Here is a 56,147-nt window from a genome sequence, read left to right on the forward strand (position 1 = left end):
GATGGCCAAGAAAGCTCTGATCGCCAAGGCCGCCCGCAAGCCCAAGTTCGGCGTGCGTGCCTACACCCGCTGCCAGCGTTGCGGACGTCCTCGCTCGGTGTACCGCAAGTTCGGCCTGTGCCGGATCTGCCTGCGGGAGATGGCGCACGCGGGTCAGTTGCCTGGCGTGAACAAGTCGAGCTGGTAGAGGCTCTTTGACGTCCCCTGCTCCGCGCAGGGACCCATCCACTTCGCCACAGGCCCCGGACAGGGGAACCAGGGCGAGAAAGGTTGACAGGTCACCATGACGATGACCGACCCGATCGCAGACTTCCTGACACGTCTGCGTAACGCGAACTCGGCGTACCACGACGCGGTCGTGCTGCCGCACTCGAAGATCAAGGCGAACATCGCCGAGATCCTCAAGCGCGAGGGCTACATCGCGGACTACCGCACCGAGCCGGGTGAGAAGCACAAGAACCTGGTTGTGGAGCTGAAGTACGGCCCGAACCGCGAGCGCAGCATCGCCGGTCTCCGGCGCGTGTCCAAGCCCGGTCTGCGGGTGTACGCGAAATCGACCAACCTGCCCAGCGTTCTGGGTGGCCTCGGCGTGGCGATCATCTCGACGTCGTCCGGGCTGCAGACCGACAGGCAGTGCAAGCGCAACGGCGTGGGCGGCGAAGTCCTCGCCTACGTCTGGTGAGGAAGGGGGACTGGCATGTCACGCATCGGTAAGCTGCCGATCACCGTCCCCTCCGGGGTCGATGTGACCATCGACGGGCAGCACATCACGGTCAAGGGCCCGAAGGGCACGCTCGACCACCGGGTCGCCGAGCCGATCACCGTGGAACGCGGTGAGGACGGCTCGCTGCTGGTGAAGCGTCCCGACGACGAGCGGGAGAGCCGCGCGCTGCACGGTCTCACCAGGACCTTGGTGAACAACCTGGTCATCGGTGTGACGCAGGGCTACGAGAAGCGGATGGAGATCCACGGAGTCGGTTACCGCGTGCAGGCCAAGGGGTCGGACCTCGAGTTCGCCCTCGGCTACAGCCACCCGGTGCTGATCAAGGCTCCGGAGGGCATCACCTTCAAGGTCGAGAGCCCGACCAAGTTCTCCGTGTCCGGCATCGACAAGCAGAAGGTCGGCCAGATCGCGGCGGTCATCCGGCGTCTGCGTCGCCCGGACCCGTACAAGGGCAAGGGCTTGCGCTACGAGGGTGAGCGCATTCGCCGCAAGGTCGGGAAGACGGGTAAGTGATCATGAGCGAAACGGTTACGAAGCGCAAGCCGATCGGCAAGGACGTCTCCACCCGTCGTCGTGCTGGCAAGATCCGTCGACACAACCGGCTGCGCAAGAAGATCCACGGCACTGCGGCGCGTCCGCGGATGTCGGTGAAGCGCTCCTCGCGGCACATCGTCGTTCAGCTGATCGACGACCTGGCGGGGCACACCCTGGCCTCCGCGTCCAGCCTCGAGGCGGACGTCCAGGCCGTCGAGGGCGACAAGAAGGCCAAGGCCGCCAAGGTCGGCGAGTTGGTCGCGGCCCGCGCCAAGGCGGCGGGCGTCTCCAAGGTGGTGTTCGACCGCGGTGGCAACGCCTACCACGGTCGGATCGCCGCTCTGGCGGATGCCGCCCGAGAGGGCGGGTTGGAGTTCTGACATGAGCAAGATTCTCGAGAACGGAAGGAACGCCTGATGCCGGGACGTACGCGGCAATCCGGCGGCCAGGGCGGATCGGGCGACCGCGAGCGCGGTGGCCGGGACCGCAGGGACCGTCGTGACGGTGGCCGTGGCGGGGCGGCCCAGGACAAGACCCCGCACCTCGAGCGCGTCGTAGCGATCAACCGCGTGGCCAAGGTCGTCAAGGGTGGTCGTCGCTTCAGCTTCACCGCGCTGGTGGTTGTCGGTGACGGCGACGGCCAGGTCGGTGTCGGCTACGGCAAGGCCAAGGAAGTTCCCGCGGCCATCGCCAAGGGTGTCGAGGAGGCGAAGAAGAACTTCTTCCGCGTTCCTCGGATCGGCGGCACCATCCCGCACCCCGTCCAGGGTGAGGAGGCCGCCGGTGTCGTGCTGCTCCGTCCGGCCAGCGCCGGTACCGGTGTGATCGCCGGTGGCGCCGTCCGTGCCGTGCTGGAGTGCGCTGGCATCCAGGACGTGTTGTCGAAGTCGCTCGGCAGCGACAACGCGATCAACATCGTGCACGCGACCGTGCGGGCCCTGAAGGACCTGCAGCGTCCCGAAGAGGTCGCCGCTCGTCGTGGTCTGCCGCTCGAGGACGTCGCTCCGGCCCGGATGCTGCGTCAGCGTGCGGGGCAGGGGGTCTGACATGGCTCAGCTGAAGATCACCCAGACGAAGAGCACGATCGGGACCAAGCAGAACCACCGGGCGTCGCTCCGTACCCTCGGTCTGCGCAAGATCCGGCAGTCCGTGGTGCGTGAGGACACGCCGCAGGTGCGTGGCCTCATCCACACGGTCCGGCACCTGGTGACCGTGGAGGAGGTCAAGTAATGGCCATCAAGATCCACCACCTGAAGCCTGCCCCCGGCGCCAAGCGCGACAAGATCCGCGTCGGCCGCGGTGAGGGTTCGAAGGGCAAGACGGCGGGTCGCGGTACGAAGGGCACCAAGGCCCGGAAGAACGTGCCCGCGGGCTTCGAAGGTGGGCAGATGCCCATCCACATGCGGCTGCCCAAGCTGCGTGGATTCAAGAACCGGTTCCGCACCGAGTACCAGGGAATCAACGTGGGCGACCTCGTCCGCGTGTTCCCCGAGGGCGGGAAGATCGGCAAGGACGAGCTCGTCGCTTCTGGACTGGTCCACAAGAGTGAACTTGTGAAGGTCCTGGGCGACGGCGACGTGGACGGCGTGAAGTTCGACGTCACGGCCGACGCGTTCTCGAAGTCCGCGAAGGAGAAGATCGAGGCAGCGGGCGGCTCCGTCACCACGCTCTGAGATCGATCCCGAGCAACGCTCTGACAAGGCCCGCCGGACCAGCACAATGGACCGGCGGGCCTTGTCGTGTGTCCTGACCGCGTTCTGCCCGCGAAACGCGGTTCGTGGGCGTCGTCCACAGAGCGGGGCGTCCCGTCGGGACCGATTTCCCGGAGGAGTCCGGTACTCCTTTCGTAGCCGTGACTGTCGACTTTCGTCGTAGCGCGGCCGTGTGTGGGGTGTGGAAACACTGCACTAGATGCGGCACCCCGCGGTGATGCTGTTAAAGTCGGACCCACGCTTGGGCCGTTGTGTCTCGAGCGTGTCTGGCTTGCCGCCAGTGACGAAGTGTCCAGCCGGTCCCATGCCGGCCAAAGCCGTTCGTCGGTTCGCCGACGACGCCGAGGAGGTCCCCCGCGTGCTCAGCGCCTTCCGCTCGGCTCTCGCGACGCCGGACCTGCGCAAGAAGATCCTGTTCACGCTGATGATCGTGGCCGTGTACCGGATCGGTGCGGTCACGCCGGCGCCCGGGGTCTCCTACCCGAACGTGCAGGCGTGCCAGGCGCAGGTCGAGGATCAGAACGTGTTCTCCCTGCTGAATCTGTTCAGCGGTGGCGCGCTCCTACAGCTCTCGATCTTCGCCACGGGCATCATGCCTTACATCACGGCGAGCATCATCGTGCAGCTTCTGACCGTGGTGATTCCTCGGTTCGAGGAGCTCAAGCGTGAGGGGCAGGCCGGTCAGGGCAAGCTCACGCAGTACACGCGATACCTCACGATCGCTCTGGCGATCCTCCAGGCCACGGGTGTCGTCGCGCTCGCCGACCGCGGTCAGCTGTTCGGCAACTGCGACCAGCCGGTGCTGCCGGACAACAGCGTCTACAGCCTCGCGCTCACCGTCCTCACGATGACGGCGGGCACCGCGGTGATGATGTGGCTCGGCGAGCTCATCACCGAGCGCGGTGTCGGCAACGGCATGTCGCTGCTGATCTTCCTGAACATCGCCGCGCAGATCCCGGCCGAGGGCGGCAACATCCTGAGCAACCAGGGTGGCCTGACCTTCTTCTTCATCTGCCTGCTCGCGCTGGCGATCATCGCGAGCGTCATCTTCGTCGAGCAGGGTCAGCGCCGGATCCCGGTGCAGTACGCGAAGCGCATGATCGGTCGCCGGATGTACGGCGGCACGTCGACCTACCTGCCGATCAAGGTGAACCAGGCGGGTGTCATCCCGGTCATCTTCGCGTCGTCGCTGCTGTACCTGCCCGACCTGCTCGGGCAGCTCATCGGCGACCCGAACCAGGCGTCCGGCTGGCAGCGGTTCCTGCAGAACTACGTCACGAACCAGTCGCACTGGGTCCACATCGCGTTGTACTTCGCGATGATCATTTTCTTCACGTACTTCTACATCACGATCACGTTCAACGTGGACGATCGTGCAGAGGAGATGAAGAAGTTCGGCGGCTTCATCCCCGGCATCCGTCCGGGCCGACCCACTGCCGAGTACCTCGGGTTCGTGCTGAGCCGCATCACGCTCCCCGGGTCGATCTACCTCGGTATCGTCGCGATCCTGCCGAACTTCTTCTTGTCAGTCACCGGCGAAGGGAACAACCAGAACTTCCCGTTCGGCGGAACAGCTGTGCTGATCATGGTCGGTGTCGGTCTCGACACCGTGAAGCAGATCGAAAGCCAGCTCATGCAGCGTAACTACGAAGGGTTCCTCCGATGACGCGTGTAGTTCTCGTCGGCCCGCCTGGGGCAGGTAAAGGCACACAGGCGGCGGCGCTGTCGAAGCGGCTGGGGATCCCACACATCTCGACGGGCGACCTCTTCCGCAAGCACGTCGGTGACGAGACGCCGCTCGGCAGGGAAGCGAAGCGCTACCTCGACTCGGGCGAGCTCGTGCCGGACACCGTGACCAACGAGATGGTGCGCGAGCGGCTGGCGGAGCCGGACGCCAAGGCCGGGTTCCTGCTCGACGGGTTCCCTCGAACGACCAGGCAGGCCGACGTGCTGGCGGAGATGCTCAAGGAAGCGGAGCAGACCCTCGACGCCGTCATCGAGCTGAAGGTGCCCGAGGACGTGCTCGTCGAGCGGCTGCTCGGTCGTGGCCGCAGCGACGACACCGAGGACGTCATCCGACGTCGGCAGCAGGTGTACCGGTCGGAGACCGCGCCGCTGCTGGAGTACTACGGCGACATCCTCGTCACCGTGGACGGTGTCGGTGACGTCGACGAGGTGTCGAGCAGGGTGCTCGACGCCCTGGGCAAGCGGTCCTGAGTCGGCGACTTCGTGTTCGGAATGTTTCGACGGCGGCGGATGATCGAGATCAAGACCTCCGGTGAGTTGGAGGCGATGCGTGCTGCCGGCCTCGTGGTCGCGCGCACTCTGAAGGCCGTGACGGAGGCGGCGAGGCCCGGTGTGAGCACGGGGGAGCTCGACGAGCTCGCCGAACAGGTCATCCGGGACGCGGGTGCCATCCCGTCCTTCAAGGGCTACCACGGCTTCCCGGCGTCGATCTGCGCGTCGGTGAACGAGCAGATCGTTCACGGCATTCCGTCGCGGGACACGGTGCTTGGCGACGGCGACCTGCTCTCCGTCGACTGCGGTGCCATCCTCGACGGGTGGCACGGCGACTCGGCGGTCACGATCGAGATCGGCGAGGTGTCCGAGAGCGACAGGCTGCTGTCCGAGGCGACGCGCCTGGCGATGTTGGCCGGTATCGATGCGGTGTCGCCCCGCGGCCGGCTGACCGACATCTCCCATGCCATCGAGTCCGCAGCGCGTGAGGTGGGCGCGAAGCACGGCGTCGACTACGGGATGATCGTCGAGTACGGCGGCCACGGCATCGGACGTGAGATGCACATGGAGCCGTTCCTGCCGAACGTGGGCAAGCCCGGCAAGGGTCCGAAGCTCGCCGTCGGCATGGCACTGGCGATCGAACCGATGCTGACGGGCGGGTCGGCCGATACCGTGGAGCTGGAGGACGGCTGGACGGTCGTCACCGCCGACGGTTCCAGGGCCGCTCACTGGGAGCACACGGTCGCCATCACCGAGGACGGCCCGTGGGTGCTCACCGAGCCTGAGCCCGACAGCGTTTAGCGGGCGAAACGCGGTTCACCACCCCCACGGCCCGCCGTCCCCGCGCGTTTCGCGGGCTAACTGCGGTGTGTGGCCCTCCACACTCAGCGTGACCGGCCTCCCGATCGGGCGGCCCCGTGTTCGGGCTTGACAATCGTTGCGTACACTGTCTAGTCGGCGTGCTCATCACGTCGGCTCCAACGTGCTTGCCGGCTGCTTGGGGTCGGGGTGACGTGTGTGCCACCCAGGCAAGCACTCGAACGCTCAACCGATCACGAAACGCGGAGTACATGGCGAAGAAGGATGGGGCCATCGAGGTCGAGGGCCGTGTAATCGAGCCGCTCCCCAACGCGATGTTTCGCGTCGAGCTGGAGAACGGCCACAAGGTCCTGGCGCACATCAGCGGCAAGATGCGGCAGCACTACATCCGCATCCTGCCGGAGGACAGGGTTGTCGTGGAGCTCTCGCCCTACGACTTGTCCCGTGGGCGCATCGTCTATCGCTACAAGTGATCAGGGCGAGCGTGGTGGGAGGTGACTCCCGCCAGGGGGCGCGCAGCAACTCAGCACGAGCAGGAGAGCAGGAGACGTGAAGGTCAAGCCGAGCGTCAAGAAGATCTGCGACAAGTGCCAGATCGTCCGTCGTCACGGACGCGTCATGGTCATCTGCGACAACCTGCGCCACAAGCAGCGCCAGGGCTGATCGCGGTCGTCGTCAGAGCTCTGACAGCACAATCGCACACCCTCCCCGCGCCTGCCGGGTCGTGACGACCCGGTTCACCCTCGGAACTTCGGGCCGAGGCCGGGACACCGTCCGCGAGAGCGGTCGGACGACGGCGAGTCGTCCCGGGATGGGCAGGGAGCAGACCCGAAGAACGATGCAACGAAGGAGCACAACCGCCAATGGCACGACTCGCTGGCGTTGATCTCCCCCGCGAGAAGCGGATGGAGATCGCGCTGACTTACATCTACGGCATCGGCCGTACTCGCTCGAAGGAAATCCTCGCGGCGACGCAGGTGAGCGCCGACACCCGGGTGAAGGACCTGAGTGACGACGAGCTCGCGAAGCTGAGGGAGTACATCGAGGAGAACTTCAAGGTCGAGGGTGACCTCCGGCGTGAGGTGAACGCCGACATCCGTCGGAAGATCGAGATCGGCTGCTACGAAGGCCTTCGTTGGCGCCGTGGACTGCCGGTGCGCGGCCAGCGCACCAAGACCAACGCCCGTACCCGCAAGGGCCCGAAGAAGACGGTCGCCGGCAAGAAGAAGGCAGGCAAGAAGTGAGTGCCCGCGGCAGTCGAGTTCGTTCCGGCGCGGTTCTGCGCCGCGGTACGGGCCCGATGTCGCCGAAGGCTCTCTACGCCCGTCCGATGGCGCTGCGTCAGCTGTACACCGACGCCGGCACGTTGATGCGTCGTGGGCAGCGTGAAGCCGCGGCAGCTCACCAGCAGAACTCGCGCTAAGAGGAGAACCACCCGACCATGCCACCGAAGTCTCGTACGTCGGGGACCAAGAAGGTCCGGCGTAAGGAAAAGAAGAACGTCGTTCACGGGCACGCCCACATCAAGAGCACGTTCAACAACACGATCATCTCGATCACCGACCCCAACGGCGCGGTGATCTCGTGGGCGTCCTCGGGCCACGTCGGCTTCAAGGGCTCCCGTAAGTCGACGCCGTTCGCCGCCCAGATGGCTGCCGAGAACGCGGCCCGCAAGGCCGCCGAGCACGGCATGAAGAAGGTCGACGTGTTCGTCAAGGGCCCGGGCTCCGGCCGGGAGACGGCGATCCGTTCGCTGCAGGCCGCTGGCCTCGAGGTCGGCACCATCCAGGACGTGACCCCGCAGCCGCACAACGGCTGCCGCCCCCCGAAGCGGCGCCGGGTCTGAGGAACGGGGAGGAGTAAGAACTAATGGCTCGATACACCGGCCCCGCGACTCGTATCTCGCGTCGGCTCAAGGTTGACCTCGTCGGCAACGACAAGGCTTTCGAACGTCGCCCCTACCCGCCCGGCCAGCACGGCCGTGGCCGGATCAAGGAGAGCGAGTACCTGCTCCAGCTGCAGGAGAAGCAGAAGGCTCGCCACACCTACGGCATCCTCGAGCGCCAGTTCCGGCGCTACTACGAGGAAGCTGCGCGGCGCACCGGCAAGACCGGTGAGAACCTGCTGCAGCTGCTCGAGTCGCGGCTCGACAACGTGGTGTACCGCGCCGGGCTCGCCCGGACGCGTCGCCAGGCCCGTCAGCTGGTCAGCCACGGTCACTTCCTCGTCAACGGCGAGAAGGTGAACATCCCGAGCTACCGCGTGTCGAAGTTCGACATCATCGACGTGCGTCCGAAGTCGCTGAAGACGCTGCCGTTTGTCGCTGCCAAGGAGGCGCTGGGCGAGCGGCCCGTGCCGGCCTGGCTGCAGGTCGTGCCCTCGAACCTCCGGGTTCTCGTGCACCAGCTCCCGGAGCGGGCCCAGATCGAGGTCCCGATCCAGGAACAGCTGATCGTCGAGTACTACTCGAAGAAGTGAGCCCGTGCCCGGCTGCGGCCGGGCACGGACCGGCGGCGGCGCCCCGAGTGCGCCGCCGCTACGCCACACCTCTCGGCGTCATATGGCGGGCGCCGGCAGGAAAGGAAGAGAAACAGTGCTGATTTCCCAGCGGCCGACCCTCAGCGAGGAGACGGTCAACGAGACGCGCTCTCGGTTCACCATCGAGCCGCTCGAGCCCGGCTTCGGCTACACCTTGGGCAACTCGCTTCGGCGGACCCTGCTGTCGTCGATCCCGGGTGCTGCGGTCACGAGCATCCGCATCGACGGTGTGCTGCACGAGTTCACCACCGTTCCCGGGGTGAAGGAAGACGTCACCGAGATCATCCTGAACCTCAAGGAGCTCGTGGTGTCCTCCGAGGAGGACGAGCCCGTCACGATGTACCTGCGTAAGCAGGGGCCGGGTGAGGTCACCGCGGCCGACATCGTTCCGCCGTCCGGTGTGACCGTGCACAACCCGGATCTGCACATCGCGTCCCTGAACGCGAAGGGCAAGCTCGAGATCGAGCTGGTCGTCGAGCGCGGCCGTGGGTACGTCCCCGCGCTGCAGAACAAGCAGGCCGGTGCGGAGATCGGTCGTATCCCGATCGACTCGATCTACTCGCCGGTGCTCAAGGTGACTTACAAGGTCGAGGCCACGCGTGTCGAGCAGCGCACCGACTTCGATAAGCTCGTGCTCGACGTCGAGACCAAGCCCTCGATCACCCCGAGGGACGCCGTCGCGTCGGCGGGCAAGACGCTGGTCGAGCTGTTCGGCCTCGCTCGCGAGCTGAACGTCGACGCCGAGGGCATCGAGATCGGTCCGTCGCCGCAGGAGGCGGACACCATCGCGGCCTACGCGATGCCGATCGAGGACCTCGACCTGACGGTGCGGTCGTACAACTGCCTGAAGCGCGAGGGGATTCACACCGTTGGCGAGCTGGTTTCGCGCAGCGAGGCGGACCTGCTCGACATCCGGAACTTCGGTGCCAAGTCGATCGACGAGGTCAAGATGAAGCTCGTCGGCCTCGGCCTCACGCTGAAGGACAGCCCGCCCGGATTCGACCCCACGGCTGCCGCGTCGACCTACGAGGGCGGCACTGCCGAGACCTGGGGCGCGGAGCCGGCGTCGCCGGGCCTTCCGGACACTGGCCACGACGACGGCCAGGACTACGCAGAGACGGAGCAGCTGTAAGTAACCTTGCGGCTGCGCAGCTGAACGAGGAGAACCGATGCCCACCCCGACCAAGGGACCCCGTCTCGGCGGATCGCCCGCGCACGAGCGGTTGATGTTGGCAAACCTGGCGACGTCGTTGTTCGAGCACGGCAAGATCACGACGACCGAGGCCAAGGCCAAGCGCGTGCGTCCGCTCGCCGAAAAGCTGATCACCAAGGCCAAGAAGGGTGATCTGCACAACCGGCGTCAGCTCATGCGGGTGATCCGCAACAAGGACGTCGTGCACAAGCTGATCGCTGAGATCGGCCCCTTCTTCGTCGACCGCAACGGCGGTTACGTCCGCATCACCAAGACGCTGCCGCGGAAGGGCGACAACGCCCAGATGGCGGTCATCGAACTGGTGTCGGAGAAGACCGTGACGGCGGAGGCCGAGGCGGCCAAGAAGACGAAGTTCGCCAAGGACGCCGAGGCCGAGGCGCCGAAGGCGGACGCGAGCAAGGCGGCCGCCGCCGACGACCAGGACGCCGAGGCGCCCGAGTCGGCGACCAAGGACGCCACGGACGAGCCCGCCGAGGGCGCGGACAAGAAGGACGAGTCCTGACAGAGACGAGTTCTCACAGCGAGCCCGCCGTTCCCACCGGGGAGGGCGGGCTCGCTCGTCTGCGCATTGACCTGAGCTACGACGGCACGGACTTCTCCGGCTGGGCGAAACAACCAGGCCGCCGCACAGTCCAAGGCGTCCTGGAGGACGCGCTGCGAAAGCAGCCCCCGGGGGCGTCTTTTGCGGGCTCAGTGGTGGTCGCAGGCCGTACGGACGCGGGAGTCCACGCGGCCGGTCAGGTCGTCCATGCGGACGTGACGCGTTTCGCGGGCGAAACGCGCGGACGCGGGTTGCCCGTGGCACCTGACGGTCTCCCGGATTTGGATCGTGTCCGTCACCGGCTCAACCGCATTCTGCCCGCTGATGTTCGTGTGCTGCGTGTGTCGCGCGCGCCCGAGGGTTTCGACGCCCGCTTTTCGGCCGCGAAACGTCACTACCGGTACCAGGTGTCCGATGCGCCTTGGGGCGTCAGTCCGCTTCGACGCCGGGACACGGTGGGGTGGCCTCGTGCGCTCGACGTCGACGCGATGAACGAGGCAGCAGTTCAACTACTCGGGTTGCACGATTTCGCCGCCTTCTGCAAGAAGCGCGAGGGTGCTACGACCATCCGGGAGCTCCTCGAGTTGTCCTGGGAGCGCGTCGGTGACTACGAGCTTCATCTCTCGGTGTCCGCCGACGCCTTCTGCCACTCCATGGTCCGAAGCCTGGTCGGTGCGCTCCTCTGGGTCGGGGACGGACGGCGTCCTGTCGCGTGGCCGGCCGAACTCTTGAAGGGCAAGGAACGCAGTAGCGTGGTCGCGCCTGCGCACGGTCTGACTTTGGTCAAGGTCGATTATCCGCCGGACGACCAGCTCGCGGAGCGGGCCGAGAAGACGAGAGATCTGCGGGACTGGGCGGACGTCGACCGAGCCGCCCGAGACTGAGCCTGTCGAACCTCGTCCAGGATCTTGCGGTAGTCGCCCTGGAGCTTTTCTGCGGTGATGACTACGAAGGTCCAGCCTTCCGCCATCAGGCGTTTCCTGCGTGCTTTGTCGCGCCGAACATGCCGACGTTTGCGGTGCCAGCGTCCGTCGTATTCGATGGCAGTCTTCGTGTTCTTGAGTGCGAGGTCGAGACGTGCCACTTCCCGGCCGTTTTTGACGACCGAGTGTTGAGGAACGACGCGGAAACCTCCCGTCTGCAGCACCACGCGGAGTTCCGACTCTGGGAGTGATTCCGCTCGCGGATCGACCATCGACAGTGCTGCTCGCGCGAGCCTGATGCCGCGGTTTCGGAGGCCTCGCCATGAACGTCGCAGCTGCCGCACCGTGACCAGGCCGGAACGGATGAAGGCGTCCAAGTCAGGCACTGCGATACGCAGTCGGCGAACCCAACTGTAGTTGCGCGGGGACAACCGTAGCGCCAGGTCGAGCGCGGTCCTTCCGGGTTTGGCAATGCGTATGCCGTTCCATGGACGCGATTCCTTGAAGCTCACTGCGGTGCGGCGAACTCTGATACCCGCCACCGGGCCGAAGCGGTGCTGCTCAGGAACGACGATCTCGACGGGATCGTACGGTTTGGCCAACGTGACGCCGAGGATGGTGGCCGCCGACCGGCCGGTCACCACCGCTTCAGCCGGAACGATCAGCGCTGCGCCGCGACACCGGAGTTCGTGCGTGACAGGGAGATGCGCCGGGGCGTAGACGTCCTGGAAGAGGCGCCGGAACCGCGGTCCGCGGAGCTGGGCTGCCGTGACATAGCCATGCTTGCGAGCGGCAGAGCCCCGGAAGACGTCGTGGATGTTGACGGAGGAGGGCATGACAGCAGAGTTGCGTGCCCTGCCGACCACGCATACTGGACCAGACGAGTTGTCCACAGCAGGGGACACACGCACCCAGTTGTCCACAGGACTGCGTCCTCGGGGCCGTAGTCCAGGAAAGACCAAGGGGGCGCGTTTAGCCCGCTAAACGCGCCCCCTTGGCGAACCTCGGGGCTCTTTAGTCTCCTCGGCGGATCGGGCCAAGGATCTGTTGTTCCTTCGCCGTCGTGACGAGGCGCAGGGGACGCCACAGGTTTCGGCCGAGCGCGACCACCTGGTCGTCCTTCAACGTCGTCAACTGGCGCATCATCTGAGGCGGCAGACGCCAGATCCGAGCCGCCAGCTCCGCCTGGCCGGCCGGGAGACGCTGCATCAAGACCAGGTCGGCGGCGTTCGCCAACGCGCCCGCCTGCGGGTGCAGGTACGGCAGGACGTACACGGTCGTCTGCCAGGCCGACCTTGGCGGGAACAGATCCTGCGGCGTCGGGCCGCCGTCATGGACGACGAGCAGCGGCGCGTCCTCGGACGGACGCGGAAGCTCCACGGGCGAGAGCCGGCGAATCTGAACGAGCTGCGAAGGCTGACCGTTCGGCTGTTGCCCGGCCGCGTTCGACAGCACGTGCCAAGCCGTCGGTCGACCCGTCGCGATGACCACCCACGCACCCACCGCCATGGCCCGCATGGCGACCTGTCGCGACAGGTACAGGCCACCGACGAGCACGATCCTGGTCGGCGCCGCCCTCAGCGCGGACACCGTCAGCGGTTCGCCCTGCAGGCCCGACCCGAGGACGATCCCGCCACGATCGCCGGACGGGCTCACCGCGTCGAGCAGCGCCGGATCGACCACGAACTCCGGCGACACACCGATCGCCTTGTTGGCGTCGTGCACGCGCGCACTCATGCGGTGCCTCCCATCGGCAGGGTGGCGGCGAAACCGGCCGCCTGACGTCCACGGAGCGGAGTCAACGTCACGCCGACCCGCTCGGACAGAGCGTTCAGCCGTTGGTCACTCGCATCGAGCTCCCGCGGGTTCCGCGCGCTCACACGCACGACACCCCGCAGACCGATGCGGTTCTCCTCGTCGGACGGCGAGATCGACATCGTGACGGTGGAGGACAACGCGCGGACGCTCGTCAGCGCGTTCAGGTTCGTCGTGATCTTGCCCTTGGGCCAACCCGTGATGGCGTAGCTGGCGTGGCCGATGCCGGCAGCCGTCACACTCGTCCACCGTTCCTGCAGGCGCACCTTCGTGTTCGAGCCGGCGACACCCGTCAGTTCGGCGGCAGAAATTCCGGCGCGCAACAGCTCGTCCGGGCTCAGCGGGCGGGTCGGCACACCGTGCGACTCCAACGCGTTGCGAACGCGCGACAGCGCCCCGATCAGAGCCCTGTGCGCACCCACGACGCCGCCACCACGTTCCCGTACGGCCGTGGGGCAGCGTTTCGGGTCGAGCCGGACCGACACCCACGTGGTCCGGCGAGCGGCCGCGGGAAGCGGCCCCAGGACCTCCATATAGGACGCCAGTGCCGGCGAGTCGGCGGGCAGAGCCGCGCTCCCGGGATAGCAGTGCCACGTGATCTGAATGGAGTCGAGCACCACGCCGCGGTCTTCCAGACAGGGCGCGAGCGACGACAGGGGCAGACTCGGCGCGCCGCCCGCCTGAGTGATCAAGGCCGGAGTGGGTTCGACCAGCAGGACGGCGGTCCAGGTGCCGTCGTGGTAGGCGAATCCGACCTCCTGATGCTCGTGGTCGCGTCCCTGCGCGACGACAAGGTCGGGCACCGCGAGGCGCAGGAGATTGACCCGAGCGTCGTCAGGCCCGATGACCTTGTCCTCGTCCTCGGCGGCGAGCGCCTCGACGCTGGTCGGCTCCGGAGGCACGGCCACCCGTTCATGCGAACGGAACGTGTACTGGGCGGTCAGTCCGGCCCACTGCGTGAACCACTGGCCACCCCACCGCAGGAACGCCAGGATGAGCAGCACCCCCGCGACGCCCATCGCGACGTAGACCAGCGACTGGTTGATGGCGATGAGGATCAGCCCGATTGCGAGACCGATCTCGAGCAGCACGAGGTTCGCGACCGGGATCGGACCGAAGTTCGCGCCGAAGAGGCGGCGCCGCGCGGGAGGTGCGACCTTCGGTGCCGGCGGCTCGGGAGGCCGCGGAGCACCACCGGAGTCGCCCGGACTTCCGGATCCGCCGGGTCCACCTGGACCGCCGGGTCCGCCCGGGCCCCCAGGTCCCCCGGGGCCTCCTGGTCCTCCGGGGCCTCCTGGTCCTCCGGGCCCGCCGGGTCCACCTGGACCGCCGGGTCCGCCCGGTCCTCCAGGACCTCCGGCGGGACCGTTCGGCCCTCGCACACCGCCAGGAGCCTGTGGACCGCGAGGACGGCCGGTACCACCCGGACCACCGGGAGGTACCGGTGGCGCGCCCTGCGGTGCCCTCGGCCCCGCACCCCTACCGGGGGCTCCCGGTGCCATGGGGCGCCCCGGTCGCTGTGGTGGACCCGCTGGTCGCCCCGCGGAGGGTGGAGGCCCCTGCGGTGGGCCCGGCGGACGTGGAGGAGTGCTGACGGACATCCGCTCGATCTCTTCCCCTTGTGCCTGCAACTGAGCTGACAGCCGATCCCGGCGAGTCGCACACTAACCGGAGTTGGTAGAAACCAACACCGAACGGTCCCCGTACGGCTATCCTGCGGAACCGTACCGCGAGTGGGAGAGCTGTAGGTCAAGAATGCCGTCAACACCGACAACAAAGTCGCAAGTCCAGGCCTACCAATTCGTGCTGCGTCGCATGCAGTCCGCCTTGGTTCGCAAGGACGCCGTGATGCTGCACGACCCGATGCGCACACACTCGCGTGCCACCATCGTGGGTGTCGTGCTGAGCTGCCTCGGGATGCTCGCCTTCATCATCATCGGTTTCTTCAAGCCGGACCCGAAGGCGCCCGATTCCGGCATCGTCATCGGCGAACAGTCCGGGACCGTGTACGTGGTCGCCGGTGAACCGAAGAAGTTGATCCCGACGTTCAACCTCGCCTCGGCGCGTCTGATTCTCATGGCGCAGAACCAGGGGGACGAGCAGGGCAACGCGCAGGGCGGCGGCGCCGTTCAAGCCGTCCAGCCCGAGGTGGTGTCCGACGAACACCTCAAGGACATTCCGAAGGGTCGATTGCAGGGCATTCCGGACGGTCCGGACCTGTTGCCGTCGGAAAGTCAGTTGATCTCCACGAACTGGGGCGTCTGCGACCAGATCAAGGTGGATTCCTCGCTCAACGAGCAGGTCGCGAGAGACCAGGCCATCACGGAGACCACGGTCATCGCCGGGCGCAAGGTTTCCGAGATGGGGACCGAACTCGCTGAGAACCAGGCCCTGTTGGTGAAGGCCGACGACGAGAAGCACTACCTCGTCTACCGGCAGAAGACCGACGCCAACAAGCTGAACGCCAACACGGTCCGGGCCGAGATCGATGTGAGCAGGAGCGAGGTCACCGCAGCCCTGCGCATCGACGAGAACGACGAGCGGGCGCGGCGAATCTCGACCGGTCTGTTGAACGCCATCCCCTCGGTGGGCAGCCTGGAGGCACCCACGATCCCGTACGCGGGAGAGCAGCCCAGCTTCAACGCCAACGGGCTCACGGTGGGCTCCGTCTTCAAGACGCAGCTGACCGAGCGCACCGACTCCTATGTCGTGCTGCGGGACGGCGTCCAGCGCATCTCCCCGGCCGTGGCGGACATGATCCTGTACAGCGGTGGCAACAACGGGAGCTCGGCGGAGTCGATCTCGCCGGACATGGTCCAGGCCATGCCGCACATCAACCGCGGCGATGCTGGTTACCTCCGGGACGTCGACCACTTCCCTGACACGATGCCCACGGTGCTCGACCAGCTCCAGCACCCGGTTGCCTGCCTGGGTTGGGACATCCGCGGTGAAGGGGAGCAGCGTGACGCCTTCACCTCGGTGTACATCTCGAGCGTGCTGCCGGTTCCTGGCGGGAAGGAAGGCAACCCCCAGGTCGTGAAGATCGCGACGCCGTCGCCTGACGGTCTGAAGATCGACAACTTCTACATGCAGCCCGGGTTCGCCGCTGCGGTCCAGACCGCGACGACGAAGGACACCTTCCACCGCGGCAGCATCCAGCTCATCTCCGACCGGGGTGTGCGCTACGGAGTACCCAACAAGGAGATCGCGCAGGGCCTTGGGCTGACGAAGCTCGAACCCGCGCCTGACGCGATCATCAAGCTACTGCCGGCAGGTCCGTCGCTGAACCCGCAGGATGCTCAGCGGACGTACGACACGGTGCCTGTCGACGAGCAGTCTGTTCCCGTGATCCAGCCTGAGGGGCAGGCAGAAGCGGGCAACTGAGCGACGACTGCACTTATCATGGCCGGGTGGTGGACGAAGGTCCACCACCCGGCCTGTGTCGTTGCCGTGCTGGCAATATGCCGAACTCGGGAATGCATCACGGGCCGCTGAAACCGTAGTAGGAATGCATATCGTGTCGGCTGGTCAGGCGGGGGAACCAAGGTTGTTGACGTCTGACGAAATGCTACGTTGCTAGCGGCGTTCATCAGGTCGATCGTGTCGGTGTTCGGCGCACGAATCTGCGCCGAACACCGACACCTCAATCTCAGTGACAGGGGTCGCTGTGTCGACCTTCCTTGACGTTGCCAGTCGAACTGGTCACTTCTACGTAGTAGTTACCCGGAAGCGTGGTGCACGACGCCGAAATCGTTTCGCTGAAATTGGTTCCCGACTTCGTAATGCTCGCGAGCATGTCGTCCGGCCACCAGGGAATTTCTTCATAGAGGCTGATCTTCAGGGTTGCGGTGTTGCTGCAGCCAGATCGGCCACCTGTGCCGGTCAGGAGGTTGTTCTTGACCGAGACGCCGCTCGCGTTGAGAACACATGCCTGGGTTGTGACGTCCCCGCTTGCCCAAGCTGGTGAAGCCACAACGCCGATCCCGCCCGCTACAGCTGCGGTCAGAATCGCTGCGGGTAGAGCTTGCTTTGCTCGCACGGGTCCTCCTTCAGTAATTTGTCAGTGAGAGATCGATTGATGGAAATGCGTGCGATCAACCTCTCGGATTGTGTACCGCTTCTAGACCGTACGGTGTTCGGCGGATCTTGATCGGAGGTTTCCTCCCGGGTAGATGAAGCTCACATAGTTGAAATGACGCGATGCGTTCCGAAGGGTTGTTCTGGCATGGGTGTCGTCCGTGGGGCGAGGCGTCGGAGCATCGGTCGATCGTTGCCTGTGAATAGATGCGTCTATCCGGGCAACCGGACCTTTTCACTCCGCGCATTTAGCCCGCTAAACGCGGTCTGGTTGGCACGACGTTCAGCGGGCTAAGTGCGGGGCCTGGATCCGCTATCAGGGGCGGGCTGGTTTTTCGGCGTCCTTGCGGTTGCGGCGGATGGTGTGGACCACGAACAGGGTGATGCCCAAGGCGGCGAGCGCGCCGCCGGAGCCCGCCAGTGCGACGACCATCGGCGTCCAGTTGCGGTTGGCCGGGGGTGGCATGTCCGACGGGAGGCTGATTGCTTCCGCCGGAGGCATATTCTCCTCGGCAGGCACCGTGGCCGTCAGCGCGGCCATGGGGTCGATCACGCCGTAGCCGATGAAGTTGTCACGGCCGCCCTCCGCCGCTGGATGCTGCGCCGTGAACTTGATCCGGTGCATCACCTGGTGGGCATCGAGGTGCGGGTACTTCGCCCTGACCAGAGCTGCCAGGCCCGCGACGTACGGCGCCGCGAAACTGGTGCCCTTGATCTCCTGCGCTTCACCGCCGTCGATCATCATGTTCGCCAGGCCGTCCGAGCCGGCCGCGGGGTCCAGCGAGATGATGCCCGTGCCGGGCGCGGCGACACTGACCCACGGTCCGTGCATGCTGAAGTCCGCCACGGAACCGGTGTCGTCGATGGCAGCCACCGAGAGGACGTCGTCGGCGAACCAAGGCGGCGTCACGATCGTCGTCGGGTTCTCCGCCAACGCCTGGCTGTTCTGCTCGCAGTTCGTGTTGTCGGACGCGTTCCCCGCCGCCGACACGATCACTGCGTCCTTGGTGTTCACCGCGTAGTCGATGGCGGCCTGGAGCCTTACTTCATCCGGTGTAATTTGGCCACCGCTGGGACGGCAGTTGTTGATCGAGATGTTGATGACCTGGGCGCCTCGGTCGGCCGCGTGCACGATGGCCTTGGCGAGCGTGGAGAGTGTTCCCGCGCCTCCGCCATCCTGCGTTCGGCTGTCCTGAGAGGGCCCAGTGGTCGGCGCACCTCCGACGGCCGCGCCACCATCGTCGACCGAGTAGTTCTGGCTGGACTGCCGGATCGAAAGGATCTTGGCGTCGGGCGCGACACCGATGAACCCGATGTGGTCAGGAGTGTCCGCGGCGATGATGCCCGCGACCTCGGTACCGTGGCCGTCGCAGTCCTCGAGCCCCTTGCTGTCGCGCTTGACGTAGTCGGCGACACCCTCGACGTCGTGCTTGAAGTAGGTGTGGTTGCGCACTCCGGTGTCGATCACGGCGACCTTCACGGGCTCGCCGTTGTCGCTGCGAAGGCCGATGCCGCCCGTGGTGGAGCGCATGAGCGAGTGCACTTCGTCGATGCGCAGGTAGCGCTGACCCCACGGGGCGTTCTGGATCTCGTCCTTGTATCGCAGGTCCTGCTCGACGCATCCAGTGGTCTGCTTGTACCTCTTGTCCGGCTGACCGTCGGCCGAGGGACGCTTGCTCTTGTCCACCGGCGGCGGCGTGGCGTGGTTCCCGCTGTCGCCGGAATCGGGCGTCTCCTGTGCGAACGCCGGCACCGGTGCCAGTGCCGACCCGGCGACACCGATGGCGGCGGCGAGCGCCAACGCCCTGCTCTGTTTCATCGTCCGGGCCGAACGCACGCGAACCCCCCTGGAAGTCGTGGCGCGAGTGGAGTGGGTCACCCGATGTCGAGGTGGCGCAGCGTGGAGTAGAGCCCCATCACCGCGAGAGCCAGCGGAAGCACCGACGCGATGCACGCCGCCTCGAAGATCTCCACCGCACGCCGCATCGGCGGGGTGAAGCGCTGGTTCGGGAAAACGACACCCAGCACGAGCGCGGCGGCCGCGAGCACGATGATGGTGCCGAACACCCACAGCAGGCGGCCTTCGGCGTCCTCCGTCCACATCCAGCCGAGGACGATGCCCGCGGCGGAGATCATGCCGGTGGTGAGCAGCGCGACGGCCTGGCTGCCGTTGGCGTAGGTGCGGGCGCGCAGCAGCAGCACGAGCGTGGCGATGACCGCGGTCAGGACGCCCCAGATGTCTCCCGACGTCGCGGTGAGCATCGAGGCGATGGCGGTGACCGAACCACTGCCGATGAGCAGGCCGGTCATGTAGTTGTGCGCGGCGCTCGTCTTGCGCTCGATGGAGGAGTAGTCGGGGTAGCCCGTGTCCTCCTTGAGCTCCTCGGCGGTGTTCGGAATGTGGGGCAGCGGCAGCTTGGCGAGCCAGATGGTGGCCCTCGGCAGCATCGAGATGCCCGCGAGCGCGGCGGCGGCGGTGCCGGCCGCGATACCGGGGGTCGGGTGGGCGATCAGCGTGGCGACGAGGAAGGCGAGGACCCCGAACACGCCTGCCGTCGCCGCGGCGATGAACACGGTGAGACCGGTGCCCATCAGCACGATGCAGGCGGCGGCGACGACCACGACCAGGGCACTGGCCAACAGGAGGTTCGCTCTGACCGTCACGTCGGGGACGATGTAGAAGCCGCTGACGAACGCGAGTGGCAGTCCGCCGGCCGCGGCGATGACGACCCCTGTCGACTGCGCGTCGTACGCCTTCACGAGCGTGGCGCCCACGGCCACGCAGGCGATCGCGGCGACACCTCCGGTGATCGCGATGGCCAGTCCATTACCGCCGTAGAGCGGGCCCGCGAAGAACAACGCGAGTGCGGCACTCAGCAGAGCGATCGCGCCGGCAACGTGTCCGATCCGCTGCGCGGTTTCCTTGGTCCACGGACGGAAACTGTCGGGTTCCGCTTCGGCGATCGCGTCGACGACGTCGTCGTAGAGCGGTGGCGGTGGATTTTCGTTCCGCTTGCGAAGTTGGAGCAGTTCGCCGTCGACGATGCCGAGCGAGGCGAGCGTGCGGCTCGGGTCGAGGGGAGCGTCGCCCAATTTCGCGAGTGCCCACCCACCGTGACGGGCGCCGCCGTCGGGGCTGACCTCTTTTGCCATCTCCAGCAACATGGGCATGAGGTCGGCCACCGCCACGTCGGCAGGAAGCGCGACATCGATGCGGGTTCGCGGTGCGACCACCGTGACCCTGCTGAATACTGTCGTGCCCGTTGCCACCTTTTCGCCCCCTACCTGGAGATTTCGCCGCAGGGTGTTTATACCGCGTCGCGGAAACAACCCGCCTGCGGGCCGGTAACCTTCCCGAACCAGCCCCATGGTGTCCTGATGCCGCCCTAGTATTAACGCACCCGGGCCACGTGTGGGGGCAGTTCCGGCGAAAGTGCCGGTGCGTGCTTTCCTCACGGGCCGTCAGTCGCCGAGTCGAAGAGGGGTCCTTTCGGTGAGCACGCTGCAGTTCAAGCGGTCGCCAAGGCTGGCTGCGCCCCGTCCACCGGGTGGCGAGGTGCACCTCGAGCCGCCACCCGAGGTCCCGAGGACGATCCCCGGCAACATCATCATGAAGTTGATGCCGGTGGTCATGATCGTGGCCATGCTCGGCATGGTCGTCTTCATGTTCACCGCGAGTGAGCGGACACCGAGCCCGTTCATGCTGATGATGCCGCTGATGATGATGATGTCGATGGTCGGCATGTTCGCCGGCGGCGGCAAGGGCGGTCAGCAGAAGAAGGCCGAGATGAACGAGGACCGCAAGGACTATCTGCGGTACCTCGGGCAGATGCGGGATCGCGCCCGCGAAGCGATGATCGATCAGCGGGCGTCGCTGGAATGGGTCCATCCGGATCCGGACACGCTGTGGTCGATGGCGTCCACCCGGCGCATGTGGGAACGGCGTCAGAGCGACCAGGACTTCCTGCACCTCCGCGTGGGACGCAGCTCGCACCGGCTCGCCACCCGCCTCGTGCCTCCGCAGACCGGTCCCGTCGACGAACTCGAACCGATCGCGACGCTCGCGCTGCGGCGGTTCGTCCGTGCCCACTCGATCGTGCCGGACCTGCCGACGCAGATCACGCTGCGCGGATTCGCGGCCGTCGCGATGCAGGGCGACAAGTCGCTGACGCGGGGACTGACACGGGCCATGCTCGCCCAGCTCGTCACGTTCCACAGTCCCGACGACGTCCTCATCGCCATCGCGACCACCGGTCGGGCCAAGGAGGAGTGGGAGTGGGCCAAGTGGCTGCCCCACGTCCAGCACCCGAGCCTGTCCGACGGCATCGGTCAGCTGCGCATGATGACCGGTTCGCTCGCGCAGGTCGAGCACTGGCTCGACGAGGAGCTGCGTGATCGGCAGCGGTTCTCCCGCAACGCCACGCCCGCGCCCGACCAGCCGCACATCGTCATCGTGCTCGACGACGCGGAGGTCACCGGTGAGGAGCAGATCCTCCTGGAAGAGGGGCTCGTCGGCGTCACCCTCATCGACCTGTCCGACTCGATCGGCAACCTCGCCGCCCGTCGCGGTCTTCGCCTCGTGGTGGAGGAGGAGCGTCTCGGCGCCCGCAGCGCCGGCGGTGTCGAGTGGTTCGGTCGTCCGGACACCCTGAGCCTGGTCGAGGTCGAGGCGCTCGCGCGCAAGCTCTCGCCGTACCGCATGAGCACCGGTGCCGCGGAGGACAGCGAGGAACAGCCGCTGCTGTCCAACCCCTCGCTGCTCGAGCTGCTGGGCATCCCCGGCGACCCGATGACGTTCGACGTGCAGCAGGCGTGGCGGCCGAGGCCGATCCGCGACCGCTACCGCGTCCCCTTCGGCGTCGGCGAGTACGGCCAGCCGGTCGAGCTGGACATCAAGGAAGCGGCCATGGAGGGCATGGGCCCCCACGGTCTGTGCATCGGTGCGACGGGTTCCGGTAAGTCAGAGTTCCTCCGCACCCTCGTGCTCGGCATGTTGGCGACCCACTCCTCGACGACGTTGAACTTCGTGCTCGTCGACTTCAAGGGTGGTGCGACCTTCCTCGGTCTGGACAAGGCGCCGCACGTCTCCGCGGTCATCACGAACCTCGCGGACGAGGTCACGCTGGTCGACCGTATGAAGGATGCGCTCGCCGGCGAGATGAACCGCCGCCAGGAAGCGCTGAAGAACGGCGGCAACTTCAAGAACGTGTGGGAGTACGAGAAGGCGCGCGAGAACGGCGCCGACCTCGACCCGCTGCCCGCGTTGTTCATCGTGGTCGACGAGTTCTCCGAGCTGTTGTCCGCGAAGCCCGACTTCATCGACCTGTTCGTCGCGATCGGTCGTCTGGGCCGGTCGCTGCAGATGCACATGCTCCTCGCCTCGCAGCGTCTCGAGGAAGGAAAGCTGCGTGGTCTGGACTCGCACCTCTCGTACCGCATCGGTCTGAAGACCTTCTCGGCTGCGGAGTCGCGAGCCGCGATCGGTGTGCCGGACGCGTTCGAACTGCCGTCGGTGCCCGGTGGTGGGTACCTGAAGTACGACACCTCCACGCTCGTCCGGTTCAAGGCGTCGTACGTGTCGGGGCCCTACCGGCCCGCGGGTATCAAGACCGCCGCTCCGGGTGCGAAGGTCGTGCGCGCGGACAAGCGACCGCAGCTGTTCGTGCCCGACTTCGTCGAGCTGCCGAAGGAGCCGGAGCCCGAGCCCGAGCCCGTCGAGCAGCCGCAGCAGCAACAGTCCGAGGAAGCTGTCGAACCGAGCGAGCTCGACGTCATCGTCAGCAGGCTCGTCGGCCAGGGGCCGCCTGCCCACGAGGTGTGGTTGCCGCCGTTGAAGGAGCCGAACTCGCTGGACACGTTGTTGCCGAACCTCAATCCCACGGAGGATCGTGGGTTGTCGCCGGTGGGGTTCTTCGGCAATGGTCGGTTGCAGGTGCCGTTGGGGATCGTCGACCGGCCGTATGAGCAGCGTCGTGACCCGTTGTGGGCGGACTTCTCGGGTGGTGCCGGTCATGGTGTCGTCGTGGGTGGTCCGCAGTCGGGCAAGTCGACGATGCTGCGTACGTTGATCATGTCGATGGCGTTGACGCACACGCCGGAGGAAGCGCAGTTCTACTGCATCGACCTCGGTGGTGGGACGCTGGCCGCGTTGGACGGTCTGCCGCACGTGGGTGGTGTGGCTGTCGCGCGGCGTGAGCCGGACAAGGCGCGTCGTATCGTTGCGGAGCTGACGACGCTGGTCAACGAGCGGGAGGCGCGCTTCGGGGCGCTGGGTGTCGACTCGATGAACGATTTCCGGAACCGGAAGCGTCGTGGTGACATCACCGCCGAGCAGGATCCGTTCGGGGATGCGTTCCTCATCGTCGACGGGTGGCGTGCCCTGCGTGACGATTTCGACGAGCTGGAGCCGCAGATCACCAAGCTGGCGGTTCAGGGTCTGACCTACGGTGTGCACGTCATCATCGCGTCCAACCGGTGGGCTGACATCCGTCCCGCGATCAAGGACATGCTGGGCACGCGGTTCGAGCTGCGGCTCGGTGATCCAAGTGAGTCGGATATCGACCGCCGGGTGGCGGTCAATGTTCCTGCTGGTCGTCCGGGTCGCGGGCTCACGCGGGACAAGCTGCACTTCCTCAGTGGTTTGCCGAGGATCGATGGTTCCAGCAACGACGCCGACCTCGGTGACGGTGTGACGGACGCGGTGAAGAAGATCTCGGCGGCGTGGAAGGGTCGGCATGCGCCGCAGGTGCGGTTGCTGCCCGACGTCATGCCGTACGAGGAGCTGCTGCTCCAGGACAAGCACAAGGACAGCAAGCTCATCCCGATCGGTGTCGACGAGGACGAGCTCGCCCCGATGTATCTCGACTTCAATGCTGATCCGCACTTCCTGGCCTACGCCGACGGCGAGTCGGGGAAGACGAACCTGTTGCGGCAGATCGTGCGTGGCATCACCGACCGGTACACCAAGAAGGAAGCGCTCATCATTCTGGTGGACTACCGGCGTACGATGCTGGGCTTCGTCGACGGCGACCAGTTGCTCGGTTACGCGGTGTCGGCCAACCAGTTGGACGGCATGATGAAGGAGGTCGCGCAGTCGATGGCCAAGCGGCTGCCCGGCCCGGACGTGACTCCGCAGCAGTTGAAGGACCGGTCGTGGTGGACGGGGCCGGAGCTGTTCGTGGTGGTCGACGACTACGACCTCGTCGCGACTTCCACCAACAACCCGTTGCGACCGTTGGCCGAGTACCTGCCCCAGGCCAAGGACGTGGGCCTGCACGTCGTCGTCGCCCGCCGTACCGGTGGTGCCGCACGCACCGGTATGGACCCGATCATCGGCAAGCTCAAGGAACTCGCCATGCCGGGTCTGGTCATGAACGGGTCCAAGGACGAAGGCCAGTTGCTCGGCAACGTCAAGGCCGGACCCATGCCGCCGGGACGTGGCTACTTCGTCAGCCGGAAGGTGGGCAAGAAGCTCATGCAGGTGTCGTGGATCGCGCCAGAATGACGAAGGTGACGTACGGTCGTCGCGTCCGGCGGCCGTACGTCACCACGTTGTCCTGACACGACTCTCGACGAACGGGCTTCGGACAACGACGATGAGGTAGGAACCAGGGAGGCGGGAGCGGTTGTGACGCTGCGGGTGGCGGTGGACTTCGGGACATCGAGCACCTGTGTCGTCGCCTCCGTCAACGGGCGCGAACCTCAGGTCGTGGTCATCGACGGCCAGCCGATCATGCCGTCGGCCGTGTACGCGGCTCAGGACGGCACGCTCTTCGTCGGTCAGGAGGCCGAGCGACAGGCCGCGGTCGACCCCTCGCGGTTCGAACCACATCCGAAACGGCGGATCGACGAGGGCGAGCTGCTGCTCGGGGACACGGTGCTGAGCGTCGTCGACGTCGTCCACGCCGTGTTGCGGCGTGCGGTGTCGGAAGCGCGCCGTATCGCGGGCAATGCCGAAGTGTCGTTGTTGGTGCTCACGCACCCTGCCGAGTGGGGTGCGCTGCGCACGCGACTGCTGCGCCAGGCCGCAGGGAGGCTGGCGCACGAGGTGGCCCTCGTTCCCGAGCCGGTGGCGGCGGCGGTGTTCCACGCGTCGACCTTCGCGCCGACGGAGGTGAACCAGGAACGGACCGTCGAGTTCAGCGGCCGACCCGGTGACACCACGGCGGTGCTCGACCTGGGTGGCGGGACGATCGACGTCAGCGTGGTGCGCCGAGCGCAGTCGAACGGGCAGAACCACTTCGAGGTGCTGGCCACCCGTGGCGACCCGGGATTCGGTGGCGCGGACATCGACCAGGCGCTGCTCGAACACGTGGGGTCTCTCGTCTCGAAGGCCGACGTCGACGCCTGGGAGCAGCTCGTCCAAGGACGGGAACTGGCGGACCGACGACGTCGACGCGTGCTGCGACAGGACGTGCGCGGGGCGAAGGAGACGTTGTCCAGGCACGCGTACACCGACGTGCCGATGCCGCCGCCGTTCGCCGACGCGCACGTGACGCGCGAGGACTTGGAACGGCTCGTGCGGACGCCCCTGGGACGCGCCGCCGAGCTGACCAAGGCGACGATCGAGGAAGCAGGTCTGCGTCCTCAGCAATTGACGGCGATCTTCCTCGTCGGAGGTTCGAGCCGGATCCCGATGGTGTCGAGGCTCGTGCACGAGCGAACGGGAGTGGTCCCGACCACGCTGGACCAACCCGAGACCGTCGTGGCACGGGGTGCCCTGCGCGCGGTGCAGGTGTTGCCCGATCGCACGGGTGTGTTGCCGGGCACCACGTCCGCCCGCGCAGCAGGAGGGCACCTGGGGGGAGATCATCGCACCGAGGTCGTCGCGAAGCCCGGTACACCGCCGCGTGCCTCGGTTCCGCAGCGTCCCGGTCCGGTGATGGCATTGCAGGGACCACGCGGTGGGGCAGCTCCGTTCGCCTCGCCTGGTGTCGCCACGCCTCGACCGCCGACGATGTCCGCGCCGTTCGGGCCGCCTTCGCCACCGCGAGGGCAGACTCTTCCCGCGCATTTCCAGGAGCGGGCTTCCGGGACGCCATCCGGTTCGCCGCGTCGCCGTCGCGTCGTCGTCGCGGCGATCGTGACGGCGGTGGCTCTCGTCGCCGCGGCTGTCGCGTTGACGTTGGCGGTCACCGAGGGCGGCGACGAGGGGACCGTCGAAGGGCGCACGTACGCCCAGTACTCCTACAAGTTCGTCGCCCCGGCGGACTGGACGCAGACCGACGACAACGTGGAGGCCCGGCAGGTCGTCGTGAAGCCGCAGGAAGCCCAGGACACGGCCGACGACGACCTCGTCGTGGTGCAGGAGATCGTGCTGCCGTACGACGGGGAGGCCCAACGACCGCGTTTAGCCCGCGAACTGCGTGAGTTGACCAGCGCGGCTCCCGACGTCTACTCCGACTTCGCGGAGCACTACGAGTACGCGGGGCGCGACGTCATCCACTACGAGGAGAGCAAGCCTGCCGCCACGGTGCAGTGGTACGTCCTTGCGCGCGGTACCGCTCAAGTGAGCATCGGCTGCCAGGAGGCGCAGGCTCCAACGCGTGTGCGAACCGCCTGCGAGCAGATCGTTCGCACCCTCGAATTCACCAACTGACGGCCCCCTACCACCGCGTTTCGCAGGCGAAACGCGGTGAGCCGGCCCCCACCACGGCACCGGTTCCAGGCCATCGCATTCACGCTCGCAACTACTTGACCACTTTGGGCGACAACGCGGAACCGGACGTGGCACTGTCTCCGTCGTAGAGCCAGTACCAACGAAGTACGGCACCCACGAGCGAAGGGGGTAACACCCAAATGGCAGGCGGTTTTACCGGGACACCGGAGCAGTTCCAGCAGGCGTACCAGGACGTCGACCAGATCAAGGCGTCGATGGACCAGAACCTCAACCAGCTGCGCAACAACATCGAGGCGACGCAGGCCGGCTGGCAGGGCGAGGCGGCGAAGGCCTTCCAGAACGTGATGGCCGCCTTCGACGAGAAGACCCGCAAGCTGAACGAGGCGCTCGGCAACATCGGTGAGCTGCTCCAGCAGTCCGGTGTCAAGTACCAGCAGGCGGAAGAGGAGCAGAACGCCGCCATCAGCAACATCGGCAACGCCCTCGGCGGCCTCTGATCCGACACAGCTCGCCATTCACAAGCTTTCACTGAACGGGAGGAACCATGCCGAACGGCATCGTTGTTGATTACGCCACCATCCACACCGCTGCTGAGGACTGCCAGCGCACCGGTTCGGAGCTGGACGCGCTGTTCGAGGACCTCAAGGCTCGCCTCGCCCCGCTGGTCGACTCCTGGAGCGGTGAGGCCATGGAGGCCTGGCAGCACTGCCAGAACGAGTGGAACCAGTCGCTCGACGAGATGAAGCAGGTCCTGGCCCAGATCGCCACCGCCCTGCCGCAGATCGCCGACGGCTACCAGGCCACCGACAAGGGCATCCAGGGGATGTTCTGATTCGGCTCCACGAGGAACCGGGCTCCGCGACAGCGGGCCCGGTTCTTTCGTTTGCGAACCATTTCGGACAGTCGGCGCGCCGTCCGATGTGGAACGATCAGTGCGGGGCGCCGACCTCGTACTGGGGCTTGTCGTTGAGGACACGGATGCTGACGGTCTTCGGTTTCCCCGCCACGTCGACCGTGCAGTCGAAGGTGTGCCCGGCGGTGATCTGCTGATCCTCGGGGCAGTTGACGTTGCCGACGCTCTGCTCGCCGTAGCTGTCCCGCAGCACGGTGGCGATCCCGTCTCGGAGCGCTTCCGAGTCGAGCACGTCCTTGGTGAAGGCGCCGCTGAACCAGGCGACCGCGCCACCGCCTGCGAGCAGGACGAGCGCGACGGCACCGACGATCCACGGTGTGCGCGACTTCTTGCCGTCGGAGCCAAGCGGTTCGGTGTCGAATGCGCCGAAGCCGCCGTAGGAGGAGGAGAAGGAACCCCCGAACGTCGATGGCTGCGGGGTCTGCCCCTGGTAGGGCGGGGCGCTCGGCTGGGGGATCGGTCCGCTGGGCGGCCCTTGCTGACCTTCGGGCTGCCACCACTGGGGTCCCGGCTGTGTCATCGGCATTCCTCGTGTGTTCGTCCGGACCTGCAGGACAGCTCATTCACGGCTGCTGGTGATCGCCGCCATCGCGTCGTAGAAGTCGTCGATCTCCTTGTCGGTGGTGAGCGCGGTCACCTCGTCGGGATCGGGTACGCGCGGGACGTCGTGTTCGGTCGGCGGCTCCAGCACTTCGTAGAGCTGTTTGATCTCGACCTCGCTACCGCCGCCGGACAACAGGGCTTCCATCCCGATCTCCTTCAGCTCGCCCTCCGGGTCGAGCAGGATGCGCGTCTCGATCGTCTCCCCGAGCAGCGAGTCGGGGATCTCCTCCAGCAGCCAGTCGGGGAGCACGACAATGCGCTCCTCCAGGAAGATGCGCAGTGGCATGCCGATGGTGAGTTCGGTACTTCCGTCGGCGAGGCTCTTGGCGGTCTTGTCGACCTGGTTGTTCTCCATGGACCGGTTGACGGCGTGGAAGATCTTGCAGACCGTCAGGTAGCCGCCCCAGAAGCAGATGTCGAGCCCCCGTCCCCGGTACGGCATCGACACCCACGGCGTCGGCGCGAGCGAGGCGTAGTCGGGCCCGAGCAGCGTGTACTCGACGTCACTGCCCGCGGGCAGGAGGTAGTCGCGGTAGTCGGCGGAGTCGCGGTTGGAGTGGTTCTTGTAGAAGCGCGTGGGAGGGCTGCCGACCTGGATGGCGGTGACCGTCATGTCGCTCTTCAGCTCGCCGACGCGCATGAACGACTGCAGGCGACTCTTGCGGGGTTCGTTCTCCCCGAGATCGTCGGCGAGACGGTCGAGGTTGGCCGAGAACTTCGTCCCGACGTACTTCGCGACGTCGTCGCCGTTGGGGATCGGCTCGCCCACGCGGCCCGTGGTGCAGCCCGCCGCCAGCAGGAGGACGGCACCCAGTGCCACGACTTTGCGCAGGCCTTGTTTCATCGTCCGTCCCCCTGGGGTGTCATGTCGCGCGCGCTGGCGGAAAGACTAGTATGTCGGAGGGCGCGGACCCCCCGGGTTCACCTCGTTCTCAGTGACCGGGTATCTTCACTTGTTGTTGTGCGCGCCCGAGCAGCACGCGCCAAGCCGCATTGACCCAGAAGCAACAGTTGACGACGAGGTAGACCCTTGCCCACGTACAGCCCTAAGCCCGGCGATGTCACTCGTGCCTGGCACGTGATCGACGCCGAGGATGTCGTGCTCGGCCGGCTGGCGACCGAGGTCGCTACGCTGCTGCGCGGCAAGCACAAGCCCACCTACGCCCCGCACGTGGACACCGGTGACTTCGTCATCATCGTCAATGCTGACAAGGTGGCGCTCACCGGCAACAAGCGCGAGCAGAAGTTCGCGTACCGCCACAGCGGTTACCCCGGTGGCCTGAGCAAGCGCTCGTTCGGCGAGCTGCTCGACACCCGCCCCGAGCGACTGGTCGAGAAGGTCGTGAAGGGGATGCTGCCCAAGAACAAGCTGGGCCGTGCCCAGGCGAAGAAGCTCAAGGTCTACGCCGGGCCGGAGCACCCTCACGCCGCGCAGAAGCCCCAGCCGCACGAGATCACCAAGATCGCTCAGGTGACCCAGTGAGTGAGGAACAGTCTGTGACCAGCACCGAGACCGAGACCGCCGTCGACGCGGTCGTGACCAGCGAGACGCCCGCCGCCCCGAAGCCGTCTCGGGCTGCCGGTGGCACCGCGCAGACGGTCGGCCGTCGCAAGGAGGCGGTCGTTCGGGTGCGTCTGGTGCCCGGTAGCGGCCAGTTCAAGCTCAACGGCAAGAGCCTTGAGCAGTACTTCCCGAACAAGGTCCACCAGCAGCTGATCCGTGAGCCGCTGGTCACCGTCGAGAAGCCGGACTCGTTCGACATCCACGCCAACCTGACCGGCGGTGGGATCTCGGGCCAGGCCGGTGCGCTGCGGCTCGCCATCGCTCGTGCGCTGGCCGAGATCGACAGTGACGACCGTCCGGCTCTGAAGAAGGCCGGCTTCCTCACCCGTGACGCCCGCGCCACCGAGCGCAAGAAGTACGGTCTGAAGAAGGCCCGCAAGGCGCCGCAGTACAGCAAGCGCTGATCCGCAGTTTTGTGCCCAAGCGCCCATCCGCACGTCGGGTGGGCGCTTGGGCTTTTTCCAGGGCCGGTGTGCCACGGCTGTGGTGGGTCCCCGTGACGACGATGGTCGCCCCTGTCGCCCCAACCGCGTTCAGCCCGCGGAACGCGGTCGAGTGGTTCATGGGGAGACGGGCGCGCATCGTGGAATCGCTAGGTTGTTGAAGTCGGTTCGCACGTGCTCGCGATGACGGAGGTCGACGAATAATGGCTCGCCTTTTCGGCACTGACGGGGTTCGCGGCCTCGCCAACGACGAGCTCACCCCGGAGTTGGCGCTGGCGGTGGCCGCCAGCGCGGCGCGGGTGCTGGCAGCCCACGACCGCTCGCACCGGCCGGTGGCCGTCGTCGGGCGGGACCCGAGGGCGAGCGGCGAGATGCTGGAGGCCGCCGTCGTCGCGGGCCTGGCGTCGGCCGGTGCGGACGTGTTGAAGCTCGGGGTGCTGCCCACGCCTGCGGTGGCTCATCTCGTCACCGAGCTGTCCGCCGACCTCGGGGTCATGATCTCGGCGTCCCACAACCCGATGCCCGACAACGGCATCAAGTTGTTCGGTGATGGCGGGCACAAGCTTCCGGACGGTATCGAGGACGAGATCCAGCACCGCCTGAACGCGTCCGGCCCTCGGCCGACCGGGGCGCAGATCGGGCGTGTCACGGAGGTCACCGACGCCGTCGACCGGTACGTCGCGCACCTGCTCGAAACCACGACGACGTCGCTGGCCGGACTTCGTATCGTGGTGGACTGCGCCAACGGGGCGGCCTCCGTCGCCGCGCCGGACGCGTACCGGAAGGCGGGGGCGGAGGTCATCGCCCTGCACTCGGAGCCGGACGGCGTGAACATCAACGACAGGTGCGGATCGACGCATCCCGAGACACTGGCCGCGGCGGTGGTGGAGCACGGCGCGGACCTCGGTATCGCGCACGACGGGGACGCCGACCGCTGTCTCGCCGTCGACGCCGACGGTCAGCTCGTCGACGGCGACCAGATCATGGCCGTGCTCGCGGTCGGTATGGCCGAGTCGGGTGAGCTGGCCGACGACACCTTAGTGGCCACGGTGATGAGCAATTTGGGGCTTCACCTGGCGATGAAGGAGCGCGGCATCGCCGTCCGCACCACGGCCGTGGGTGATCGCTACGTGCTCGAGGAACTGCGTGCGGGCGGGTACTCGCTCGGCGGGGAACAGTCAGGGCACGTGGTGCTGCCGGGTCATGCGACCACGGGGGACGGTCTGCTCACCGCTCTGCAGCTGATGAACCGTGTCGCGGTCACCGGCACGCCGTTGCGCGAGCTGGCCGCGGTGATGCGCAGGCTTCCGCAGGTGCTCGTCAACGTGCCGGTCACGGACAAGACCACCGTCGCCGACGCGCCGGAGGTGCGGGACGCCGTCGCGGCGGTCGAGGCCGAGCTGGGAGGCGAGGGCAGGGTGCTGCTGCGCCCGTCCGGCACCGAACAGTTGGTGCGGGTCATGGTCGAGGCACCCGACGCCGACACCGCCCAGACCGCTGCCGACCGGCTGGCGGGCGTGGTCGCGTCGGTGGGTTGACGACGACGTCGTTTTGGTGAAAGCGACAATCTGCCCCGCGAACCACCGGTCACTAGGTAACCTCTTCGAGTGACTGCGTTCGGCAGCGCAGTCACAGGCAAGTCTTCGAGAGAGCGCGCGAGGGGGCGTTGTGGCGGGCGGTCAGACCGTCGATCCCGGGAAACTGGATGCGACGGGTACGGCGTACGGACAGATCGGTGAAGAGCTGGTCGACGAGGCGGGCCGCATCGAAACGGGGGTGTCGAGCGCGCAGTTCGGCAGAGCGTGGACCCACGCCGCGTCCCACTACGCCGATGCGATCGAGTTGTACAAGGAACGCGTGAAGCATCACGGGGAGAAAGTCGCGGACTTCGGTGATCGCCTGTCGAAGGCGGCGAAGTCCTACGAGGATGGCGAAGCTGTCAGCACCGACATGATCGCCTCGAAGCAGGTGTAAACGTGTTCGTTGACCCATGGCGCAAAGAGAGCAACAAGGCGCGCGCCAACGAGAAGTTCACGCCCGACGAGCTCGATTACATGAGGTCGATGCTCGATGACGAGGACGTCTCCAAGGAAGTCAAGCAGAACTTCCTGTACGCGCTCTCGAATGCAGACCGCCTGAGCGATGACGAGATCGACCGTTACGCGTCCGAGATCGGTGCCGACGCCTTCGACGTCAAGTGGGGCGGTAGTGACATCGATGCGAACATGACGAACGCTCGCCGCTCCCTCACCACCGCACGGACCGAGAACCTCGACGGGGACGTGCGGCGTTCGTATGAAGTGGTGAGCGCGGGCGGATTCTCCACCTCGGACGAGATCGTCGATCAGACCGAGGTCATCATCCAGTGGTTCGCGGAGTTCTACTCGCGTTATCAGGTAGCTCAGCAGGTCATCGAGACGCCCGTCGTGGTGGAGTCGGGGCCCCGGGAACTGCCGACGGTAGACAGCAATGCCTTCACGGGCAGTGGCGACGAGCTCGGCACAGCAAAGTACACGCATTCGGGAATCGACCCGGAGAGCCTGCGTGCCGGACTCGACGAGTTTCGGGGCATCGATTTCGCAGCCTTCCGTGCTGATGTGGATATGTTGCGGTCGTCGGGCTCCGCTGTGGCCGACAAAGCAGCGGCACTCGATTCGGCTTGGAAAGGCACCGAGGATTGGACGGGCGACGCCAAAGCCTCGGCCGAGCAGGTCAACAAGAACCTCTCGGACGGGTCCGAGGCGCTGCAGGATGCGTTGATGTCCGCGTCATCCGGACTCGACGAGGTGACGACGGTGCAGGAAGACACGGTCGTTCACTTCTCGGAGGAGCTGTTCCGGCTCTATCACGACGGGAAGATAGCTGGTCTGACCGTCTCCGATGTCGATGACGCCCTGTCTGCGGCGTGGGTAGCGGACTCCGCGCTGAACAAGGGAGTTATCGCGCTATTCGAGGACACCTTCACGGAGATGCTGGACTCGGCGAAAGAGGTACTCGCCGGGTTCTGCCAGTCCTACCAGGAGATGGCAAACCATTTCCACACCCAAGCCAAACTGCACGTCGAACAAATGGACAACAACTACTCCCTCGCCGTGCAGGAACTCACCCTGGTAATCCAGAACGATCCGACCGCGGACCTTGGCCAAGGTGGGGACTCGACGAGCCCGTCCGGGGTGGAAACCGGCGGCCCCGGGGGCGGGATGCCTGGCGGTGGCATGCCGGGTGGTGGTGTCCCCGGGGGCGGAGCGACGGTTCCGAGCGCGGAGGAGCTCCTGGGGCAGCAGCCCGACACAGCGACGAATCCGGTGACGGGCGAGCCGCTGGAAATCGACCCGGAGACCGGTGAGCCGTACCCCATCGACCCGGAGACCGGCGAAACGATCAAAGATGCGGGTGGTCCGGGCACGCTGACCGTCGAACACGGCGATCAGAAGTTCACCATGACGGAGCCTGGTGACGACGGAAAGATGAGCATCACCGTCGAGGACAGTGACGGTGAGTTCGGCGAGTACGAGCTCGACTTCGGCACTGATGTCGAGCCGGGCGAGGAGCCCGGTGACGACAAGACTGGTGACTTCGGTCCGACAGGCTCCGACGGCGAGTCCAAGCAGGTGTACCGACCCGGTCCCGACGGCAAGATCCACATCAAGGACGGGGACCTCGAGATCGTCGCAGAACAGCCCGATGGTCCTGACGGCCCCACCGTCATCACGGTCGACAACGGCAAGGACGACCCCGTCACTTACACCCTCGGTGCCGAACAGGACGGCAAGGGGTCGTTCGACGAAGGTGTGCGCGTGATGCCCGCTCAAGCGGACCCTGCTGCCGACCCTCGGCACACGGCTGAACCACTACCCGGGGCAGCCGGAGGGCAGGGGGGCGGGAGTCCTGACGGTGCTGCCGCGAGTGCCTTCTCTGCGTCCGGCGCGGAGGCTGCTCCAGCCGCTGCAGGCGGAGGCAATGTCGGGGGAACGCCCGCTGCGTTCGAGACGAACGCCGATGTCTCCAGCGGCCCGGCCAGTGCAGAAATGAGTGACTCCTCCGGCAGCACTCACCCGGCGGCTGTCGGCGGCGGAGGTGGAAGTGCCTTCGGCGGTGGTGGCGGTGGCGGTGAGCTGCCCGAGACGGAACCCGGTGGCTCCGACCAGCCCCGCCCATCCGGAGCCGGACTTGGTGTGGCACCAGGAGGTGACGGTCCCACGCCGTCGACACTGCAGGGAAGCGGCGGAGCCACGTCGAGCAGCGGTGGCGGAGGCATGGGCATGATGGGCGGTATGGGCGCCATGGGAGGTGGTGCCGGTGGTGGTCAGGGCGGCGGTGACCAGGAGCGAAGCTCCGCGTATCGCATCGACGGGAACATCTTCGACGTCGCGAGCGGAGCTGTGCGGGTCAGCGGAGTGCTCGGCGACGACAACGAGGTGCCGGTGCGGTTCAGCCGCTGAGACGACGCTGTGAAAGGTAGAGCCAATGACGCGACGAGCTGATACGAGGCTCATCGACCAGCTTCGACAGAACCAGGCCGCACTGGCAGCACGGTCCACGACCATTGCTGAACACAACAAGCAGGTCCTCGAGAAGATATCTGCGAACACGCACAAGCACTTGCAGTCGATGCGGGAACGTGCCGCCGAGGTCGAGAAGCGGAAGGCCGAGTACGAGAAGCAGAAGCAGGAAGAGGAGCCGGACCCCGCGGCCAAGAATCAGTGGCTCCAGCGGCGTGAAAGCCGCGACGAGACTTTCCAGTTCGACCAGGGTGAGGATTCGGAGCCTGCCGAGTCGCCGAATCAGCGTTCGACGGAGGTGAAGCCGTCGGCCCCGCCTGTTCCCTCGCCGCCTCCTGCACCGGCAGCTCAGCAGTCGGCCGCATCGACGCCGGCAGGCCAGAAGAGCCGCCCGGCGGACGACTTCGACGACGACGACTTTTCGAACAACAGCTGGTTGCAGTAGCCGCGTGGGGCGCGGGGAGCCGCGGTCAGGCCTTGGCCGGGCTCCCCGTGCCTGCGTGCTCGTACGTGAGCCGCGCGGCTTTGATGTCACCGTCCAGCAGGTCGCGGTAGCCGTCCTCACCGGCGAGCTCGGTCAGGAAGAAGGCCGTCAGCAGGGCCCGGACACGGCGGTGGACGGTGTACTGCGGCTTGCCCTGCAGCAGCAGTTGGCTCCAGTGCGTGCCCTCGGTGACACCGAGGTGCGTCATCTTCGGGATCGTGCGGAGCTGCACCGGGCCCGCCCACGCCTTGCTGATGGCCTCGGCATTGCCGGTGGCGGGTGCGAGTAGATCGTCCTCACCGGCCAGGTGCAGCGCCGGAGCCGTGACCGTGCGTGCGGCCGTGGTCGCGGGTGGCATGGTCTGGGCCGCTCCGACCGTGGCGATGGCGGACACCCGCACGCGGCCGGTGTCGTCGTCAGCCGCGGCGAGCACGGCGGCACCGCCGCCGATCGAGTGCCCGGCGAGACCGAGCTTTCCCGGGTCCACGCTGATGCCGTCGCGGCCCAGTCGCAGGCTCGACACGAGTTCGAGCGTCGTGCGCAGGTCGGCCGCGAACAGCCGGTGTGACGGCAACACGCCCCGATGCGTGGCGGGCGCGGCGGCGACAATTCCCCAACTCGCGAGGTGACGCAGCAACCCGTGGTACCGCCCGGGTGGCTGCAGCCAGCCATGTCCGAACGCGACAGCGGGGAGGTTGAGACCGGAGCTCGGCGTGAACACGACGCCCGGGAGTCCGACGAGCGCGAGATCACCGCGCAGGACCCCGTGCGGTCCCGGGTGTGACAGCTGTTCGAGTAACCGCTTCGCCGTGCTCGCCATGGCAGGAGAGTAGCCGACCTCACGGCTCGCGAGCAGCGCCGCCCGAGGCGCGTTCCGCGGGCGAACTGCGGGTCCCACACCGCGTTCTGCCCGCGAAAGGTGGTGACGGCCGCCACCGCGACCCGACCGGTCAGGGGGCCCACGACAGCCCGTGCCCGGGATGCGGCGGTATGACGTGTCGTTACGCTGAAGGGCGTGTGTGGAATCGTGGGATATGTCGGGCATCGGCAGGCACTCGACGTGGTTCTCGGTGGCCTTCGCCGCATGGAGTACCGCGGTTACGACTCGGCGGGCGTCGCGGTCCTGACCGGCGACGGCGAGCTCGTCGTCGAACGTAAGGCGGGACGTCTCGCCAACCTCGAAGCCGCACTCGACGCCACCGGTCGAGCCGCGTTCGCCGGAACTGCCGGTATGGGCCACACCCGGTGGGCCACTCACGGCGCGCCGGTGGACCGCAACTCCCACCCGCACCGCGACTCCACGGGCCGGGTCGCCGTGGTGCACAACGGCATCATCGAAAACTTCGCGGCCCTGCGTTCCGAGTTGGAGGACGCGGGCATCGAATTGAGCAGCGACACCGACACCGAAACCACCGCACACCTCATCGCCCAGGCGTACGAGCACGGCGACACCGCCGGTGACCTGCCCGCCAGCGTGCGCTCCGTCTGCCGTCGACTCGAAGGGGCGTTCACGCTGGTCGTCACGCACGCGGACCAGCCGGACCTCGTCGTCGCGGCACGTCGCTCGTCGCCGCTCGTCGTCGGTGTCGGTGACGGCGAGACGTTCGTGGCCTCCGACGTCGCGGCCTTCATCGAGCACACCCGCGAGGCCGTCGAACTCGGCCAGGACCAGCTCGTCGTGATCGACCGGGAGGGCTACGAGGTCACCGACTTCCACGGGCAGCCCGCGGAGGGCAAGCCGTTCACGGTCGACTGGGATCTCTCCGCCGCCGAGAAGGGCGGCCACGAGTACTTCATGCTCAAGGAGATCGAGGAGCAGCCCGAGGCGCTGGCCAACACGCTGCGCGGGCACTTCGAGTCCGGGCGGATCGTGCTCGACGAGCAGCGCATGTCCGACCAGGACCTCCGCGACGTCGACAAGGTCTTCGTCGTCGCCTGCGGCTCCGCCTACCACTCCGGTCTCGTCGCCAAGTACGCCATCGAACACTGGACCCGCCTGCCGGTGGAGGTGGAGCTGGCCAGCGAGTTCCGTTACCGCGACCCGGTGCTCGACCGGGACACCCTCGTGGTGGCCGTGTCGCAGTCCGGTGAGACCGCCGACACGTTGGAGGCGGTGCGGCACGCACGGGAGCAGAAGGCCAGGGTGCTGGCGGTCTGCAACACCAACGGCGCGCAGATCCCCCGTGAGTCGGACGCCGTCCTCTACACGCACGCCGGACCCGAGATCGGCGTGGCGTCGACGAAGGCGTTCCTCGCCCAGGTGGCGGCCAACTACCTCGTGGGTCTCGCACTTGCCCAGGCCAGGGGCACGAAGTACCCCGACGAGGTCGCGCGCGAGTTCGCCGAGCTGGAGGCCATGCCGTCGGCCGTCAAGGCCGTGCTGGGCACCGTCGACCAGGTTCGCGACCTGGGCAGGCGGATGGCCGACTCGCGGGCGGTGCTCTTCCTAGGCAGGCACGTCGGGTTCCCCGTAGCGCTGGAGGGCGCGCTGAAGTTGAAGGAACTCGCCTACATGCACGCCGAGGGTTTCGCGGCGGGTGAGCTCAAGCACGGCCCGATCGCGTTGATCGAGGACGGGCTTCCCGTCGTGGTGGTCATGCCGTCGCCCAAGGGTCGCGCCGTGCTGCACGCCAAGATGGTGTCCAACATCAGCGAGATCCAGGCGCGGGGCGCGCGCACGATCGTGATCGCGGAAGAGGGTGACGAGCGGGTGCGGCCGTTCGCGGACGAACTCGTCGAGGTCCCCGCCGTGCCGACGTTGTTGCAGCCGCTCGTATCGACGGTGCCGTTGCAGGTGCTCGCGGCGGAGATCGCCCGGGCCCGCGGGTACGACGTCGACAAGCCGCGCAACCTCGCCAAGTCCGTCACCGTCGAGTAGCGCCACCGTGCGGGGCATCTGGACCACGCCCAGGGTGCGGGCCGCGGAGGAACGTCTCCTGGCACGCACGCCGGAGGGCGCGTTGATGCGCAGGGCCGCCTACGGTGTGGCCGTTCGGGCGGCCGAGCTGCTCACCGAACACACCGGCCGGGTCGCGGGCACGCGAGTCGTGTTGGTGGTGGGTGCGGGCAACAACGGCGGTGACGCCTTGTGGGCCGGGCACTTCCTGCGGCGGCGGGGAGTCGGCGTGACGGCGGTGTTGCTGCGGCCGGACAAAGCGCATCCGGCCGGACTCGCGGCCTTGCGTCGTGCGGGCGGGACGGTGCGCACGGCGGCGGAGGCCCCGATCGAGAACGCCGATCTGGTGATCGACGGTGTGGTGGGCATCTCCGCCAGGGGGCCGCTGCGCCCTGAGGCGGCCGCCGTGTTCTCCCGAGTCACCGCGCCCGTGCTTGCCGTGGACCTGCCGAGCGGGGTCGACCCCGACACGGGGGCCGTGGCCGGGCCCGCGGTGCGGGCGACGAGCACCGTGACGTTCGGGGCGCTCAAGCCCGTGCACGTCGTGCGTCCGGAGTACTGCGGCGACACCGTGTTCGTCGACCTCGGGCTCGCGGACGAACTCGGTGAACCGGACCTGAGGCAACTCGACGACACCGACGTGGCCGAACGGTGGCCGCTGCCGGGGCCGCAGGACAACAAGTACACGCAGGGCGTCACCGGGGTGGCCGCCGGGTCGTCGACCTACCCGGGCGCGGCGGTGCTCGCCGCGGGAGCGGCCGTGAGCGCCAAGGCAGGCATGGTGCGGTACGCGGGTCCCGCCGCGGACGTGGTGCGGTCGCACTGGCCCGAGGTCGTCGCCACCGGCTCCATCACCGACGCGGGACGCGTGCAGGCCTGGGTCGTCGGCCCGGGGATCGGCACCGGTCGGGAAGGCCGGGACGTGCTCGCGACCGCGCTCGGACAGGGCGTGCCCGTGTGCGCCGACGCCGACGCGATCACGATCATCGCCCGACACCCGGAGGTCCTCGACGCGCGTGACCCCGACACACCACTGCTGCTCACCCCGCACGACGGCGAGTTCGAGCGGCTGACCGGGTCAGCACCCGGGGACGACCGGGTGGCAGCCGCGCGGGAGGCCGCCCGTCGGTTCCACGCGGTGATCCTGTTGAAGGGACACTGCACGGTGATCGCCGACCCGCAGGGCGAGGTGTTGGTGAACCGGCCGCGCGGGGCGTGGCTCGCCACCGCCGGTTCCGGTGACGTGCTCTCGGGCCTGATCGGGAGCCTCCTCGCGGCAGGTCTCGACCCGTGGTGGGCGGCAGGGCTCGCCGCCGACGTGCACGCGCGGGCAGGCGAGATCGCAGCCGGCGGGGCGCCGACCTCGGCGTCCCGAGTGCTCGCGGCGGTCCCGGACGCGATCAGGCAGGTTCGCTCGCCGGGGGGGTGACGGGCAGCGGCGTGGGGCGCTTGGGAACGCGGTCGGTGCCCGAGGACCTGCCCCGCAGCCGCCGATAGGCCCAGGGGCCCACGAACGTCGCCAACCAACGAACATCACTGGCGACACGGCGTACCGCGCTCCGGCTCCCGGGTGTGGGCAGCGGTCGCGACCAACTGTCGTCGCTGCCGGGAAGGCCGAGCGCCTCGGCGAAGGCCGCCGCGATCCGAGCGTGACCCACGGGGTTCGCGTGGATGCGGTCGGGACACCACAGGCGCGGATCGGTGGTGACCGAGTACCCGAAGGTGTCGACCAGCGCGACCCCGTGGCGTGCGGCGGAGGTGCGGATGCTCGCGTTCAGGTCCAGCACGCGGTGTCGCAGCGGGTGCAGGAGCGGGCTGAGCCGAGGCAGGTCGGGGAACGTCAGCGTGGCCACCCGGGCTCCCGACGCGGTGAGCGCGGAGAACATCTCGTCGAGGCAGGCGCCGACGGCAGTCGCGGAGAACGACGGGCGGATGAGGTCGTTCATACCCGCCACCACGGTGACCAGATGCGGCCGCAGCGAGAGCGCGGCATCGAGCTGCTCGTCCCGGACCTGGCGGGCGAGCTTGCCGCGCACCGCGAGGTTGGCGTAGTGCAGTTCGGGGGTGAGGGTGGCGAGCTGCTGGGCGAGGCGGTCGGCGAAACCGCGCCAGCCACCCGTGCCGTCGGGATCGCCGACGCCCTCGGTCTGGCTGTCCCCGATCGCGACGTATCGGGTCTGGCCCATGGCACCTCCGTGCGACAGGTGTGGTTCCGCGGCCGACCGCCGCGACTATAACCGGCGACAGGGGGTGTGGGGCGGGGCCGCGAACCGCGTTTCGCGGGCAGAACGCGGTCCGTGGGGACGCAGGGAGGCGCGTTCCGCGGGCAGAACGCGGTCAACGACGCGCCACGTCCGCGGGCGGCATGCTCCGACAGTCGGGCACCGTGAGGCGGCCCCGCGTCTCGACGGCCTTTCGACCGACCGCGTTTCGCGGGCAAAACGCGGTCGGGCCCACCCGCCGCGTTCCGAAAGTCGTTTCGCACGTGGACGGGGGAGCCACCGAGTTGTCAAGCTCTGGACCATGACCAACAACGAGGTTCTGGTGGCGGGGGTCGACTCGTCCACCCAGTCGACCAAGGTGATGGTGTGCGACGCCCGGACCGGCGCCGTGGTGCGCAGCGGACGAGCCGCGCATCCCGACGCCACGGAGGTCGACCCGGCGGAGTGGTGGTCGGCGTTCACGTCGGCGACCGACGGGCTGCTGGACGGCGTGTCGGCCATCGGCGTCGCCGGGCAGCAACACGGCATGGTCACCGTGGACGACAGCGGTGCCGTCGTGCGGCCCGCGCTGCTGTGGAACGACACCCGCTCCGCCGCTGCCGCCGCCGACCTGACGGCGGAGCTCGGTGGGCCGAAAGCGTGGGCGGAGGCCGTCGGCTCGGTTCCGGTCGCCAGTTTCACCGTCACGAAGCTGCGGTGGCTCGCCGAACACGAGCCGGAGGCGGCCGACCGGGTCGCGACCGTGATGTTGCCCCACGACTGGTTGACCTGGCGGCTCACCGGCGGCGATCCGAGCACGGACCGAGGGGACGCGTCCGGCACCGGCTACTTCTCCCCGGTCGACAACACCTACCGCCTCGACCTGCTCCGCCGAGCCTTCGGCGGGCGCAGCCCCGAGTTGCCTCGCGTGCTGGACCCGGCCGCGCCGGCGGGCCACACCCCGGACGGGACGCTCGTGTCGGCCGGGACCGGCGACAACATGGCCGCGGCGCTCGCGTTGGGACTCGGGGAAGGCGACGTCGTCGTCTCGCTCGGCACGAGCGGCACCGTGTTCGGGGTCAGTGAGACGCCCGCCGCCGACGCCTCCGGTGCCGTCTCCGGGTTCGCCGACGCCACCGGACGGTTCCTCCCGCTGGCCTGCACCCTCAACGCCGCCCGGGTGTTGACCTCCACCGCACAGTTGCTCGGGGTGGACCTGTCCGAGTTCGACCGCCTCGCGTTGAGCGCCGACCCCGGCGCGGGTGGCCTCACCCTGCTGCCCTACCTCGACGGCGAGCGCACCCCGAACCTTCCCGACGCGGCCGGCTCGCTCTTCGGGATGCGGCGCGACAACATGACGCCCGCGAACCTCGCGCGAGCCGCGGTGGAGGGCATGTTGAGCGGGCTCGCGGTGGGGCTGGACGCCGTCCGCGAATGCGGCCTCACGGTGCGTCGGGTGCTGCTCATCGGCGGCGCCGCGCAGTCCGAGAGCGTGCGCGCGATCGCGCCGATCGTGTTCGGAGTGCCCGTCGTGGTGCCGCAGCCACGGGAGCACGTCGCCATCGGCGCCGCCCGCCAGGCAGCGTGGGCACTCGCGGGCACCGCGGAACCACCGACCTGGGCCCCCGACGTGGCCGCCAGCCTTCCGGAACCGTCGGAGCGGGACGTCGAACTGGGGGAACAGGTCCGGCGACGGCACGTGGAGGTGCGGCGTCAGGTGCACGGCCGTTGAGGGGCCGGTAGGTACATTGGCGGCAGGACCGGGGCGCTCACCTGCGCCCCGGCATGTCGACGAGAAGGGCCTGATCGATGGGGGTGACCCGGTGAGCACTGCGTCGTTGCCCCGTGCCGAGGTGGTGGTCGACCTCGGGGCCGTGCGCCACAACGTGCGCCTGCTCGCGTCGCGGGCGGCGGCCTCCGGTGCCGAGACGATGGCGGTCGTCAAGGCGGACGCCTACGGCCACGGAGCCGTCCCGGTCGCGCGCGCGGCGCTCGAAGCGGGGGCCACGTGGCTGGGGGTTGCTTCGCTGGACGAGGCGCTCGCCCTGCGGGAGGCCGGGTTCACCACGCGCCTGCTGTGCTGGCTGGAGACCCCGGACGCGGACTACACGCGAGCGGTGCGCCACGACATCGACGTGTCCGTGAGTTCCCCCGCCGAGCTTGCCCGCGTGGCCCGTGCGGCCGTCGAGGTGGGCGGACCCGCCCGCGTGCACCTGAAGATCGACACCGGGCTTTCGCGCAACGGGTGTCCCGCGGATTTGTGGCCGGAGCTGGTGAAGGCAGCCGCGGCGGAGGAGAGTGTCGAGGTCGTCGGCATGTGGTCGCATCTCGCGTGCGCCGACGAACCGGGCCACCCCGCCATCGACGCCCAGGCCGAACGCTTCGCCGCCGCCCACGACGTCGCGCGGGAAGCCGGGTTGTCGCCGATTCGGCACATCGCGAACTCGGCCGCCACACTCACCCGGCCCGACCTGCACTTCGAGCTCGTCAGGCCGGGGATCGCCGTGTACGGGCTCAATCCCGTGCCGCAACCGGAGGATTTGCGGCCCGCGATGACGTTCCGGTCGAGCGTCGTGCTGACCAAACGCATCAAGGCGGGCGAGGCGGTGTCGTACGGGCGGACGTGGGTCGCGGAGAGGGACACCACGCTGGCGTTGGTGCCGGTCGGCTACGCCGACGGCGTGCCGCGCACCCTTTCGGGCCGGATGAGCGTGTGGCTCGACGGAGCACGTCGGCCCGTCGCCGGGCGGGTGTGCATGGACCAGCTCGTCGTCGACTGCGGGGACCACGAACCGGAACTCGGCGCCGAGGTCGTGCTCTTCGGGACCGGGGAGAACGGCGGCCCCACGGCCACCGAGTGGGCGGACACGATCGGCACCATCGATTACGAGATCGTCACCGGCATGTACCGGCCGCGGGTGCGTCGCCGCTACCTCGGGGCGGCTCAGGACACCGCGTGACGGCCGAGGACGAGGCAGCCGCCGTGGACGTCTTCGCGGAGTCGCGCACCGACCGGACCTCCACGATCGCCGCCGACGACGGCGCGCCCCTGGCAGTGGAGGAGATCGAACCGCCCGACGGGAAACCCGAGGTCACGGTCGTGGCCGTGCACGGCTTCGCGTTGTCGAGGCGCAGTTGGTTCTTCCAGCGACGCGCTCTCGTGCAGGCGGCGTTGCCCGGTGTGCGGCACGTCTACTACGACCATCGCGGACACGGACAGTCCGCGCCGTCCGACGCACGGCGGAGCACCATCGAACAACTCGCCGTCGACCTGCACGCGGTGGTGCGGGCGGTCGCGGCCGACACGCCCGTGGTGCTCGTCGGACACTCCATGGGCGGCATGGTGATCATGGAGTTGGCGCAGTCCTGCCCTGAGCTGTTCGTCGACCGGGTGCGCGGGGTCGGCTTGATCGCGACAGCCGCCGGGGAGGTGGGCGCGCAGGGGCTGCCCCGGTCGCTGCTGTCGAAGTACAACCCGCTGACGCGGGGAGTCGGTGAACTCGCGGAGTGGCAGCCCGGTCTGGTGGAGTTCGTGCGCGCCGCGGGCGGGCAGCTCACCCGAGCGGCCGTGCGGTGGCTGGCGTTCGGCAGCCACGACGTCCCGCCGGAGCTCGTCGATTTCCTGCTGGAGATACTGCAGGAGACACCGGTCAGGCAGTTGGTGCAGTTCGTGGACACGCTGGGCAGCCACAACCGGTACGCCGCGCTGGCGGGGTTGAGACACACCGACGTGGTGGTGATGGGCGGGGACGCCGATCGGATGACGCCGTTCTCGCACACCGAACGCATCGCGGCCGAGTTGCCGAGGGCGATGCTGGTGCGAGTCGAGGGCGGGGGCCACATGCTCCCGTTCGAACACCACCGGTTGGTCACCCGGCACCTCACCGACCTGGTGCGGCAAGCGCGTGGGGCGGCGGCGGAATGACGAGCGGGCAGGAGGACGTGCCGTGACGCAGGAGAGTGTGGAGCTGCCGACCCCGGACGACGCCATGGCGTTCGGGCGCGCGCTGGGCAAGGTGCTGAGGGCGGGCGACCTGGTGCTGCTGGCCGGTCCGCTCGGGGCGGGCAAGACCACGATGACCAGGGGGATCGCCGACGGCATGGGTGTCGAGGGGCGAGTCAGCTCGCCGACGTTCGTCCTCGCGCGCGTGCACCCGGCCGGTGAGTCGGGGGTGCCGCTCGTGCACGTCGACGCCTACCGGCTGGGCGGCGACTTGGCGCAGCTCGACGACCTCGACCTCGACACCGAGCTGGAGCGGGCGGCGGTCGTGGTGGAGTGGGGCGAGGGCATGGCCGAGCGCTTGGTGGACGACGACTACCTCGTGGTGCGGCTCGACCGCCGCGCCGACGACGTCCGCGTGGTGCGGCTCGAACCGCACGGCGAGTGGCGGGCGCGGGTCGCCGCCGCGTCTTTCGCGGGCTGAATGCGGTTCGTGGGCGGGGGCCGGGGGCCGGTGAACCGCCTTTCGCGGGCTAAACGCGGTCAGGGCCCGGCAGTGCGGCGTTCAGGGGCCGGGGCACGTTCCGCGGGCGAAACGCGGTGTGTGGCTGACGGCGCCGGTCTCGTCGATCGCGTTCCGCGGGCTAAACGCGGTCACCCCGCCGTCCGGACGGCGTAGTCGCCGAAGGCGGGTTCGAGGGCGTCGAACGCGGCTTCCGCGTCGCGGGCGATGCGTCGGGCGACCTCGTCGAGGTCGAGTCCGTCGAGGATCAGGCGCACGGTGTCGTCGAACAGCACCCTCAACGTCGAGGTCAGTGCCGCTGCGACGATCTTGTGCACCACGTCCTCGGCGTCGGCGCCCGTCTCCTCGGCGAGCGCCTCACGCAGGGACGCCTGCCGGTAGTCGTGGAAGTGCCGTAGACGGGACACCAGGACGGGACTGTCCGCCACCATCTGCGCGAACTCGCGACCGGCGAACCCGGCCATCGGGTCCTGCTCGGCCACCTGCTTCAGGAACGCGGCTCGCACGGCGGTGAGCGCGCTTTCGCCGGGCCGCCGGGCACGCACGGCGTTCGCTGGCATGTCGGCGAAGCGCTCGTTGAGAGCCCACGCGAGGTCTTCCTTGCGGGGGAAGTAGTTCGTGACGGTCATCTTGGAGACACCGGCAGCAGCAGCGATCTCGGCGATCGAGACGTTGTCGAAGCCTCGTTGCATGAAGAGACGACTCGCGTTCCGCGAGATGTTCTCTCTGGTCTGCCGTTTCTTCAGTTCCCTGAGGCTCACCTGTTCCGTGCTCACGAGGGGGAGTGTACCCAGGCAAAAATTATGCTTGACCTAAATTTTGCCTCGGTCTACTGTCGGTGATCCGACCAGGGAAGGCGGTCCATGTCACCCGACCCCATGACGATCCACCCCCTGCGCCAGCACGAACGGGTGGTCTTCCTCAAGCCGCTGGTGTCGTCCCCCACGGTCGTGGTGGGCGACTACACCTACTACGACGACCCGGAGCACGCCACCGAATTCGGAACCCGCAACGTCCTCTACGCCTACGGGCCGGAACGACTCGTCATCGGCAAGTACTGCGCCATCGCCTCGGGAACGACCTTCCTGATGGCGGGAGCGGAGCACCCCACGATGGGCGTCTCCACCTACCCCTTCACGATGTTCGGCGGCCAGTGGGCCGAACGCACGCTCGACCTCGTCACCGACATGCCCAGCCGTGGCGACACTGTGGTCGGCAACGACGTCTGGTTCGGCTACGGGGCCACCGTGTTGCCGGGTGTGCGGATCGGTGACGGCGCGATCGTCGCGGCGGGCGCTGTGGTGACGGCCGACGTCCCGCCCTACACGATTGTCGGCGGGAACCCCGCGAAACCGATCCGGTCCCGCTTCGACGACGCCGACGTCGAACTTCTCCTCCGCGCCGCCTGGTGGGACTGGCCGGTTGATCTCGTCACCCGACACGCCCGCACGATCATGGCCGGCACTCCGGCCGACGTCGCGCGAGTGGCCGCGGAGCACGGACTGGAGAAGCGCCCATGACGAAACCCGTGATCACCGCACACTGGATGAGCGAGGAACGCGGCGACGGCACCGGACCGTACGGCATCACCGTCGGTCCCGACGAGGCGTTGTGGTTCACCGTGGCCCGTTCCGGTCGTGTCGGGCGCTGGGTTCCCGGCGAGGAACCGACCCTGTATCGACTCGACCCGGACTGTCAGCCCACGGTGATCGTCACCGGCCCCGACGGTGCTCTGTGGTTCACGGAGTACCAGGGCCACCGCATCGGGCGGATCACCACGGACGGCGAGCTGACCGAGTTCGCCACGCCCACGGCCGAGGCCGGTCCCTACGGGCTCACGGTGGGACCGGACGGGGCGTTGTGGTTCACCGAACTGAACGCCGACTGCGTCGGACGGATCACCACGGACGGCGAGATCACCGAGTTCCCGCTGCCTTCGACGGGGGCATTCCCGTCAGCCGTCGTCACGGGGCCCGACGACGCGCTGTGGTTCACGATGAACCAGGCGAACGCCCTCGGCCGCATGGCGCTCGACGGCACCGTGACGGTCCACGCGTTGCCCACCGAGGCAGCGGGGCCGGTCGGGCTCACCGTGGGCGACGACGGCGCGTTGTGGTTCGTGGAGATCCTGGCCGGTCAGATCGGGCGCAGCACCACGGCCGGTGAGATCACCGAGTACCCGTTGCCCGACCGCTCCGCGAAGCCGCATGCCATCGCGGCCGGAGGTGACGGCAGGTCGTGGTTCACGGAGTGGGGTTCGGGCCGTGTCGGCGCGATCAGCTCCGACGGAATCGTCGAGGTGTATGACCTTCCCGTCGCGGGGAGTGAGCCGCACGGCATCACCATCGGCCCGGACGGAACGGTCTGGGCCGCACTGGAGGTGGGCGCGCTGGCGCGGATCGACACCCGGCCGGCCGATTGAGCACGGCGAGTGTGGTGTCGGGTGCGCTTCGACATCGCATGGTCGGAGCCCGGCTGACCGCACGTCGACGTCGGTGTGAGTGGATCGAACGTTTCAGGGGGTGTCGATGAGTGACGTGACCATCGCTGCCGAGGCGGAGTTCGACCGACAGGTCGCTCGTCTCGTGGAGCTGGGGTATCCCGATCTGGCCGGGCTTTCGGCCGAGCGGTTCGGCGAGGTGGTTGCGCCGTTGCGAAAGGCGGCGAGTTCCCGTGCGCTCGGCGACCACGATCCGGCGAACGGGCAGGTGGGGTTCGTGCTCGTGGTGACTCGACGGCTGGTGTCGATCGAGGATGCCATGCAGCGGACGACGTTGGTCGGCAGGAGCAAGCCGGGCTTCGTCGACCGATCGTTCGAGGAAGGTGCACTTGCCCGGTTCGTCGCGCCGGACACGGTGCGTCTTCCCGATGCGGACGCCTACCTGTTGTTCGACGTTCAGCGGGGCGAGGAGTTCTGCGGTGAGGTCCCGCGCGACGCGATGGACGTGATCGCCGGTCGGGCGCGGACCGTGTTGACCATCGAGGAGGGCATCGCGCTGTTCACGCTGTACCCGGAGGTGCTGGTGAAGAACAAGTGCTACATGCTCGGCGGGTCGCGCTGCGGCGACCGTCGGGTGCCCGCCCTCTGGATCAGTCAGCACGCGCCGAAGCTGGGCTGGTGTTGGGAACGCAACCCGCACACCTGGCTCGGCATGGCCTCCGCCGGGGGCCGGGTGGGGCCGCGTAACCGCGTTTAGCCCGCGAAACGCGGTGTCGGGCCGACCTGGTCGGCTGTGCCTCCGTGACCTGCGTTCCGCGGGCTGAACGCGGTCGCCGGGCGCCCGGGCCACCCGCCCCGCGCTGGTCGTAGGCTCGAAGGGTGCTTGTACTCGCCATCGACACCGCCACGCCTGCCGTCACGGCCGGTGTCGTCGAACTGGAAGGGCAGTCGGCCACGCTGCTCGCCGAGCGCGTCACCCACGACGCCCGGGCTCACGGCGAACTCCTCACCCCGCACGTCCTGGAGGCCGTCGCTGCGGCGGAGACGACTCTGCGTGATCTTTCTGCCGTCGTGGTCGGCGTCGGACCCGGTCCGTTCACCGGGCTGAGGGCGGGCATCGTCACGGCAGCGGCGTTCGGGGACAGCCTCGGCGTTCCCGCGTACCCGGTGTGCAGCCTCGACGCCATCGCCGCGGACGCGGCGCGCGATGCCGACGCGCCGTTCCTCGTGGTCACCGACGCCCGACGGCGCGAGGTGTACTGGGCGGCCTACGACGCTGACGGCTCCCGCACCCGTGGCCCGGAGGTGTCGAAGCCCGCGGACTTGGACGACGACGTTCGCCGGGTCGAGCACGTCTCGCCCAGCCCGGTCGGGTTGGTGCGGGCGGCGGCCGCGGCGGTGACGTCGGGTGCCGAGCCGGACCCGCTCACGCCGCTCTACCTGCGCCGACCCGACGCCACGCTGCCGGGCGCGCGGAAGCGGGTGACGACGCCGTGAGGTTGGAACCGCTGCGCCGGTCCCACATCCGCGCGTGCGTGGAGATCGAACGCATGCTGTTCGCGGGCGACGGACCGTGGAGCGCGCACGCCTTCCACGCCGAGCTCGACGCCGGCGGCTACTACCTGGCGGCGTTGGACGACGACGACCGGCTCGTGGGCTACGGGGGACTGGCCGTGGTCGGCAGGCCCGGCGACTGGGAGACGGGGCTGCACACCATCGCCGTCCACCCCGATCACCAGGGTGCCGGAGTGGGGACGGCGCTGTTGCGTGCTCTCCTGGCGCGCGCCGACGAGTTGAGTGCGGCGGTGTTCCTGGAGGTGCGCACGGACAACGACGTCGCCATCACGTTGTACGAGCGACACGGGTTCGAGCGCGTCGGGGTGCGGCGGCGGTACTACCAGCCGTCGGGGGCCGACGCGTACACGATGGTGCGGCCGGCCCGCCGCACGCAGGAGGTGGCTGGCTGATGCCCAGGATCGTGATGGGCGTGGAGAGCTCGTGCGACGAGACGGGCGTCGGGTTGGTGCGGTTGCACGACGACGGCACCGTCGAGTTGCTCGCCGACGAGGTCGCCAGCAGCGTGGACCAGCACGCCCGCTTCGGCGGTGTGGTGCCCGAGGTCGCGAGCCGCGCTCACCTGGAGGCGATGGTTCCCACGGTGCGCCGGGCGTTCGCCACGTCGGGTCTCAAGATGTCCGATGTGGACGCCATTGCCGTGACGGCGGGTCCGGGGCTGGCCGGTGCGCTCCTGGTGGGTGTGTCGGCGGCGAAGGCCTACGCCGCCGCGTTGGACGTCCCGCTGTACGGCGTGAACCACCTCGCCGGACACATCGCGGTCGACACGCTCCAGCACGGCCCGCTGCCCACGCCGTCGTTGGCGCTGTTGGTCTCCGGCGGGCACACCCAGCTACTGCGGGTCGACGACATCGCGGGCAAGATCACCGAGATCGGCTCGACGGTGGACGACGCGGCGGGCGAGGCCTACGACAAGGTCGCCCGTGTGCTCGACCTCCCGTACCCGGGCGGCCCGCCCATCGACAAGGCGGCACGCGACGGTGATCCGACGGCCATCGCCTTCCCCCGGGGGATGACCGGTCCGCGCGACCCGGCGTTCGACTTCTCGTTCTCCGGTCTGAAGACCGCGGTGGCCCGGTGGGTCGAGACGGCGGAAGCCCGTGGCGAGGACGTCCCGGTGGCCGACGTCGCCGCGTCGTTCCAGGAGGCGGTCGCCGACGTGCTCACGGCGAAGGCGGTGCGCGCGGCCACCGAGTCGGGCATCGGCACGCTCGTCATCTCGGGTGGGGTGGCCGCGAACTCCCGGCTCGGGGCACTGGCGGCCGAACGATGCGCGGAGGCCGGCATCGAACTGCGCGTGCCGAGGCCGCGGTTGTGCACGGACAACGGCGCGATGATCGCCGCGCTTGGTGCGCACCTCGTGGCGGCCGGGGTCGCGCCGAGTCCGCTCGACCTGTCGGCGAACCCGGCGCTGCCGGTCAGCACGGTCTGTCTGTGACCGGTCCCGGGCTCAACGGGGGCTGACCTCGGTCAGTCCGGGGTGTCGGTCGGCGACGACGAACGACGCGCGGGTGCGCGCGGGCGCTCCCGGGCGCGTGACGTGATCGACGACCCGGAAGTCGGCGCGTAGCTCGTGGCGTGTGAGGCGCGTCCGCACGTACCCGCGTTGGGTGCTGCGGAACTTGATGTGCGGGTTGCGCTGCAGGTCGGGGTGGTCGGCAGGGTCGGAGTCGGCGCCGTCGCCGCCCGAGGTGACGGAGCTGGTGACCAGCTCGGTGCCGATGACGGGGCTGTCGGGGTCGGAGTAGTCGGCCTTGAGTTCGTTGGCCCAGTGCGTGTGGACGTCGCCGGTGAGCACCACGGGATTGCGCACGCCCGCGGCCACCCAGCCCCTGCTGACGCGGTCCTGCGAGCCCTGGTAGCCGTCCCAGGCTTCCATGCTCATCGCGCCCTCGTCGTTGACCTTGCGTGCGAAGAAGACCTGTTGCCCGAGGACGTCCCAGCGGGCGCGGGAGCGCCGGAACTGCCCGAGCAGCCAGCGTTCCTGGTCGTCGCCGGTGAGTGTGCGGGTCGGGTCGGCGGCGTCCTCGCACACCTTCCATCCGTCGCCGCAGGCCTGGTCGTCGCGGTACTGGCGGGTGTCGAGCATGTGAAAGTTCGCCAACGAGCCCCACGCCACGGTGCGGTAGAGCCGGATCCGGGAGCCGGTCGGCTTGTTCCGGCGACGCAGCGGCATGTTCTCGTAGTAGGCCCGGAATGCGTTGGCCCGGCGCGCCGCGAAGTTCGGTTGGGGATGCTCCGGCACGTAGCCCGCCCAGTTGTTGTCGACCTCGTGGTCGTCGGGCACGACGAGCCAGGGTGCGACGGCGTGGGCGGCCCGCAGGTCGGGGTCGGTGCGGTACTGGGCGTATCGCTGTCGGTACTGGGCGAGGGTCTCGGTCTCGGGACCTCGGTGGTCACGCACGACGCCGTCGGGCGAGACGTGGGCGCCGGGGCCGTACTCGTAGATGTAGTCGCCGAGGTGGAGCACCAGGTCGGGTTCGTCCTCCGCGAGGCGGCGGTAGGCGGTGAAGTACCCGTGCTCGTACTGCGCGCAGGAGGCGAACGCCATCATCAGGCCCGTTCCCAGCACGCCGGGCGCGGGGGCGGTGCGGGTGCGCCCGGTCGGGGAGAGGAACCGTCCACACCGGAATCTGTAGAAGTACTCCCTGCCGGGTTCCAGCCCCGCGACCTCGGCGTGGACCGCGTACCCGGCCTCGGGCCCGGTGGTCTCGTGGCCACGCCGTACGACGTGGCGGAACCGTTCGTCGTGCGCGATCTCCCACTGCACGGTGACGGCGCGCCGGCCCAGGCCACCGAGTCCGTCGTCGGCGAGCGGCGTCGGGGCGAGGCGCGTCCACAGGACCACGCTGTGCTGGTCGGGTTCGCCGGACGCCACTCCGAGGGTGAACACGTCGCCACGGAGGGGCGCGCCCGCACCGCGGGTCCCGGCGGCGCGGGCGGTGGGATGCGAACCGAGGACGCTCGCGGTGGTGATCGCGGTGAGGGCTGCTCCGCCGAGGAGCACCTGGCGGCGGCTCGGCCTGGACGTCGTCGACTTTCCTCCGGTGGAAGCGGACATGGTGGTCTCCCCACGAAGTTCGGCTGTCGGACCTTCTCCAGCCTGGCGTCGTCGGGTGGCCGTTCCGGTCCCGGAAGCGTCACCGGAAGGTGAAACTCCGGTGTGCGTGAGGTGGATCGCAGTGCCGACGAGCGCCGTGCTCGTGGCTCACCGTCCAGGCGGGCGCGTCGTCGGCAGCGCGCTGACCAGGCAGGAGTACGTCACCTCACCCTGGTTGCGCGGCTAGCACTCCGATGGCTAGAGTGCTAATTGCACGGCACCGCACACGCCCCGGCACCCGCGACGGCGGGGGTGGTAGGAGCCGTACCCAACTAGGTACCTGCCAACGCTTTGGAAGACCCGTGGAGGTCACACCGGTGAGCGTGAACATCAAGCCGCTCGAGGACAAGATCGTTGTCCAGACGAGCGAGGCCGAGGAGACGACGGCTTCCGGGCTCGTCATCCCCGACACCGCCAAGGAGAAGCCCCAGGAGGGCAAGGTTCTGGCCGTGGGCCCGGGCCGCGTCGACGACAAGGGCAACCGCATCCCCGTGGATGTCAAGGAAGGTGACGTCGTCATCTACTCCAAGTACGGCGGCACCGAGGTCAAGTACAACGGCGAGGAGTACTTGATCCTGTCCGCCCGCGACGTGCTGGCCGTCATCAACTGACGACCGCCTTGCGTCGAAACGCCCCGGGCCCCGCTCATGCCGGGGTACCGGGGCGTTTCGTGTCTCTAGAGAGGTTTTTCCATGCCTAAGCAGATCAACTTCGACGAGGACGCTCGTCGGGCGCTCGAACGCGGGGTGAACAAGCTCGCCGACGCCGTGAAGGTGACGCTCGGCCCGCGCGGTCGGCACGTCGTGCTCGACAAGAAGTTCGGCGGCCCGACCATCACCCTCGACGGCGTGACCGTGGCTCGCGAGATCGAGCTCGACGACCCGTTCGAGAACCTCGGCGCCCAGCTCGCGAAGAACGTCGCCACCAAGACCAACGACGTGGTCGGCGACGGCACCACGACGTCGACCGTGCTGGCGCAGGCGCTGGTGCGTGTCGGCCTGCGCAACGTGGCGGCCGGTGCGAACCCCACGGCGCTGGGCCGGGGCATCGAGGCCGCCGCGGACAAGGTCGTCGAGCTGCTGAAGTCCAAGGCCACCCCGGTCAAGGGCCGCGACAACATCGCCCAGGTCGGCACGGTCACCTCGCGTGACTCCGCGATCGGCGCGCTGCTCGGCGAGGCCGTCGAGCGGGTCGGCGAGGACGGCGTCATCACGGTGGAGGAGTCGTCGACGCTCGCGACCGAGCTCGACATCACCGAGGGCGTGCAGTTCGACAAGGGCTACCTGTCGGCCCACTTCGCCACCAACCCGGAGGAGCAGCGCGCGATCCTCGAGGACGCGTTCGTGCTGCTCCACCGCGAGAAGATCTCGGCGCTGGCCGACCTGCTTCCGCTGCTGGAGAAGGTCGCCGAGGCCAAGCGTCCGCTGCTGATCATCGCGGAGGACGTCGACGGCGAGGCGCTGTCCACGCTGGTGGTCAACTCGGTGCGCAAGACCATCAGTGCCGTGGCGGTCAAGGCGCCGTTCTTCGGCGACCGTCGCAAGGCGTTCCTCGACGACCTCGCGGTCGTCACGGGCGCTCAGGTGATCTCCAGCGAGGTCGGCCTGAAGCTGTCCGAGGTCGGGCTCGAGGTCCTGGGCAAGGCCCGTCGCGTCGAGGTCACCAAGGACACCACGACGATCGTGGACGGTGCGGGCACGAAGGACGACATCCAGGCCCGGATCGCCCAGATCCGCAAGGAGATCGAGACCACCGACTCCGACTGGGACCGTGAGAAGCTCCAGGAGCGGCTCGCCAAGCTCGGCGGCGGGGTCGCGGTCATCAAGGTGGGCGCTGCCACGGAGACCGAGCTGAGCGAGCGCAAGCACCGCATTGAGGACGCGGTCGCCTCCACCAAGGCCGCGGTCGAGGAGGGCATCGTCCCCGGCGGTGGTTCGGCTCTGGCGCACATCGCCAAGGAGCTCGACGACCTCGGCCTGAGCGGCGACGAGTCGCTCGGCGTCAAGATCGTGCGTGAGGCTCTCACGGCTCCGCTCTTCTGGATCGCCACCAACGCGGGCCACGAGGGCGCCGTGATCGTGTCGAAGGTGCAGGAGCAGAAGTGGGGCGAGGGCCTCAACGCTGCCACGGGTGAGCTGACCGACCTGCTCGCCGCGGGCATCATCGACCCGGTCAAGGTCACCCGCTCGGCGGTGGCCAACGCGGCGTCGATCGCCCGTCTCGTGCTCACCACCGAGAGCTCGGTGGTGGACAAGCCCGAGGACAGCGGCGACGACACCGGTCACGGTCACGCGCACTGACGGCCGACCGATCAACAAGGCGAACGGGGCGACACTCGACGTGAGTGCCGCCCCGTTCGTCGTTTCCGCCCGGATCACTCGCCCAGCTCTCCGGACGGGCTTTCGTCGCGGGTGGGGAAGGTCCCGCGAGAACGGGTCACCGCGCGGTCAGCGTCAGTGACCGCTTCTGTGACCGGATGATGGCGTCTCGTTCGGACTCGGACAGTCCACCCCAGATGCCGTACGGTTCGTGCACGGCGAGTGCGTGCTCCCGGCACAGCTGGAGTACCGGGCAGGTGTGGCAAATGGCCTTCGCCCGGGCCTCCCGTCGTGCGCGTGCCGGCCCCCGCTCCCCATCGGGGTGGAAGAACGAGCCGCTGTCCATCCCCCGGCAAGCTCCCTCCAGTTGCCAGTCCCAAACATCGGCGTTCGGGCCAGGGAGTCTGCGCGTGTCTGCCATTTTCGTGACCGCCTCCGATATCCGGCACCACGCGGCCGGATTGTGCAGTTGTCGTAGTGTGACTACTCCATTTGGTGCAACGGCCGTAACGCTAGAAGCCCATCCGGCGAATGTTCAAGGCCTGTCAGTGGAATCAGCCGATAGGCGTGTCCGTCTACAGTGATCGGTGACACGGCGCCCAAAAATGGCGCAATCGTTTCACTCGCGTGAGTTTCACCAGGTGATCCAGTTGTATTTCGAGGGTGAATAAGGCCCTACCCGCTGTGCCGTCGTGCACTCGTCCGGGTCACGATGAGGGCATGCCGATCGTCGAAAAAGTGCTGCGAGTCGCCGCGTTCGGTGGAAGCCGAGCCGCGACTCAGAGGGGCCAGGCTCCGGATGGAGGTGGTGCCGGCTCGTCGTCCGCGTCGGCTGTGCAGGAGGCACAGCGGTGCCAGTGGCTGGAGGCCGTGGTGCACGGTGCGTGTGGGCGGTACGCCGCGGCGACGACGTTGCTGGAACCGTTGAGCCGTCGTGGTGGGGCGGTGGCCTCCCTGGCGGCGTCCGCCCTGGCGTCGCATCGGCGACAGCTCGGCGGGCACGCCGCGGCGCTGCGGCTCGACGGTCTCGCCCTGCGCAGGGCGATCGAGGCCGGTGAGGCGCGTGAGCTGCACTCGACGTCCCCGGGGTGGGAGTCGGAGGACCCCGATGGTCTGGATGTTCCGGGGGCGCTCGCCGACGCCCTGATCGGGCTGGCGGCGGATCACCTCGGGTTGGGTCGTTTCGCCGAGTCGGCGGTGTTGCTGAAGAGGGCGGCCGGGGTGGTGGCCGTCAGTGGCTCCTGGCGCACCGAGACCCGCCTCGGTTGGGTGCGAGCCGAGCTCGCCCTCGCCTCGGGGCGGCCTGCCGACAGCATTTCGCCCGCGGAACGCGCTCTGGAGGTCTCGGAACGCCACGGGGCGGACCGTCACGCCGCCAAGTCGGCCATGGTGCTCGGGGCCGCGTTGGCGGCGCGCCGGGAAACCGGGGACGAGGATCGGGCGCGGCGTCTCGTGAAATCCGCATTGTCGTCGGCGGAACAAAACGGATGGCGATCACTGACGTGGCCCGCTCGCGCACTTCTTGCCGATCTCGAAACTGATCACGAGCTGACAGTTTGGAATCGCTCCAGAACTACTGACGAGTTGAACGAGTTGCTGGAGTCCACCGATCCGGTGGGACGTCGCTTGGCTCGCGACTCGCCATGGGTGCCGATCTAGGCCGTTTCCTGGGCGAGAGGGGCCATGCCGACATCCGGGCGAAGAATCTCCCAAAAAAAGCCACCGGATCGTGTCAAGGTGACACCTAAAGCGTCCGATAGGGGAAGAGGAATGTCACCCGGCTGCAGGAAGGAACCCCTGTGACGACGGTCTTGATCTGCGACGACCGACGCAGTGTCCGTGAAGGGCTCACGCGCGTGATGTCCGCTGTTCCCGGCGTCAGTCGCATCGAC

Annotated in this window: 59 protein-coding genes (1 of these 59 running past the window's edge); 46 read left to right on the plus strand and 13 right to left on the minus strand. The window is 68.2% G+C overall.

Going from position 1 to position 56,147, the window contains the following annotated elements; translation table 11 throughout:
* Position 1: 1 nt before the first annotated feature.
* The 19 genes from JAV51_RS11315 (at position 2) to truA (ending at position 11,203) form a co-directional block, all read left to right on the plus strand.
* On the plus strand, positions 2-187 hold the full coding sequence (locus JAV51_RS11315) for a type Z 30S ribosomal protein S14 (RefSeq protein ID WP_005443268.1): 186 nt from the start codon (positions 2-4) through the stop codon (positions 185-187).
* A 96-nt stretch (positions 188-283) separates the two neighbouring features.
* Positions 284-682 carry a 30S ribosomal protein S8 gene (gene rpsH, locus JAV51_RS11320; RefSeq protein ID WP_197320650.1) on the plus strand — a complete coding sequence of 133 codons (399 nt, stop codon included), beginning with the start codon at positions 284-286 and terminating at the stop codon, positions 680-682.
* Between the two features lie 15 nt (positions 683-697).
* Complete coding sequence (gene rplF, locus JAV51_RS11325) at positions 698-1,237, plus strand: 50S ribosomal protein L6 (RefSeq protein ID WP_197320651.1); 540 nt, start codon at positions 698-700, stop codon at positions 1,235-1,237.
* A 2-nt stretch (positions 1,238-1,239) separates the two neighbouring features.
* Positions 1,240-1,638 (plus strand): 50S ribosomal protein L18, encoded by a 399-nt coding sequence (gene rplR / locus JAV51_RS11330; RefSeq protein ID WP_197320652.1) that lies wholly within the window; start codon positions 1,240-1,242, stop codon positions 1,636-1,638.
* Between the two features lie 36 nt (positions 1,639-1,674).
* Positions 1,675-2,304, plus strand: coding sequence for a 30S ribosomal protein S5 (gene rpsE / locus JAV51_RS11335; RefSeq protein WP_197320653.1), 630 nt, complete (start codon positions 1,675-1,677; stop codon positions 2,302-2,304).
* 1 nt (position 2,305) lies between these two features.
* Complete coding sequence (gene rpmD / locus JAV51_RS11340; protein ID WP_005461381.1) at positions 2,306-2,488, plus strand: 50S ribosomal protein L30; 183 nt, start codon at positions 2,306-2,308, stop codon at positions 2,486-2,488.
* The gene (gene rplO / locus JAV51_RS11345) at positions 2,488-2,931 is read left to right on the plus strand and encodes a 50S ribosomal protein L15 (protein WP_197320654.1); all 444 of its coding nucleotides are present in this window, start codon (positions 2,488-2,490) and stop codon (positions 2,929-2,931) included. The genes rpmD and rplO overlap by 1 nt, the downstream gene beginning before the upstream one ends.
* 397 nt (positions 2,932-3,328) lie before the next feature.
* A complete protein-coding gene (gene secY, locus JAV51_RS11350) occupies positions 3,329-4,636 on the plus strand; it encodes a preprotein translocase subunit SecY (protein WP_197320770.1) in 1,308 nt (435 codons plus the stop codon).
* Positions 4,633-5,187, plus strand: coding sequence for an adenylate kinase (locus tag JAV51_RS11355; RefSeq protein ID WP_197320655.1), 555 nt, complete (start codon positions 4,633-4,635; stop codon positions 5,185-5,187). The genes secY and JAV51_RS11355 overlap by 4 nt, the downstream gene beginning before the upstream one ends.
* Positions 5,188-5,226: 39 nt before the next feature.
* Positions 5,227-6,009 carry a type I methionyl aminopeptidase gene (gene map / locus JAV51_RS11360; protein ID WP_197320656.1) on the plus strand — a complete coding sequence of 261 codons (783 nt, stop codon included), beginning with the start codon at positions 5,227-5,229 and terminating at the stop codon, positions 6,007-6,009.
* Between the two features lie 269 nt (positions 6,010-6,278).
* On the plus strand, positions 6,279-6,500 hold the full coding sequence (gene infA / locus JAV51_RS11365; RefSeq protein ID WP_005443304.1) for a translation initiation factor IF-1: 222 nt from the start codon (positions 6,279-6,281) through the stop codon (positions 6,498-6,500).
* Between the two features lie 76 nt (positions 6,501-6,576).
* On the plus strand, positions 6,577-6,690 hold the full coding sequence (rpmJ, locus tag JAV51_RS11370; RefSeq protein WP_197320657.1) for a 50S ribosomal protein L36: 114 nt from the start codon (positions 6,577-6,579) through the stop codon (positions 6,688-6,690).
* Between the two features lie 200 nt (positions 6,691-6,890).
* Complete coding sequence (gene rpsM / locus JAV51_RS11375) at positions 6,891-7,271, plus strand: 30S ribosomal protein S13 (protein ID WP_197320658.1); 381 nt, start codon at positions 6,891-6,893, stop codon at positions 7,269-7,271.
* Complete coding sequence (locus JAV51_RS20455) at positions 7,268-7,450, plus strand: hypothetical protein (RefSeq protein ID WP_307845864.1); 183 nt, start codon at positions 7,268-7,270, stop codon at positions 7,448-7,450. The genes rpsM and JAV51_RS20455 overlap by 4 nt, the downstream gene beginning before the upstream one ends.
* 18 nt (positions 7,451-7,468) lie before the next feature.
* Positions 7,469-7,873 (plus strand): 30S ribosomal protein S11, encoded by a 405-nt coding sequence (gene rpsK, locus JAV51_RS11380; RefSeq protein WP_197320659.1) that lies wholly within the window; start codon positions 7,469-7,471, stop codon positions 7,871-7,873.
* A 23-nt stretch (positions 7,874-7,896) separates the two neighbouring features.
* Entirely contained in the window at positions 7,897-8,505 is a 609-nt protein-coding gene (gene rpsD / locus JAV51_RS11385; protein ID WP_197320660.1) for a 30S ribosomal protein S4, read from the plus strand.
* A 115-nt stretch (positions 8,506-8,620) separates the two neighbouring features.
* On the plus strand, positions 8,621-9,697 hold the full coding sequence (locus tag JAV51_RS11390; RefSeq protein WP_197320661.1) for a DNA-directed RNA polymerase subunit alpha: 1,077 nt from the start codon (positions 8,621-8,623) through the stop codon (positions 9,695-9,697).
* A gap of 37 nt (positions 9,698-9,734) precedes the next feature.
* The gene (gene rplQ / locus JAV51_RS11395) at positions 9,735-10,280 is read left to right on the plus strand and encodes a 50S ribosomal protein L17 (protein ID WP_197320662.1); all 546 of its coding nucleotides are present in this window, start codon (positions 9,735-9,737) and stop codon (positions 10,278-10,280) included.
* Complete coding sequence (gene truA, locus JAV51_RS11400; RefSeq protein WP_197320771.1) at positions 10,277-11,203, plus strand: tRNA pseudouridine(38-40) synthase TruA; 927 nt, start codon at positions 10,277-10,279, stop codon at positions 11,201-11,203. Before rplQ ends, truA begins: the two co-directional genes overlap by 4 nt.
* Here the strand turns inward: truA and JAV51_RS11405 are convergent.
* From JAV51_RS11405 to eccE, 3 genes are all read right to left on the minus strand, one after another.
* Entirely contained in the window at positions 11,113-12,078 is a 966-nt protein-coding gene (locus JAV51_RS11405; protein WP_197320663.1) for an endonuclease domain-containing protein, read from the minus strand. The genes truA and JAV51_RS11405 overlap by 91 nt on opposite strands.
* A gap of 178 nt (positions 12,079-12,256) precedes the next feature.
* Positions 12,257-12,979 carry a hypothetical protein gene (locus JAV51_RS11410; protein WP_197320664.1) on the minus strand — a complete coding sequence of 241 codons (723 nt, stop codon included), beginning with the start codon at positions 12,977-12,979 and terminating at the stop codon, positions 12,257-12,259.
* On the minus strand, positions 12,976-14,166 hold the full coding sequence (eccE, locus tag JAV51_RS11415) for a type VII secretion protein EccE (protein WP_197320772.1): 1,191 nt from the start codon (positions 14,164-14,166) through the stop codon (positions 12,976-12,978). Before eccE ends, JAV51_RS11410 begins: the two co-directional genes overlap by 4 nt.
* Before the next feature lie 646 nt (positions 14,167-14,812).
* On the opposite strand from eccE, the gene eccB reads away from it, so the two are divergent.
* Positions 14,813-16,441 carry a type VII secretion protein EccB gene (gene eccB / locus JAV51_RS11420; RefSeq protein WP_197320665.1) on the plus strand — a complete coding sequence of 543 codons (1,629 nt, stop codon included), beginning with the start codon at positions 14,813-14,815 and terminating at the stop codon, positions 16,439-16,441.
* Between the two features lie 265 nt (positions 16,442-16,706).
* On the opposite strand, the gene JAV51_RS11425 is transcribed toward eccB, so the two are convergent.
* The 3 genes from JAV51_RS11425 to eccD all read right to left on the minus strand — a co-directional run bounded on the left by JAV51_RS11425 (position 16,707) and on the right by eccD (position 20,404).
* Positions 16,707-17,096, minus strand: a complete 390-nt coding sequence (locus JAV51_RS11425; RefSeq protein ID WP_197320666.1) for a hypothetical protein — start codon at positions 17,094-17,096, stop codon at positions 16,707-16,709.
* Positions 17,097-17,450: 354 nt separating this feature from the next.
* Positions 17,451-18,953, minus strand: coding sequence for a type VII secretion-associated serine protease mycosin (gene mycP / locus JAV51_RS11430; RefSeq protein ID WP_231641896.1), 1,503 nt, complete (start codon positions 18,951-18,953; stop codon positions 17,451-17,453).
* Positions 18,954-19,009: 56 nt separating this feature from the next.
* Entirely contained in the window at positions 19,010-20,404 is a 1,395-nt protein-coding gene (gene eccD, locus JAV51_RS11435; protein WP_197320668.1) for a type VII secretion integral membrane protein EccD, read from the minus strand.
* Between the two features lie 223 nt (positions 20,405-20,627).
* On the opposite strand from eccD, the gene eccCa reads away from it, so the two are divergent.
* The 4 genes from eccCa (at position 20,628) to JAV51_RS11455 (ending at position 27,585) form a co-directional block, all read left to right on the plus strand.
* Positions 20,628-24,638 (plus strand): type VII secretion protein EccCa, encoded by a 4,011-nt coding sequence (gene eccCa, locus JAV51_RS11440; RefSeq protein ID WP_197320669.1) that lies wholly within the window; start codon positions 20,628-20,630, stop codon positions 24,636-24,638.
* Positions 24,639-24,761: 123 nt separating this feature from the next.
* Entirely contained in the window at positions 24,762-26,732 is a 1,971-nt protein-coding gene (locus JAV51_RS11445) for a type VII secretion-associated protein (protein WP_197320670.1), read from the plus strand.
* A gap of 200 nt (positions 26,733-26,932) precedes the next feature.
* Entirely contained in the window at positions 26,933-27,250 is a 318-nt protein-coding gene (locus JAV51_RS11450; protein WP_197320671.1) for a WXG100 family type VII secretion target, read from the plus strand.
* Between the two features lie 47 nt (positions 27,251-27,297).
* A complete protein-coding gene (locus JAV51_RS11455) occupies positions 27,298-27,585 on the plus strand; it encodes a WXG100 family type VII secretion target (protein WP_197320672.1) in 288 nt (95 codons plus the stop codon).
* Positions 27,586-27,682: 97 nt separating this feature from the next.
* On the opposite strand, the gene JAV51_RS11460 is transcribed toward JAV51_RS11455, so the two are convergent.
* Together JAV51_RS11460 and JAV51_RS11465 are read right to left on the minus strand one after the other, a co-directional pair.
* Positions 27,683-28,186 (minus strand): DUF4333 domain-containing protein, encoded by a 504-nt coding sequence (locus tag JAV51_RS11460; RefSeq protein ID WP_197320673.1) that lies wholly within the window; start codon positions 28,184-28,186, stop codon positions 27,683-27,685.
* Between the two features lie 39 nt (positions 28,187-28,225).
* On the minus strand, positions 28,226-29,113 hold the full coding sequence (locus tag JAV51_RS11465) for a hypothetical protein (RefSeq protein WP_197320674.1): 888 nt from the start codon (positions 29,111-29,113) through the stop codon (positions 28,226-28,228).
* Between the two features lie 186 nt (positions 29,114-29,299).
* Here JAV51_RS11465 and rplM point away from each other — a divergent pair, with 186 nt between their 5' ends.
* The 6 genes from rplM to JAV51_RS11495 all read left to right on the plus strand — a co-directional run bounded on the left by rplM (position 29,300) and on the right by JAV51_RS11495 (position 35,223).
* Positions 29,300-29,752, plus strand: a complete 453-nt coding sequence (gene rplM, locus JAV51_RS11470; RefSeq protein WP_197320675.1) for a 50S ribosomal protein L13 — start codon at positions 29,300-29,302, stop codon at positions 29,750-29,752.
* A gap of 14 nt (positions 29,753-29,766) precedes the next feature.
* Complete coding sequence (gene rpsI, locus JAV51_RS11475) at positions 29,767-30,237, plus strand: 30S ribosomal protein S9 (protein ID WP_197320676.1); 471 nt, start codon at positions 29,767-29,769, stop codon at positions 30,235-30,237.
* 242 nt (positions 30,238-30,479) lie between these two features.
* Positions 30,480-31,814 (plus strand): phosphoglucosamine mutase, encoded by a 1,335-nt coding sequence (gene glmM, locus JAV51_RS11480; RefSeq protein ID WP_197320677.1) that lies wholly within the window; start codon positions 30,480-30,482, stop codon positions 31,812-31,814.
* 130 nt (positions 31,815-31,944) lie between these two features.
* Entirely contained in the window at positions 31,945-32,250 is a 306-nt protein-coding gene (locus JAV51_RS11485; protein WP_197320678.1) for a hypothetical protein, read from the plus strand.
* A 2-nt stretch (positions 32,251-32,252) separates the two neighbouring features.
* Positions 32,253-34,718, plus strand: a complete 2,466-nt coding sequence (locus JAV51_RS11490; RefSeq protein WP_197320679.1) for a hypothetical protein — start codon at positions 32,253-32,255, stop codon at positions 34,716-34,718.
* A gap of 25 nt (positions 34,719-34,743) precedes the next feature.
* The gene (locus JAV51_RS11495) at positions 34,744-35,223 is read left to right on the plus strand and encodes a hypothetical protein (protein WP_197320680.1); all 480 of its coding nucleotides are present in this window, start codon (positions 34,744-34,746) and stop codon (positions 35,221-35,223) included.
* Between the two features lie 25 nt (positions 35,224-35,248).
* Here the strand turns inward: JAV51_RS11495 and JAV51_RS11500 are convergent, their stop codons facing one another.
* Positions 35,249-36,082, minus strand: coding sequence for a dienelactone hydrolase family protein (locus JAV51_RS11500; RefSeq protein ID WP_197320681.1), 834 nt, complete (start codon positions 36,080-36,082; stop codon positions 35,249-35,251).
* A gap of 195 nt (positions 36,083-36,277) precedes the next feature.
* Between JAV51_RS11500 and glmS the strand changes: the two genes are divergently transcribed.
* Positions 36,278-38,140 (plus strand): glutamine--fructose-6-phosphate transaminase (isomerizing), encoded by a 1,863-nt coding sequence (glmS, locus tag JAV51_RS11505; protein WP_197320682.1) that lies wholly within the window; start codon positions 36,278-36,280, stop codon positions 38,138-38,140.
* Positions 38,141-38,147: 7 nt separating this feature from the next.
* Positions 38,148-39,587, plus strand: coding sequence for an NAD(P)H-hydrate dehydratase (locus JAV51_RS11510; protein WP_197320683.1), 1,440 nt, complete (start codon positions 38,148-38,150; stop codon positions 39,585-39,587).
* Here the strand turns inward: JAV51_RS11510 and JAV51_RS11515 are convergent.
* The gene (locus JAV51_RS11515) at positions 39,559-40,344 is read right to left on the minus strand and encodes an SGNH/GDSL hydrolase family protein (RefSeq protein ID WP_197320684.1); all 786 of its coding nucleotides are present in this window, start codon (positions 40,342-40,344) and stop codon (positions 39,559-39,561) included. The genes JAV51_RS11510 and JAV51_RS11515 overlap by 29 nt on opposite strands.
* Before the next feature lie 337 nt (positions 40,345-40,681).
* On the opposite strand from JAV51_RS11515, the gene xylB reads away from it, so the two are divergent.
* The 4 genes from xylB to tsaE all read left to right on the plus strand — a co-directional run bounded on the left by xylB (position 40,682) and on the right by tsaE (position 44,783).
* Positions 40,682-42,091 carry a xylulokinase gene (gene xylB / locus JAV51_RS11520; protein ID WP_197320685.1) on the plus strand — a complete coding sequence of 470 codons (1,410 nt, stop codon included), beginning with the start codon at positions 40,682-40,684 and terminating at the stop codon, positions 42,089-42,091.
* 91 nt (positions 42,092-42,182) lie between these two features.
* The gene (gene alr / locus JAV51_RS11525; RefSeq protein WP_197320686.1) at positions 42,183-43,319 is read left to right on the plus strand and encodes an alanine racemase; all 1,137 of its coding nucleotides are present in this window, start codon (positions 42,183-42,185) and stop codon (positions 43,317-43,319) included.
* Positions 43,316-44,284 carry an alpha/beta fold hydrolase gene (locus tag JAV51_RS11530; protein ID WP_197320687.1) on the plus strand — a complete coding sequence of 323 codons (969 nt, stop codon included), beginning with the start codon at positions 43,316-43,318 and terminating at the stop codon, positions 44,282-44,284. The genes alr and JAV51_RS11530 overlap by 4 nt, the downstream gene beginning before the upstream one ends.
* Positions 44,285-44,306: 22 nt before the next feature.
* Complete coding sequence (gene tsaE, locus JAV51_RS11535; RefSeq protein ID WP_197320688.1) at positions 44,307-44,783, plus strand: tRNA (adenosine(37)-N6)-threonylcarbamoyltransferase complex ATPase subunit type 1 TsaE; 477 nt, start codon at positions 44,307-44,309, stop codon at positions 44,781-44,783.
* A 170-nt stretch (positions 44,784-44,953) separates the two neighbouring features.
* Here the strand turns inward: tsaE and JAV51_RS11540 are convergent, their stop codons facing one another.
* On the minus strand, positions 44,954-45,598 hold the full coding sequence (locus JAV51_RS11540; protein ID WP_197320689.1) for a TetR/AcrR family transcriptional regulator: 645 nt from the start codon (positions 45,596-45,598) through the stop codon (positions 44,954-44,956).
* 87 nt (positions 45,599-45,685) lie between these two features.
* Between JAV51_RS11540 and JAV51_RS11545 the strand changes: the two genes are divergently transcribed.
* The 6 genes from JAV51_RS11545 to tsaD all read left to right on the plus strand — a co-directional run bounded on the left by JAV51_RS11545 (position 45,686) and on the right by tsaD (position 50,275).
* Positions 45,686-46,342 carry a CatB-related O-acetyltransferase gene (locus JAV51_RS11545; protein WP_197320690.1) on the plus strand — a complete coding sequence of 219 codons (657 nt, stop codon included), beginning with the start codon at positions 45,686-45,688 and terminating at the stop codon, positions 46,340-46,342.
* Positions 46,339-47,244, plus strand: a complete 906-nt coding sequence (locus tag JAV51_RS11550) for a virginiamycin B lyase (protein WP_197320691.1) — start codon at positions 46,339-46,341, stop codon at positions 47,242-47,244. Before JAV51_RS11545 ends, JAV51_RS11550 begins: the two co-directional genes overlap by 4 nt.
* A gap of 106 nt (positions 47,245-47,350) precedes the next feature.
* Positions 47,351-48,019: a DUF5701 family protein gene (locus tag JAV51_RS11555; RefSeq protein WP_197320692.1), complete on the plus strand. Its 669-nt coding sequence runs from the start codon at positions 47,351-47,353 to the stop codon at positions 48,017-48,019.
* A 122-nt stretch (positions 48,020-48,141) separates the two neighbouring features.
* Complete coding sequence (tsaB, locus tag JAV51_RS11560) at positions 48,142-48,759, plus strand: tRNA (adenosine(37)-N6)-threonylcarbamoyltransferase complex dimerization subunit type 1 TsaB (RefSeq protein ID WP_197320693.1); 618 nt, start codon at positions 48,142-48,144, stop codon at positions 48,757-48,759.
* Positions 48,756-49,229, plus strand: coding sequence for a ribosomal protein S18-alanine N-acetyltransferase (rimI, locus tag JAV51_RS11565; RefSeq protein WP_197320694.1), 474 nt, complete (start codon positions 48,756-48,758; stop codon positions 49,227-49,229). Before tsaB ends, rimI begins: the two co-directional genes overlap by 4 nt.
* Positions 49,229-50,275, plus strand: coding sequence for a tRNA (adenosine(37)-N6)-threonylcarbamoyltransferase complex transferase subunit TsaD (gene tsaD / locus JAV51_RS11570; RefSeq protein WP_197320695.1), 1,047 nt, complete (start codon positions 49,229-49,231; stop codon positions 50,273-50,275). Before rimI ends, tsaD begins: the two co-directional genes overlap by 1 nt.
* A gap of 12 nt (positions 50,276-50,287) precedes the next feature.
* Here tsaD and JAV51_RS11575 read toward each other — a convergent pair whose 3' ends face one another.
* Positions 50,288-51,898, minus strand: coding sequence for an alkaline phosphatase (locus tag JAV51_RS11575; RefSeq protein ID WP_197320696.1), 1,611 nt, complete (start codon positions 51,896-51,898; stop codon positions 50,288-50,290).
* A gap of 356 nt (positions 51,899-52,254) precedes the next feature.
* Between JAV51_RS11575 and groES the strand changes: the two genes are divergently transcribed.
* Together groES and groL are read left to right on the plus strand one after the other, a co-directional pair.
* The gene (gene groES, locus JAV51_RS11580; RefSeq protein ID WP_005443379.1) at positions 52,255-52,548 is read left to right on the plus strand and encodes a co-chaperone GroES; all 294 of its coding nucleotides are present in this window, start codon (positions 52,255-52,257) and stop codon (positions 52,546-52,548) included.
* A gap of 81 nt (positions 52,549-52,629) precedes the next feature.
* The gene (gene groL, locus JAV51_RS11585; RefSeq protein ID WP_197320697.1) at positions 52,630-54,237 is read left to right on the plus strand and encodes a chaperonin GroEL; all 1,608 of its coding nucleotides are present in this window, start codon (positions 52,630-52,632) and stop codon (positions 54,235-54,237) included.
* Positions 54,238-54,373: 136 nt separating this feature from the next.
* On the opposite strand, the gene JAV51_RS11590 is transcribed toward groL, so the two are convergent.
* Positions 54,374-54,676: a WhiB family transcriptional regulator gene (locus tag JAV51_RS11590; RefSeq protein ID WP_005443384.1), complete on the minus strand. Its 303-nt coding sequence runs from the start codon at positions 54,674-54,676 to the stop codon at positions 54,374-54,376.
* Between the two features lie 299 nt (positions 54,677-54,975).
* Between JAV51_RS11590 and JAV51_RS11595 the strand changes: the two genes are divergently transcribed.
* Together JAV51_RS11595 and JAV51_RS11600 are read left to right on the plus strand one after the other, a co-directional pair.
* The gene (locus JAV51_RS11595; protein WP_197320698.1) at positions 54,976-55,914 is read left to right on the plus strand and encodes a hypothetical protein; all 939 of its coding nucleotides are present in this window, start codon (positions 54,976-54,978) and stop codon (positions 55,912-55,914) included.
* Positions 55,915-56,054: 140 nt separating this feature from the next.
* A protein-coding gene (locus JAV51_RS11600) for a response regulator transcription factor (protein ID WP_003073605.1) crosses the window boundary here: on the plus strand, positions 56,055-56,147 show its 5' end (the start). It continues 504 nt past the right edge of the window; the window shows 93 of its 597 coding nt (coding positions 1-93); it begins with the start codon at positions 56,055-56,057; its stop codon lies off the right edge, out of view.

The sequence above is a fragment of the Saccharomonospora sp. NB11 genome (assembly GCF_015910535.1).
Taxonomy (GTDB): Bacteria; Actinomycetota; Actinomycetes; order Mycobacteriales; family Pseudonocardiaceae; genus Saccharomonospora.

Excerpts from the sequence above, each read along its gene's own strand:
- groL (WP_197320697.1), top strand. The coding sequence starts at position 52,630 with ATGCCTAAGCAGATCAACTTCGACGAGGACGCTCGTCGGGCGCTCGAA.
- JAV51_RS11410 (WP_197320664.1), bottom strand. The coding sequence starts at position 12,979 with ATGAGTGCGCGCGTGCACGACGCCAACAAGGCGATCGGTGTGTCGCCG.
- JAV51_RS11460 (WP_197320673.1), bottom strand. The coding sequence starts at position 28,186 with ATGACACAGCCGGGACCCCAGTGGTGGCAGCCCGAAGGTCAGCAAGGG.
- rplR (WP_197320652.1), top strand. The coding sequence starts at position 1,240 with ATGAGCGAAACGGTTACGAAGCGCAAGCCGATCGGCAAGGACGTCTCC.
- JAV51_RS11455 (WP_197320672.1), top strand. The coding sequence starts at position 27,298 with ATGCCGAACGGCATCGTTGTTGATTACGCCACCATCCACACCGCTGCT.
- JAV51_RS11590 (WP_005443384.1), bottom strand. The coding sequence starts at position 54,676 with ATGGCAGACACGCGCAGACTCCCTGGCCCGAACGCCGATGTTTGGGAC.
- rpsK (WP_197320659.1), top strand. The coding sequence starts at position 7,469 with ATGCCACCGAAGTCTCGTACGTCGGGGACCAAGAAGGTCCGGCGTAAG.
- JAV51_RS11315 (WP_005443268.1), top strand. The coding sequence starts at position 2 with ATGGCCAAGAAAGCTCTGATCGCCAAGGCCGCCCGCAAGCCCAAGTTC.
- rpmD (WP_005461381.1), top strand. The coding sequence starts at position 2,306 with ATGGCTCAGCTGAAGATCACCCAGACGAAGAGCACGATCGGGACCAAG.
- JAV51_RS11500 (WP_197320681.1), bottom strand. The coding sequence starts at position 36,082 with ATGGCGAGCACGGCGAAGCGGTTACTCGAACAGCTGTCACACCCGGGA.
- JAV51_RS11355 (WP_197320655.1), top strand. The coding sequence starts at position 4,633 with ATGACGCGTGTAGTTCTCGTCGGCCCGCCTGGGGCAGGTAAAGGCACA.
- JAV51_RS11595 (WP_197320698.1), top strand. The coding sequence starts at position 54,976 with ATGCCGATCGTCGAAAAAGTGCTGCGAGTCGCCGCGTTCGGTGGAAGC.
- JAV51_RS11495 (WP_197320680.1), top strand. The coding sequence starts at position 34,744 with ATGACGCGACGAGCTGATACGAGGCTCATCGACCAGCTTCGACAGAAC.
- rplQ (WP_197320662.1), top strand. The coding sequence starts at position 9,735 with ATGCCCACCCCGACCAAGGGACCCCGTCTCGGCGGATCGCCCGCGCAC.
- rplO (WP_197320654.1), top strand. The coding sequence starts at position 2,488 with ATGGCCATCAAGATCCACCACCTGAAGCCTGCCCCCGGCGCCAAGCGC.
- infA (WP_005443304.1), top strand. The coding sequence starts at position 6,279 with ATGGCGAAGAAGGATGGGGCCATCGAGGTCGAGGGCCGTGTAATCGAG.
- rpsM (WP_197320658.1), top strand. The coding sequence starts at position 6,891 with ATGGCACGACTCGCTGGCGTTGATCTCCCCCGCGAGAAGCGGATGGAG.
- JAV51_RS11515 (WP_197320684.1), bottom strand. The coding sequence starts at position 40,344 with ATGGGCCAGACCCGATACGTCGCGATCGGGGACAGCCAGACCGAGGGC.
- map (WP_197320656.1), top strand. The coding sequence starts at position 5,227 with ATGATCGAGATCAAGACCTCCGGTGAGTTGGAGGCGATGCGTGCTGCC.
- eccB (WP_197320665.1), top strand. The coding sequence starts at position 14,813 with ATGCCGTCAACACCGACAACAAAGTCGCAAGTCCAGGCCTACCAATTC.
- JAV51_RS11405 (WP_197320663.1), bottom strand. The coding sequence starts at position 12,078 with ATGCCCTCCTCCGTCAACATCCACGACGTCTTCCGGGGCTCTGCCGCT.
- tsaD (WP_197320695.1), top strand. The coding sequence starts at position 49,229 with ATGCCCAGGATCGTGATGGGCGTGGAGAGCTCGTGCGACGAGACGGGC.
- rpsE (WP_197320653.1), top strand. The coding sequence starts at position 1,675 with ATGCCGGGACGTACGCGGCAATCCGGCGGCCAGGGCGGATCGGGCGAC.
- JAV51_RS11575 (WP_197320696.1), bottom strand. The coding sequence starts at position 51,898 with ATGTCCGCTTCCACCGGAGGAAAGTCGACGACGTCCAGGCCGAGCCGC.
- rpsH (WP_197320650.1), top strand. The coding sequence starts at position 284 with ATGACGATGACCGACCCGATCGCAGACTTCCTGACACGTCTGCGTAAC.
- JAV51_RS11545 (WP_197320690.1), top strand. The coding sequence starts at position 45,686 with ATGTCACCCGACCCCATGACGATCCACCCCCTGCGCCAGCACGAACGG.
- rplF (WP_197320651.1), top strand. The coding sequence starts at position 698 with ATGTCACGCATCGGTAAGCTGCCGATCACCGTCCCCTCCGGGGTCGAT.
- glmM (WP_197320677.1), top strand. The coding sequence starts at position 30,480 with ATGGCTCGCCTTTTCGGCACTGACGGGGTTCGCGGCCTCGCCAACGAC.
- JAV51_RS11450 (WP_197320671.1), top strand. The coding sequence starts at position 26,933 with ATGGCAGGCGGTTTTACCGGGACACCGGAGCAGTTCCAGCAGGCGTAC.
- JAV51_RS11465 (WP_197320674.1), bottom strand. The coding sequence starts at position 29,113 with ATGAAACAAGGCCTGCGCAAAGTCGTGGCACTGGGTGCCGTCCTCCTG.
- JAV51_RS11555 (WP_197320692.1), top strand. The coding sequence starts at position 47,351 with ATGAGTGACGTGACCATCGCTGCCGAGGCGGAGTTCGACCGACAGGTC.
- JAV51_RS11550 (WP_197320691.1), top strand. The coding sequence starts at position 46,339 with ATGACGAAACCCGTGATCACCGCACACTGGATGAGCGAGGAACGCGGC.
- xylB (WP_197320685.1), top strand. The coding sequence starts at position 40,682 with ATGACCAACAACGAGGTTCTGGTGGCGGGGGTCGACTCGTCCACCCAG.
- mycP (WP_231641896.1), bottom strand. The coding sequence starts at position 18,953 with ATGAAACAGAGCAGGGCGTTGGCGCTCGCCGCCGCCATCGGTGTCGCC.
- rpsD (WP_197320660.1), top strand. The coding sequence starts at position 7,897 with ATGGCTCGATACACCGGCCCCGCGACTCGTATCTCGCGTCGGCTCAAG.